Here is a 57,671-nt window from a genome sequence, read left to right as displayed (position 1 = left end):
GGTGTAGTCACCCAGTTGCCAGTCCAGTTGCCCGGACAGGCCTTTGTTGGTGTCCTCGACATGGCTGCGGTAATCGCTGATCACGTTGCGGTTGTCGCTGTCGGCACGCACCGGCGACAGCGCGCTGGTGAACGCTGGCGTGAGCGATTGGGTCACCACGCCATTGGGCGCGTCGTCGTGGGACTGCATGTAGTCGGCCGCGAGGGTGAAGGTGATGTCGTCGTTGGGCGTGAACTCCAGCTTGCCCCGCGCGCCCTTGCGGTTGTAGCCGTTGACCTCATGGCCGTTGAGCTTATTGTCGACGTTGCCGTCGTAGCTGCCGAACAGCGTGGTGATCGAGCCTTTGAACGTGTCAGGGATCAGGCTGCCGCCGATGCCGAAGCGCGTGCGGCTTTCATTGCCGCTGTAGTAGGACTGATCGATGTAGCCGTGGGTCTCTTCGGTCGGCGCCTTGGTGGTCACATTGAGCACCCCGGCCGACGCATTCTTGCCGAACAGCGTGCCTTGCGGACCGCGCAGAACTTCAATGCGCTCCAGGTCCAGCAGATCGAGTGTGGCCTGGCCTGGACGGGCATAGACCACGCCGTCGATGACTGTCGCGACGGTCGGCTCGACGCCCGGCGAAGTAGAGATGGTGCCAACGCCACGGACGAACAGCGAGGTGTCCTTGTTCGACGCGCCGGTCCTGAAATTCAACGAGGGCACCTGCTGCACGATACTGGCGACGCCGTTGCGGTTGTCGCGCTCCAGTTGCTCGCCCTGAATCACCGACACGGCGACGGGTACTTTCTGCAGCGATTCTTCACGGCGCGTGGCGGTTACGGTGACCGATTCGAGTGTCGGCGTATCGGCGGCCTGCTCTACCGTATCGGCCGCCATGACCGGCACCATCGGCAACGCCGTCAACCCCATCAGCAGCCAGCCGCAACGACGCCCCCGCGCCGCATGGGCCTGATCGATGGCCTGCGCCAGCCGTGTGTGTTTGACCCCATCCCCATGTGCTGTGTGCATCTGCGTGCCTGCCTGAAATATGCCCTGATCCGACAGTGCCCCAAGCACTGACGCCTTTGATTACAACCAAACCGGTTCCGGGCATTCGCGGTGGCGAGTAGCAGACAAACCATCTTTGTTAGCGCTAACATCGCCAGTATCGGGAAATGACAGATAGATCGTCCAATACTGAAAAATTAGTTTTATATGCTTTTTAATTTTAAAAGAAGCGCACGAACATGGCGGATCTAACACCCGTGACACGTAAACGCCGGGGCGCAGGCCGCGTGACGATCAATGCCGTGGCCAAACAGGCTGGCGTGTCGGCCATCACCGTTTCGCGCTACTTCAACCAACCGGAACAGGTGTCCCCGGAACTGCGCGAGCGCATTGCGGCGTCGGTCAATGCGCTGGGCTACGTGCCCAATCTGGTGGCAGGCGGTCTGGCGTCGGCGCGCAGCCGGGTGGTGGCGATGGTGATTCCGAACATCTCCGGGCCGATCTTCGCCGATACCATTCAGGGCTTCAGTGACACACTGAGTCAGCACGGATTCCAGTTGCTGCTGGCCTCCAGTTACTATTCGGAGGAACAGGAAGAAAGCGCCGTGCGTGCGTTTCTGGGCTGGTCACCGGCAGCGCTGGTGCTGACCAGCCGCTTTCACAGCGACGCCACGGAAAAGATGATCGGGCAGGCGGATATCCCGGTGATCGAAACCTGGGACCATCAGCCCGAACGCAGCCCGATCCAGATCGGCTTTTCCCACTACGAAGTCGGCGTCACGGCGGCGCGGTATCTGCACGGCAAGGGCTACCGTCGGATTGCCTTCGTGGAGAACAGCATCGCCGGTGACCTCAGCGCGCAGGAACGCCGCGACGGCTGTGTCGCCACACTGGAAGCACTTGGGCTAAAGCCGTGGGTGTTCGTACCGGATGCAGGGCTTGCGCCGTTTGAAGCGGGCAGACAGGCGATGCATGTGCTGATGGACAACCATCCTCGGCCTGATGCGATTTTCTTTGCCAACGACAACCTGGCAGCAGGCGGCCTGCTCACCAGCCAGCGTATTGGCCTGCAGACACCCAGGGATTGCGCCGTGATGGGCTTCGGCGATTACGCCTTCGCGCAAATGATGATGCCCAGCCTGACCACCATCAAACCACCCGCCCTGCAGATCGGCGTACTGGCGGCGCAGCGCGTGCTGGAGAGCCTGGGCGTGTTGCCGGTCGAGGGTGAAATTCAGAGGCTGAACCTGCTGGCATGCGAGCTGGTTGAGCGGGAGAGCACGTGATTTGAGACCGCGGACGCGGAGCGTCCCGAGAGGCGTTCCCACGCGGAGCATGGGAACGATCATCTGAGGATTTCAGGCCCGCTCGATCAACGCACCAGATGCAGGAACTGCATGTGCCGCTCGTACTGGTCGAGCACGTCGTTGATCACCTGTTCCTTGGTGTAACCCACCAGATCGTAGTCCTGGCTGCCTTCACTCAAGTGAACCTCGGCGCGGTAGTAGCGACGGTTGTTCAACTGTTTGGAGCCCATGCCACCGCGTGCGAACGACGGGGTGAAGAACCCTTTCATCTGCACCTGATAGATGAACGGACGTTCCTCGCCATGGCCGATTTCCAGCGTCACCGAGTCGTTGGAAGGATCGGGCATATTGACCACGCTCAGGCCTTTCTCGACAAATACGGCCGTGACCTCGTCGATGGCCGGGCGTACGGTCTGGTCGAGGAAACGGTACACCTCGTCTCGCGACGGATAGTGCACGGCCTGGCTCAGCCGCTGACGCCAGCCGCCACGTCGCGAACCCGACACTGGGGCCAGCGAATACAGCTGTGCGATCTGGCGCTGGGACTCCATGAAGAACGCCTTGTGCAGGCCCCACATCATCAGCAGCAGAATCAGCGAGAACGGCAGCGAGGTCAGCACCACCGCTGATTTCAGCGCATCGATACTGCCCGAGAACAACAATCCGCTGGTGATCAGCGCGGTCGCCACGCCCCAGAACACACGCAGCCATTTCGGGCCATCCTCGTCCGGGTTGCCGCCTTTGGCCGACAGTGTGGAAAGCACCACGGTGCCGGAGTCGGCCGAGGTCACGAAGAATACAAAACTGATGAACACCGTGACGGCAATCACCGTCTTGCTCCACGGGTAGGTTTCCAGCAGCAGGTACAGCGTCATCGAAGGATCGTCGATGGCTGACTGGCCCAGCGCGGTCATGCCGTGGTTGAGCACCTGATCGATGGCACTGTTGCCGAAGATCGACATCCAGGCCAGGGTGAAGCCCAGCGGGATCAGCAATACACCGAAGACGAATTCGCGGATGGTACGGCCACGCGAGATGCGCGCAATGAACAGACCCACGAACGGCGACCAGGCAATCCACCACGCCCAGTAGAACACCGTCCAGCCACCCAGCCAGTCGCTCGGCTCGTTGTAGGCGTAGACGTCGAAACTCTTGGTCGGCAGTGCACCGAGATAGTCACCGATGTTCTGCACCAGGGTGTTCAGCAAGTGCTGAGTCGGACCGGCGAACAACACGAACAGCAGCAGCGCGCAGGCCAGCAGCATGTTGATGTCGGACATCAGGCGCACGCCTTTGTCGACGCCCGCAATCGCCACCAGAATCGCCGCGCCCATCATCAGCGTGATCAGCCCGACCTGAATCCAGTGGGTGTGTGCGACGCCGAACAGGTAATCCAGCCCCGAATTGAGGTGCAGCACGCCGAAGCCCATGTCGGCGCCAAGGCCGAAGATGGTCGCGATGATGCCGAAACCGTCAACCGCGTAACCGATCGGGCCGTTGATGCGCTTGCCGATCAACGGATACAGCGCCGAACGCAGCGCCAGCGGCAGGTTGTGGCGATACGCGAAGTACGCCAGCGCCATGCCGACAAAGGCAAACACGCCCCAGCCATGCAGACCCCAGTGCAGGAACAGCAGCTGCATGCCCTGCCGCGCCGCCTCGGTGGTGCCACCCTCGCCCTGTGGCGGTTGCAACAGGTGAGTCAGGGGTTCGGACACGCAGAAAAAGAACAGCGTGATGCTGATCCCGGCCGCGAACAGCATGCCGGCCCAGGACAGGTAACTGAATTCGGGCTCGTCGTGGTCGGCACCGAGCTTGATCTTGCCGTAGCCAGATACGGCGGTGACCACCACGAAGACCAGATACAGCGTCATGACCAGCATGTAGTACCAGCCGACCGTGTTGGCCGCCCAGTTCTGCGCTGCCAGCAGCCACGCACCGGCGGCTTGCGGGAAGGCGATCACGATGACGCCGAAGATCAGAATAAAGCTCGCAGCGAAGTAAAACACTGGAGCGTTCATGCGGACCGTACCGCTGGGTTGCGTACTCGGAGTACTCATCGACTGCATGCCTCCGGACTGATTGAAACCATTACAAAAAACGCATACGGCAAGGGTTAGCCTCCTGTTGTGAGCGGGCAGCGAACCACCGGTTTAACTTGAATGAACGTTCAATTTAAACACGAAAGGCCCCGTGATTACGAATCGCGGGGCTGTGATTACTGGCTCAGACCTGGGTAGGACGTGTGCAGGAGAGGGTTCGTTCCCGGGTGCGGGATGTGTATGCAGGACGCATTTACGCGTCAGTCGGGAGAGTGACGCGGGGGGTCACAGGCTGCATGCCCATGCGGAGCACTCATCGTTGATGATCGTTCCCACGCTCTGCGTGGTAACGCCGCCCAGGACGCTCCGCGTCCGCTCTTGAATGTGGCGCAGATGCGCGCCCAAGCTCCAGCGTTATNNNCCACGTCATGCGCTCGGCTCNNNATCTGTGCCATTTGTGACGCGGAGCGTCACGGGAGGCATGCCCACGCGGAGCGATGGGCACGATCAGTGTTAAGGCGGACGTGCTACAAAACCCTACTTCTGCGTCCCGTCATCCTGCTGCAGCAGGTTGGCCTGGGTCAGGTTGCAGCCTGCCGGAACGCTGCGGGTCAGCCAGACGTTGCCGCCGATGGTCGAGCCCTGACCAATGGTGATGCGGCCCAGGATGGTCGCACCGGCGTAGATCACCACGTCGTCTTCCACGATCGGGTGGCGCGCGTGGCCCTTCTGCAACTGGCCGTCTTCATCCGCCGGGAAGCGCTTGGCGCCCAGCGTGACAGCCTGATAAATCCGCACTCGCTCACCAATGATGGCAGTCTCGCCGATGACGACGCCTGTGCCGTGGTCGATGAAGAAACTCGGACCGATCTGCGCGCCGGGGTGAATGTCGATGCCGGTCGCCGAGTGGGCCAGCTCCGAGCTGATGCGCGCCAGCAGCGGCAGACCTGCGCGGTACAGGTGGTGGGCAAGCCGGTGGTGGATCACCGCCAGAATGCCCGGATAGCACAGCAGCACTTCATCGACACTGCGTGCCGCCGGGTCACCGTGATAGGCCGCCAGCACGTCCGTGTCGAGCAACTGACGAATACCCGGCAGGGCCGTGGCGAAATCCTGAATCAGCGTCAGCGCATGCTCGTCGATCCCGGCCAGTTCCCTGCCCTGCTGATGGGCCACGTAACGCAGCTCAAGCCGCGCCTGCGCCAGCAAAGCATTGAGCGCGACGTCGAGTGTATGGCCAACATAGAAATCCTCGCTCTCCTCGCGCAGGTCGACAGGACCCAGCCGCATCGGAAACAGCGCGCCGCTCAGGGCCTCGAGAATTTCGCCCATGGCCGCACGCGACGGCAGCTCGCGACCACCATGCTCGCCACTCACGCGGCGGTTGCGCGTGCGCCAGTCCTCACGCGCCGTGCGTAACTGGCTGACGATACGCTGCAACTGCCAATGGCTGGAACGGCCGTCGGCGGATGCTTCTGGAATATCGCTCACGCTGAACTCTCCTTGGTCATGACGATTGGCGACCCGACCGTATCGGGCGCTGCTGCGCTCACTCTACGGCAAACATTCAAGTGGAAAAAATAACAATTTTTGTACGAAATGGCTGAGCGAAGCATAAACACCGATGGGTTGCCGTGTGGGAAACGTCTGCCTATAGTCCGCTGACTAAAGTCCCGCTGACTCTCTACACGGCTCATTTATCTCCATGATCAAAAATCAGCTTGCCCGTTTCAATCGCCTGGACTTGATCAGCGCGCCCACCGCCCTTGAGAAGCTCGACCGTCTGTCGACATGGGCTGGCCGCGACATCTACGTCAAACGTGATGACACCACGACCCTGGCGCTGGGCGGCAACAAAGTGCGCAAGCTTGAATACCTGGCGGCCGATGCGCTGGCACAGGGCGCCGACACCCTGATCACGGCCGGTGCGATCCAGTCCAACCACGTACGCCAGACCGCAGCGCTGGCCGCTCGTATGGGTCTGGGCTGCGTCGCACTGCTGGAAAACCCCATCGGCACCGACGACAGCAACTACCTGCACAACGGCAACCGCCTGCTGCTGGAACTGTTCGACGCCAAAGTCGAGCTGGTCGAGAACCTCGACAACGCCGACGAACAACTGCACGCACTGACCGCTCGTCTGCGCAGCAACGGCAAGAAGCCTTATCTGGTGCCTATCGGCGGCTCGAGTCCGGTCGGCGCGCTGGGCTACGTGCGCGCCGGGCTGGAACTGGCCGAGCAGATCAAACAGACCGGCATCGACTTCGCCGCCGTGGTACTGCCCTCGGGCAGCGCTGGCACCCACAGCGGTCTCGCGCTGGCGCTGGCCAGCGAATTACCGGATCTGCCCGTCATCGGCGTGACCGTCTCGCGCAGTGAAGAAGCGCAGTTTCCCAAGGTTCAGGGCCTGGCCGAGCGCACCGCAGAATTACTGGAAATCCCGATGCCGCAAGGCTTCAAGGTCGAGCTGTGGGACGAGTATTTCGCACCGCGCTATGGCGAGCCGAATGCCGGAACACTCTCGGCGATCAAACTTGTTGCGGGTCACGAGGGTCTGCTGCTTGACCCGGTTTACACCGGCAAGGCGATGGCAGGGCTGCTGGATGGTATCGGACGTCAGCGATTCAACGACGGCCCGCTGATTTTCCTGCACACCGGCGGCGCGCCTGCGCTGTTCGCTTACCCGGATGTATTTTCCAGCTGATCCGGCAGGCAGTGATCAGGGTTATGTCCAAAATGAAAGACGAGCGTCTTTTTAGTTATTTTTGTTCATAACCGGATGGCCTTATAGTGGCGCCCGGCACGCTCAACCTGTCGCGTAACCCACTGAAAAACAACGCTGAATTCCAGCACCCAGACGCGTCCGTCAGGCCCGAAACAGGGCCGACACTTCACACAAAACAAGAGGCTCGCATGAACATTTCCGCTATTCGTCGCACGTTTCTCTTCTCGGCACTGAGCCTGATGCTCGGCACCGGTATTGCTGGACACGCCATGGCAGGCGAGCAACTGCAGAAAATCAAGGATAGCGGCACCCTGAATGTGGGCCTGGAAGGCACTTACCCGCCGTTCAGTTTCGTGGACGAGAACGGCAAGCTGACCGGCTTCGAAGTCGAACTCTCCGAGGCGCTGGCCAAGGAACTGGGCGTCAAGGCGAAGATTCAGCCGAGCAAATGGGACGGCATCCTGGCAGCCCTGGACTCCAAGCGTCTCGACGTGGTGATCAACCAGGTCACCATCTCCGATGAGCGCAAGAAAAAGTACGACTTCTCCGAGCCTTACACCCTTTCCGGTATTCAGGCGCTGACCCTGAAGAAGAATAAAGACACCGTCAAAACGGCTGACGATCTCAAGGGCAAGAAGGTCGGGGTTGGCCTGGGTACCAACTATGAGCAATGGTTGAAGGAAAACGTCAAAGGCGCGGACATCAGGACCTATGACGATGACCCTACCAAGTTTCAGGACCTGAAATCGGGCCGCATCGACGCGATTCTGGTTGACCGTCTCGCGGCATTGGAAATGGTCTCAAAGACCAAGGGCGCCATGGTCGTCGCTGGCGCTCCCTTCTCCCGCCAGGAGTCGGGCATCGCATTGCGCAAGGGCGAGCCGGAACTGCTGGAAGCCATCGACAAGGCCCTCGACAAACTGCGTGCCGACGGCACCCTGGCCAAGCTGTCGCAAAAGTACTTCCAGGCTGACGTGACCAAATGATCGAAGAGAGCCTGAAGCTCGCGCTGGACTCCGCGCCCTTTCTGCTCAAGGGCGCGTATTACACCGTTTTCCTCAGCCTGGGCGGCATGTTCTTCGGACTGGTGCTGGGCTTCGGCCTGGCACTGATGCGTCTGTCGAGCTTCAAGTTGCTGAGCTGGATTGCACGTATATACGTGTCGTTCTTCCGCGGCACGCCGCTGCTGGTGCAGCTGTTCATGATCTATTACGGCCTGCCGGAACTGGGCATCGAGCTGGATCCTCTGACGGCTGCGCTGATCGGCTTCTCGCTGAACATGGGTGCCTATGCCTGTGAGATTCTGCGTGCGGCCATCGGCGCCGTGGAACGTGGTCAGTGGGAAGCGGCGGCCAGTATCGGCATGACCCGCTGGCAGACCCTGCGCCGGGCGATTCTGCCGCAGGCAGCGCGCACGGCCTTGCCACCACTGGGCAACAGCTTCATTTCGCTGGTCAAGGACACGGCGCTGGCTGCAACCATTCAGGTGCCGGAGCTGTTCCGCCAGGCGCAGTTGATCACCGCACGCACCTTCGAAATCTTCACCATGTACCTGGCCGCCGCACTGATCTACTGGATCCTTGCCACGGTGCTTTCGCACTTGCAAAACAAGCTCGAAGCGCGGGTCAACCGGCATGATCTGGAGTCCTGACGCATGATCGTGGTTGAAAAACTCACCAAGGAATTCAAGGGCAATCAGGTGCTCAAAGGCATCGACCTGCGTGTCGAGGCCGGCGAGGTAGTGGCCATCATCGGGCCGAGCGGCTCGGGCAAGACCACCTTGCTGCGATGCCTTAATCTGCTGGAAACACCCACCAGCGGCAGTATCACCGTCGGGGACATCACCATTGATGGCAGCCGCCCCGTCAGCCAGCAGCAGGGCCTTATCCGGCAGTTGCGCCAACAGGTCGGGTTCGTGTTCCAGAACTTCAATCTGTTTCCGCACCGCACCGCACTGGAGAACGTCATCGAAGGTCCGGTGGTGGTCAAGAAGGTCGAGCGTGAAAGCGCAATGACGCTGGGCAGGACGCTGTTGGCCAAGGTCGGCCTGGCGGGCAAGGAAGATGCCTACCCTCGCAGGCTGTCAGGCGGCCAGCAACAGCGCGTGGCAATTGCTCGCGCGCTGGCGATGGAACCGCAGGTGATTCTGTTCGACGAACCGACCTCGGCGCTGGACCCCGAACTGGTGGGCGAAGTGCTGACCACCATCCGCGCCCTGGCCGAAGAAAAGCGCACCATGGTGATCGTCACTCACGAGATGAGTTTTGCCCGTGATGTCGCCAACCGGGTGATCTTCATCGACAAGGGCGTGATCGTGGAACAGGGCGACGCAAAAGAGCTTTTTGCCAACCCGAAGCAGGAACGGACGAAGCAATTTCTGGAGCGAACCAGGGCCTGATCCTACAGCGCCCTTCCCAAAGGCAGCACTTCACACGTGCTGCCTTTTTGCGTTTTACATTTCAAAAAAGATTGTTCGATCAGGATCTTCACTGGTTTTCTGCGATACGCCGGTGGCAACTCATCTAAAGAATGGGTCCGTGCCAACGACGTTCTGTCACATGGCGGCATGCGTTTCCACACAGCCCCCCAAACGCTTTCATGCACCTGCCTTCCTGAAAAAACCGGTTCAGCCACAGCGTTCATTTAAAAGTTTCCTGTGGTAGGACAGTTGATGCCCGCCAAGTAAACAGTTCCGAATATCGGTTGTAGGAAGCATCTAATTTTTCAGAAAAGCCCTACTTGACAGCGGCCGTATATTGACACGATCACGCAAAGCTAATTAGCTCGCCTGAAACAGCCCATTGATAACCGCACAAACTTTCAAGCCACCAATTTCGACACTTTGTAATGTTTGCCATAGCTTGGAAGTTTGCGGTACTTATCAACCCGTCTGTTTTGAGAATTATTTTAGTCAAACATGAAAAGTCGTGACGACTTTTTACTTGAATCCTTGTTTTCAGGAGTACTCGACATGAACCAGACTCTGTGCAAAAACAGCCTCGTAAAGCTGTCGCCCCCTTCTGTTCCGCAGGCCTGCCGACATGGCATCGGTGTCAGGACTGCCTCCAGCCTGACCGTCCACATTGATCCCTATGACAGCATGGATGATGGCGACCTGATAGAACTGTTCTGGGACGGCTGTTACGTCGCGTCGAAAATTCTAACGGCGTCCGACATCGGGACCGCTATCGCCCTACGCGTCCCGGAAAGTTTCCTACAGAACGGCAAGGCGCGTACCTACTATCGAGTCATGAAAGTGGGGGGAATGCCGATCACGTCGGCCTGCCGCAAGCTGTGGGTCAAGCTCAACCCGCCCGGAGGACGGCTGCTCGGCCCCAACGCGGAGGAGAATCAAGGGCTGGCGCCGCTTTACGTGGCGCCTTCGGTGCTGCGTCGAGGCCTGACGCAGCGGCATCTGGACGGCGGATTGCCGATGGCCATCGAGCCCTACCTGAACATGGCGGCCCACGATGAAATCACAGTACGCCTGGGGGATCTGCGCATGGACCTCCCGCCCCTTACTCAGGAAGATATCGGTGAACCGATTGATCTGGTTGTGCCTCCTGACCTGATCATGGAAGCCGGTGACCAGCAACTTGAGGTGACCTATTGCATTATCGACAGGGTCGGGAACAATTCGCTGTGGGCGCCGCCGCGTGAAATAACAATTCCGGCATCGAGTGTCAGGACACCGCAATAACCGGACAACCGCAGACAGACTCGGGGCAACCAAAGGAGCGTTGTAAGCAATAACCGCAGCACGGATAGTTTGCCACCACTTAATATAATTAATTAGCACCGACCGCATTAATCAGGTCCGTTTCTGCAGCAAGGGCGATTAAGACTGAGTCGAGTAAAACAGTTTCGAATCAAACAAGCGGCTACAGTGCTTATTTGAGTGACCCCAGGCTTTCGCCTGACCACGCATTGCCAATCTATGCTTATTCCAAAATGAAAGTTTAAAAATATTTAATACAAGCTTAGGGTATATGCACCGGACCACCGGACATCGTGATGTTTTCAGCCGCAGCGCTTGCGGCCTACCGCTACGAGGTTTCGATGGTCACTTTCACAACCACCCCTGTGGATAACACCAGGGCGATCAAGGCTCCACAAGAGCCCGACGTCGCCCCTCCTTTGGCGCCTGCCAAGGTGCTGCAAAACGACGCGGATGCGATTTCCGCGGCCCATGAACTGGCTGCGGCAGCTCGCGTGCAGGCAGCCCGGCGCGACCAGGAGCGCCTGTTGCCCTGGCCGGAAATCGAGCAGTTCACCCGCAGCGGGCTGGGCAGCATTTCCATCCCGCGTGCCTATGGCGGTCCGCAGGTTTCTTTCGTAACGATTGCCGAAGTCTTCAGGATCATCTCGACTGCCGATCCGGCACTCGGACAGATCCCGCAGAATCAGTTCGGCATCCTCCATTTGCTGCAAGACACGGCCACCGAGTCGCAGAAAAAAGCGCTGTTCCAGAGCGTGCTGGACGGCTGGCGCATCGGCAATGCAGGGCCTGAGCGTGGCACCAAAAACACCCTGGACCTCAAGGCGCGAATCACCGCTCAGGGTGATCATTTCGTGATCAGCGGCCAGAAGTTCTATTCCACCGGCGCGCTGTTCGCGCACTGGGTCGCCGTCAAGGCGCTGGACGAGGAAGGCCGTCAGGTCATGGCTTTCGTCAAACGCGGCTCGCCGGGGCTGCGCATCGTCGATGACTGGTCAGGCGTTGGTCAGCGCACCACCGCCAGCGGCACCGTATTACTGGATAACGTACCGGTCGAGGCCGAGCACGTAGTCGCCAACTGGCGCTTGTCCTTGACGCCCACTATTCAGGGAGCGGTATCCCAACTCATTCAGGCCGCCATCGATGCAGGCATTGCACGCGGTGCCATTGATGACGCCATCGCCTTTGTCCGGGATCGCTCCCGGCCCTGGATAGACGCCAACGTCGAGCGTGCCAGCGATGACCTTTACGTGATCGCCGACATCGGCAAGCTGAAACTCGACCTGCACGCCGCCGAAGCGCTGTTGCGCAAGGCCGCTCAAGTGCTGGATGAAGTCAGTAAAGCGCCCATTGACGAACAGTCGGCCGCCCTCGCCTCCATCGCCGTCGCGCGCGCCAAGGTGCTGACCACCGAGATCTCGCTGCTGGCCAGCGAAAAACTGTTCGAGCTGGCCGGCAGTAGCGCCACCCTCGCCGAATTCAATCTCGATCGGCACTGGCGCAATGCACGGGTCCACACCCTTCACGACCCGGTGCGCTGGAAATACCACGCCGTCGGCACTTGGCATTTGAACGGCACCCTGCCCGCCCGCCATTCCTGGATCTGAACCAGACCACTGGAGCACCCCTTTCATGAGTTTCAATCCACAGGCGCGCGACCACGCAGCGCTGATCACCAGTGACGCCCAGGCTCTGCAGACTGCCCGCGAACTGGCCAACCACTTCAAGACCGAAAGCGCCGTACGCGACCGCGAGCGTCGCTTGCCACATGCCGAACTGGAGCTGTTCAGTCAGTCCGGGCTCTGGGGCATCAGCGTGCCGAAAGCTTTCGGCGGCGCAGGTGTATCGTCGGTCACTCTGGCGCAGGTCATCGCGCTGATTTCGGAAGCCGACGGCTCGCTGGGGCAGATTCCGCAAAACCATTTCTATGCCCTTGAAGTGCTGCGCGTGAACGGCAGCCCGCAACAGCAGAAGCGCTTGTATGCCGAAGCGCTGGCGGGTCAGCGCTTCGGTAACGCACTGGCCGAACTGGGCACCAAAACCGCCCACGACCGCACCACGCGCCTGAAGCGCGAGGGCGACGGCTATCGCATCAACGGCCGCAAGTTCTACGCCACCGGCGCACTGTACGCACAGCGCATTCCGACCTCGGTAATCGACGACAACGGTATCCAACAACTGGCGTTCGTGCCGCATGACAGCGCGGGCCTGACGGTTATCGACGACTGGAGCGGTTTCGGCCAGCGCACAACGGGCAGCGGCTCGGTGGTGTTCAACAACGTGTACGTCGATCCAGACGATGTGGTGCCCTTCCAGAGCGCTTTCGAGCGCCCGACCACGCTAGGGCCGCTGGCACAGATTCTTCACGCGGCTATCGACACCGGCATCGCCCGCGCCGCCTTCGAGGACGCGCTGACCTTCGTCCGCACTCGCACCCGGCCGTGGATCGACTCAGGCATCGAAAAGGCCGTGGACGATCCGCTGACGCTGCACAGCTTCGGCAGGTTGAGCATTCGGCTGCACGCCGCCGAGGCCTTGCTGGAGCGCGCAGGTGAGATTCTGGACATCGCCCAGGCTGACAGCAACGCCGACACCGTGGCCGCCGCCTCCATCGCAGTGGCCGAGGCACGCGCCATCAGCACCGAGATTTCTCTGGCGGCGGGCAGCACGCTGTTCGAACTTGCCGGCAGTCAGTCAACACTCGCCGAGCACGGCCTGGATCGTCACTGGCGCAATGCTCGCGTGCACACGTTGCACGACCCGGTGCGCTGGAAATTTCACGCCATCGGCAATTACTACCTCAACGACACAAACCCTCCGTTGCGAGGGACGATCTGATGGCGCGCAAGAAGATCCTGCTCAACGCGTTCAACATGAACTGCATCGGCCATATCAACCACGGTTTGTGGACCCACCCGCGTGACACCTCCACGCAGTTCAACAGCCTGGAATACTGGACCGATCTGGCGAAGCTGCTGGAGCGCGGTCTGTTCGACGGGCTGTTCATCGCCGACATCGTGGGGGTGTATGACATCTACCAGAACTCGGTGGACGTCACGCTCAAGGAGGCGATTCAGTTGCCGGTCAACGACCCGCTGCTGCTGGTATCGGCCATGGCGGGCGTCACGAAGCATCTGGGTTTCGGCCTGACCGCCAACCTGACTTACGACGCGCCGTACCTGTTTGCCCGCCGCATGTCGACGCTCGATCACCTGAGTCGGGGCCGGGTCGGCTGGAACATTGTCACCGGCTATCTCGACAGCGCCGCCCGCGCCATGGGCCTGAGCGAGCAGGTGGAGCACGACCGACGCTACGATCAGGCCGACGAGTACCTGGAGGTGCTCTATAAGCTCTGGGAAGGCAGCTGGGAAGACGACGCGGTGATCAATGATCGCGAGCAGCGCGTGTATGCCCAGCCGGGCAAGGTTCACAAGGTGCGGCACCAGGGCGAGTTCTATCAGGTGGAGGGTTATCACCTTTGCGAACCCTCGCCGCAACGCACGCCGGTGCTGTTTCAGGCAGGCAGTTCCGAGCGCGGCTTGCAGTTCGCCGGGGAGAACGCCGAGTGCGTGTTCATCAGCGGCCAGAACAAGGCCTCGACCCGCGAGCAGGTGGACAAGGTCCGCGCCAGCGCCGTGCAGGCCGGGCGCAATCCAGACGATATCAAGGTGTTCATGGGCCTGAACGTGATCGTTGCCGCGACTGAAGCATTGGCGCAGGAAAAGCACGCCGAGTACCGCCGCCATGCCAGCGCTGAAGCGGGCGTCGCGCATTTTGCGGCGTCCACCGGGATCGATTTCGCGCAGTACGAACTGGACGAGCCGATTCAGTACGTGAAGAGCAATGCCATTCAGTCGGCCACCAAAAACCTGAAGAACAACGACTGGACCCGCCAGAAACTACTCGATCAGCATGCGTTGGGTGGTCGTTACATCACGTTGATCGGCTCGCCTGAACAGGTCGCCGACGAGTTGGAGTCGTGGATCGCCGAAACCGGTCTGGACGGCTTCAACCTGACCCGCATCGTCACCCCGGAAAGCTACGAGGATTTCATCGATCTGGTGATCCCCGAGCTGCAACGCCGCGGGTCGTACAAGACCGCTTATGAAGACGGCAGCCTGCGCAGGAAACTCTTCCCCCAAGGCACCGACCGCCTCCCGCCGCAGCATGCCGGCGCCGGGTATCGGCAGGGCTCATGAATCATGATCGTGCCCCTGCTCCGCGTGGGCATGCAGCCCTTGATGCTCTGCGTCACAGCATTGGACGCGGAGCGCCCGGGAAAGATCGACATCAACCCATTCGATAACCTGTCAATTCAACGGAATGCACCATGACCAAAACCCTCGCAGCCCTGGCCGTTGGCCTGTTGACCCTGACCGCTCACGCCGCCGATGCGCCGCTGAAGGTCGGCACCACCGCAGCCTTCGCCATTCCGCTTGAAGCTGCGGTGGAAGAAGCCGATAAACAGGGCCTGAAGGTCGAGCTGGTCGAGTTCACCGACTGGATCGCGCCCAACGTCACCCTCGCGGCGGGCGATATCGACGTGAACTACTTCCAGCACATCCCGTTCCTGACCAACGCCAACGAGGCCGCAGGTTTCGGCCTGGTGCCCTACGCGCCGGGGATCATCAACAACGTCGGGCTGTATTCGAAAAAGTATAAAAGCTTCGACGAACTCCCAAGTGGAGCCACCGTGGCCATAGCCAATGACCCGATCAACAGCGGACGCGGCCTGCAACTGCTGGCCAAGGCCGGACTGATCACGCTCAAGCAGGGTGTCGGCTACAAGGCGACCGAAGAAGACATCACCGCCAACCCGAAAAACCTCAAGATCATCCAGGTCGAGGCCGTGCAACTGGTGCGCGCCTACGACGACGCCGATCTGGTGCAGGGCTATCCGGCCTACATCCGCCTGGCCAAGACCTTCCCGGCCGACTCGGCGATCCTGTTCGACGGCATGGACCACCCGGAATACGTCATCCAGTTCGTGATCAAGCCCGAGCGCAAGGACGACCCGCGTCTGGCCAAATTCGTCGACATCTACCAGCACTCGCCTGTAGTCCGCGCCGCGCTGGATAAGGTCAACGGCAAGCTCTACCAGGTAGGGTGGAAAGAATGACCGCCATCGCGCAACGACAACAGCCACTGGACAGACCGGACGCAGGGCACGTCGCGCAACAGACCGAACTGCACCCGGACCTGAATAACGCCCATGTGCGCTTCATCAATCTGGGCAAGACCTACCAGGGTCGGCAAGGCCCGGTGGAGGCGCTGGGCAACATTGATCTGGCGATCCAGCGCGGCGAGATCTTCGGCATCATCGGCCGCAGCGGCGCGGGGAAGTCATCGCTGATCCGCACCATCAATCGTCTGGAACAACCCAGCAGCGGCCGGGTGCTGATTGATCAGATCGACATCGGCGGCTTCAACGAAGACAGGCTGGTGGAGCTGCGTCGTCGCATCGGCATGATCTTCCAGCACTTCAACCTGATGTCGGCCAAGACCGTGTGGCAGAACGTCGAGCTACCGCTCAAGGTCGCGGGCGTTCCCAGGGAACAGCGTCAGCACAAAGTGGCGCAGTTGCTGGAACTGGTCGGCCTGCAGGACAAGCACAAGGCCTATCCGGCGCAGTTGTCCGGCGGCCAGAAACAACGTGTGGGCATTGCCCGCGCACTGGTGCACGACCCGGCGATTCTGCTCTGCGACGAAGCCACTTCGGCGCTGGACCCGGAAACCACGCAATCGATTCTCGGCCTGCTGCGCGAGATCAATCAGCGCCTGGGCCTGACCATCGTGCTGATCACTCACGAGATGGCGGTGATTCGCGACATCTGCCACCGCGTTGTGGTGCTGGAACAAGGTCAGGTCGTCGAGCAAGGCCCGGTCTGGCAGGTGTTCGGCGACCCGCAGCACGAGGTCAGCAAAACCCTGCTGGCACCGCTGCAACCCGGGCTGCCAAAAGAATGGGCCGAGCGGCTGACCGCGGAGCCGCAACAGCCCGACGCCACGGTATTGCTCGACGTGCAGTTCACCGGTGTCAGCGGCCAGGAGCCGGATCTGGCGGCGCTGTTTGCGACGCTGGGCGGCAAGGTGCAACTGCTGCAGGGCGGCGTCGAGCGCATTCAGGATCGAGCCATCGGGCACCTGATTCTGTCGGTCGCAGGCTCACCCTACAGCCGGGAAGAACTACTGGTCCGTGCCCGCAGGCAGGCACCACGCGTGGAGGTACTGGGCTATGGGGTTTGATCGTTTGCTGCAAGGCACTATCGATACGTTTCTGATGGTGGGCGTGTCTTCGCTGATCGCGCTGCTGCTGGGTATTCCGCTGGCGGTGATTCTGGTCACCAGTTCCAGAGGCGGCATCTATGAAGCGCCGGCCATCAACCGGGCGCTGGGCGCCTTCGTGAACCTGTTCCGCTCGATCCCGTTTCTGATCCTGATGGTGGCGCTGATTCCGTTCACGCGGCTGATCGTCGGCACCACATATGGCGTGTGGGCGGCCATCGTGCCGCTGACCATCGCCGCCACGCCGTTCTTCGCGCGCATCGCCGAGGTCAGCCTGCGCGAGGTCGATCACGGCCTGGTCGAAGCCGCACAGGCGATGGGCTGCCGACGCTGGCACATCATCTGGCACGTGCTGCTGCCCGAGGCGCTGCCCGGCATCATCGGCGGCTTCACCATTACGCTGGTGACCATGATCAACTCATCGGCCATGGCCGGTGCGATCGGTGCAGGCGGTCTGGGCGATATCGCCTATCGCTACGGCTATCAGCGCTTCGACACACAAGTGATGCTGACGGTCATCGTGTTGCTGGTCGCTGTGGTGGCGTTCGTGCAACTGGGCGGCGACCGGTTGGCGCGACGCTTCAACAAGCGCTGACGGTCCGGGGTATATTGGCGGCCTTCCCGGACCGGAACGCCTTTGATGAAACTCGATCCCCAGACCCTCGACCAGATCACCGCAACCACGCTGGACAACTACAACCGCGTTGCCGACGACTTTCGCGAAGGCACGCGGGACCATGATGTCAGCCAGAACATCGCCGCGCTGTTGCGCCACATCGAAGGGCCGACGCCATGGCAGATTCTGGATTTTGGCTGCGGGCCGGGACGTGATCTGAAAACCTTCATGGCGCTGGGGCACGTTGCGGTCGGGCTGGACGGCTCCGAGCGCTTCGCCGAAATGGCCCGTACCGAGACCGGCTGCGAAGTGCTGCAACAGAACTTCCTCGAACTCGACCTGCCGCCCGCACGTTTCGACGGGATATTCGCCAACGCTGTGCTGTTTCACATCCCGCGCCAGGAACTGCCCCGCGTGCTGCTGCAACTCCACGCCACGCTCAAACCGGGTGGCGTGTTGTTCAGCTCCAACCCGCGCGGAGAGAATCAGGAAGGCTGGCAAGGCGAACGCTACGGCTCGTACCACGACCTGGAATCATGGCGAGCCTTGCTGACCGAAGCCGGATTCGCCGAACTGGAACACTACTACCGCCCCGCCGGGCTGCCGCGTGAGCAACAGCCCTGGCTGGCGAGTGTCTGGCGCCGGGTGTGAACCTGTCCGTAATGTGACGCGGAGCGATAGGCACGATCAGTGTTGGGGCGGATTTGATGATCGTTCCTACGCTCTGCGCTCATCGTTATACACAAGTCCGGAAGACGCGCAAAACGGGGCCAAAACGTAAGTATCTGACTGAATGCACACCCCGTGGANCTCCCACAGTCCGTGGTCGCAGCAAGACTCGGGTATAACGCTGAGCACAGGCATGGGCATGATCGGCGTGCCTGAGATCACTCTGATCGTTCCTACGCTCTGCGTGGGAATGCCGCCCAGGACGCTCCGCGTCCGATCCCACAGGCGGCGCGCAGCTCACTCAGTGCCCCGTCGCCAGCTCACCGTCCTGATCCTTCTTCTCATCCGCCTCACGACGCTGTTCATCGGTCGGTTCCTTGATCCTGTACCAGGCCACGTACAGCGCAGGCAGGAACAGTAGCGTCAGCAAGGTGGCGATGATGATGCCGCCGATCATCGCGTAAGCCATCGGCCCCCAGAACACTTCGCGCGCAATCGGGATCATGCCCAGACTCGCCGCCGCAGCCGTCAGCAGAATCGGCCGACGGCGGTGCTCGGTGGCTTCGACCACGGCATCCCACGGCAGATACCCGCTGATTTCATAGGCGTCGATCTGGGTGACCAGAATCACCGAGTTGCGGATGATGATGCCGATCAGTGCCAGAACACCGAGAATCGCCACAAAGCCCAGCGGCGTACCGGTCGGGATGAGCGCCAGCACCACGCCGATCAGGCCCAGCGGTGCAACGCTGGCGACCAGGAACATCTTCTGCACGCTGTGCAGCTGGATCATCAGGAAGGTCGCCATCAGAAACAGCATCAACGGCACTACGCTCGCAATAGGGCCCTGGGCCTTGCTGCTTTCTTCCACGGTGCCGCCGGTCGCGACCTTGTAGCCCACCGGCAGACCGGCAGCGAATTTGTCGATCTCGGGCTTCAACTGCTTGACCAGATCTGTCGGCTGAATCTCGTCGCGCACCGCACCTTTCACAGTGATGGTCGGTTTGCGATCACGACGCCAGACCAGTGGCTGCTCAAGCTCGTAACCCACGGTCGCAAATGCCAGCAACGGAATGGACGCGCCGCTCGGCGTGACAATCTGCAGGTTCTGCAGGGTTTCCGGCGTGCCGCGTTCGGCATCCTCGGCGCGGCCGACCACGTTGATCAGGTAGATATCGTCGCGCACCTGCGTCACGGCAGAACCGCTGACCACGCTGTTCATCAGGTTGGCGACGTCTTCGGATGACAACCCCAACTGCCGCGCCTTGTCCTGATTGATGTCGATGCGCAGCACCTTGCCCGGCTCGTTCCAGTCGTAAATCACTTCGCCCACATGCGAGTTCTTGTCCAGCAACGTGGCCAGTTCGATAGCGTGCTGACGCACCTTGTCGACGTCCTCGCCGCTGACGCGATACTGCAGCGGACGCCCGACCGGCGGCCCCATTTCCAGTGGCTGCACGTAGGAACCGATGCCGACGAAATCTTCACGCAGACGTTTCTGCAGGCGTGCCGTCAACGCGCCGCGCTCTTCCAGACCTTTGCTGACAATCACCAGCTGGGCGTAGAACGGGTTTTCCAGTTGCTGGTCCAGCGGCAGGTAAAAACGCAATGCGCCCTGGCCGATGTAAGTGCTCCAGCGCTCAATGTCCGGGTCGTCCTTGAGGCTTGCCTCGAAGCGATCGACCACCTTGCGCGTTTCGTTGACCGAGGCGTTCTGCGGCAGGTTCAGGTCGACCAGAATCTCCGGCCGGTCGGATGACGGGAAGAACTGGCTTTGCACGAACTGCATCGAGAACAGCGACGCAGCAAACAACACCAGGGTGATGCCAATCGCCAGCCAGCGATGACGCATGGCCCAGATCATGCTGCTGTTGAACGCCCGGCCGACGCGTCCCGGTTCTTCGGATTTGGGTTTGATGTTGCTGCTCAGAATGTGAACGCCGATCACCGGCGCAAATAGCACGGCCACCACCCAGGACACCAGCATCGCCACCGCAATCACTGCAAACAGCGTGAAGGTGTACTCCCCGGCAGAACTGTTGTTCAAGCCAATCGGCACGAAGCCCGCCACCGTTACCAGCGTGCCGGTCAGCATCGGGAAGGCGGTCGAGGTGTAGGCATAGGTCGCGGCCTGCTCCTTGGTCTCGCCCATTTCCAGTCGCGTGACCATCATCTCGACCGTGATCATTGCGTCGTCCACCAACAGACCGAGGGCGATGATCAGCGCGCCAAGGGAAATCCGCTGCATGGTGATGCCGCTGTATTCCATGAACACGAACACCATCGCCAGCACCAGCGGAATCGAACACGCCACCACCAGACCGGCACGCACGCCAAGGCTGATGAAGCTGACCACCAGCACGATGATCACCGCTTCGAACAAGGCGCTGGTGAAGCCACCCACCGCCTTGTCCACCACTTCGGCCTGATCCGACACCTTGTGCACGCCAACGCCGACCGGCAGTTCGGCGGTCGTGGCGTCCATGCGTTCATGCAACGCCTTGCCGAACGCCTGAATATTGCCGCCCTTCTTCATCGCGATGGCCAGGCCGATGGCAGACTTGCCGTTGTAGCGAAACAGCGGTTTGGGCGGATCGGTATAACCGCGGGTGATGTCGGCAATGTCGCTCAAACGGTAGAAGCGGTCATTGAGCCGCAGGTTGACCGCGGCCAGGTCTTTCTCGGACGCGAACTGCCCCGAAGTGCGCACGGAAATCCGCTCCGGTCCGGCTTCGATCACGCCCGCAGGCGTCACGGCGTTCTGCGATTGCAGGCTCTGCACGACCTGCCGCTGATCCAGCCCGAGGGCGGCCAGTTTGCGGGTCGAGAAGTTCAGGTAAATCACTTCGTCCTGCTGGCCGACCATCTCGACCTTGCCCAGCCCCTCCACCGAGCGGATATCGACGCGGACCTTCTCGACGTAATCGCGCAACTGCCGCATCGAAAACCCGTCGGCCGTGAACGCATAGATCGACCCGTACACGTCGCCAAATTCGTCGTTGAACGCTGGACCCTGCAGCCCTTGAGGAAATTGCCCACGAATGTCGTCGATCTTCTTGCGCACCTGATACCAGATTTCCGGTATCGCCTCGGCGCTGGTGGTGTCACGCAGGAAAACCATGACCGTCGATTCGCCCGGCCGGGTGTAACTCTTCACGTAGTCCAGGGAGTCCAGCTCTTCGAGTTTTTTCTCGATGCGGTCGGTCACCTGTTCCAGGGTTTCGTCCACGGTCGCGCCCGGCCAGCGGGTCTGGATGACCATGGTCTTGATGGTGAAGGACGGATCCTCTTCACGCCCCAGCTTCATGTAGGAGAAAACGCCCATCAACAGCGCAACGAACATCAGGTACCAGACAAACGACTGGTGCTTGAGCGCCCACTCGGACAGATTGAAATTCCCTTTCATCGCGGGCTTTCCTCATCGACTTTGACTTTCTGCCCCGGCTTGAGGCTGTTGACGCCCGCACTGACCACTTTTTCTCCAGCGCTCACGCCGCCAGCCAGCAGAAAGCTGCTGTCATCCTGGCTCACGATGTTGACGACTCTCGGGTTGACGGTCTGATTCTGCGGATCAATGACCCAGATCTGGCGTTTGCCATCGACCTCCTGCAAGGCATTGAGCGGCAGGCGGATGCGCGGCGCGATGGCCGAGCTGAGCGTCACGCTGATCGCCGTGCCCAGACGCAGCGCAGGCGGCGTTTCGGTCAGCGAAAAGCGTGCCCGGCGCGTGCGGGTCGAGCGGTCGGGTTGCGGTTCGATTTCACGCAGCGTGGCGGTCGTGTTCACTTGCGGATCAAGCTGACTGGCCACGGTGTACACCACGTCGTCAGGCAACTGGTCAGCCAGTTGGGCCGGCATGTCGATCACCGCTTCCTTGATATCCGGGCGCGCCAGCGTGACCACTTCCTGCCCCGCCGTGACGACCTGCCCGGCCTCGACTTTCCACTCAGTGACCACCGCATCGTGATCGCTGCGCAGATCGCTGTAGCTCAGTTGATCACGGGCCTGTTGCTCGGCAGCCTTGGCCTGATCCAGCGACGACTGAGCGGTTTTCAGGTTGGTCAGCGCGATGTCCAGTTGCGCCTGCGCGCCGACACCACGGTCAAACAGTTCCTGCTGACGGCGGGCATTGGCCTGCGCGTTGATCCACTGCGCCTGAACATTGGCCAGATCACCCTGACGACCACGCACATTGTTCTGCTGATCGGTGGGATCGAGGGTCGCGAGCAGATCGCCCTTTTTCACTTCACTGCCCACGTCCACGTGCCGACTCGCGATACGGCCCGACACACGAAAGCCCAGCACGCTTTGGTAGCGCGCCTCGATATTGCCGGCAAAGCGTCCGAAATCCTCCATCGACTCAGGTTTCGCCTCAACGAACACCACCGGCCGCACCGGCTCGGGCGGCGCTTCGTCCTTGCCGCACCCCGCCAGCAGCAAGCCACTCAGTACAACGCACGATAAACGCTTCATGGTTGCACCTTGGCAGTCTGTGGCTGGGGTTGATCGGCGATTTCCACCTGCATGTCCGGGTGCAGCAACTGGCCGCCAGCGATCACCACGTTCTCTCCACCCTTGAGGCCATCACTGATGATCACGTGGGAGGTCAGGTAGCGTGCAACCGTGACACGGCGCAGATTGGCCTTGCCCTGCTCGTCCACGACCCATACGGCAGGTTTGCCGAGGTGCTCGCCAAGGTCCTTGGTCAGCGCCGACCACGGCAGCTCGACGCTGGCGCTGGCCGGTTTGCTCAACGCAACGCTGACCACCGAACCCAGGTCCATGCCTTCAGGCAGCGGGTCCAGCGCGATCTTGACCTGCAGGGTGCCGGTTTGCGCCGACACCGCTGGCGTCACCTCACGCACCTTGCCGCTGACCTTGATAGTCGGGTTGTCGAGCAGCGTCACCTGCACCGGCTCGTCGCCCGGCGGCTGCACGAACAGGGATTCGTAGACGTTGAATACCGCATCGCGCTCGCCATCACGCGCCAGATCGAAAATCGGCACCGTAGCCTGCACCACCTGCCCAACCTCGGCCTGACGTGCAGTGATCACACCTGGTGCCTCTGCCACGAGGGCGGTGTAACTCAGTTGCTCGCGGGCGTTGGCCAGTTGCGCCTGAGCGGCTTTCAGCGAACTCTCGCTGCCACGCAGGGCCGCCTGTGCGGAGTCGTATTCACTCTGGCTGGTGTAACCCTTGGGCAGCAGTTTCTGCTGGCGGACAAACGCGGCGCGGGTCTGACTGACACGTGCCTGCTCGGCCGCGACGGATGCCTGCGCCGAATCGACATTGATCTGCAGATCCTTGGGGTCGAGCCGTGCCAGTACCTGGTTCGCCTTGACCCGGTCGCCGACATCCACGTTGCGCTGAATGATCTTGCCGTTGACCCGGAACGAAAGCTGCGTCTGCACCCGAGCTTGGATATCGCCGGTCAGCGCCACGCTGGCGGCGAACTCGGCGGTTTTCACCGGCTGCACGTACACGCGGGGCAATTCAGGCGCTGCCGGTTTTTCCTCGCCGCAGCCGGCCAGTACCGCCATGGCAGCGACAAGGCCCAGCGTAAATACATTTGAAGGACGAGCGGGCATGCAGACTCCTTTTGCGGATGCCGGGTGCAAGCGTGGGATCACGAGAGAACAACGTGAACATGCGACTGTTGGCGTGCGGGAGGGTTCCTTGGAGGGGCATGCCTATATTACGGATGTAGCGGTGTCAGAGCCGGGTCTCTTGCATCTCGCTCTGTTCAGGCACATTTGAACGCACACTTGAGGCCCGACTGCGGATGCTGTCTGTCTGAATACCGATGCTGCGTCTGGAGGGTGTGTTTGAAGCCGGGGCTGGAATCGGCGTCGAAGGAGCCGGCCTTGCTGCGACTCTGGAACGCGCAAAAGCAAAGCCACGAAACCCGAGCGTAGTCAGGCTCATAGCCAGGGCTATTGCAGCCAGGGGGCGATGGACTGGCGAATCAGGGTCCACATTTTTGACAGTAAACGCAGCGCCCCACATGAGGCCGGTCGTTATCGCGCCTGCTGCGACACCGGCGGAAAGTTTCTCGGTAGTGTTGGCATTTCTTCTGAGAGGGAGAGACTGCCGACCGACGTCAGCAGTCGCAGGTTTTACTTTTACCCCTTTGAACACCGCCTTGAACGAGGGTCTTGCTATCGCCAGACCGATCCCTGCCGTCGCCACACCCGCAGCGATATAAAACGCTGAAATCAACGTATCGATAAGTTCGTGCCCGCTCGGATCATTCCTGTTGACCGGATCCCCGGCGCAGTAGGCGTAGGCATTTAAACCACCCTTGCCAAACGGGCTCAGAGTGTCTGGGCTGTTGAAGCGCATCAAAACGGGGTTGAACGCACGATAACCGTTGCCCAGCAGGTAATGGCCTGTGATGGGGTCAGGGTGTTGACCATTGAAGCCGGGCAGGTTGGCCAGCGGGTTGCTGTGCCCGTAGGGTGTGTAGGCAATCCCCTTTGGCTGCCCGGTTGTGGCCGCACTCATCACACTGTTTTGCTGATCGGTAGCCGCCAGGAACGTGCTGGAGGATTTACCAATGTTGGTCTGGCAAGCTAGCAACTGGAGGCCCTGGTGCAGAAAGCTGCGCTGTTCAGCTCCCTGGATTTCGGTCGTCAGGATGCCTGATCGGTAGAACGCCTGAGCAACAGCCTGCGTAAACGAGGCTCGGGTGGCGAGCCGGTCGAGGGGGTCGTAGCGGTAGCGGCAGAGGATTGGTCTGTCGGGCATTTCAGGCATCCGTGCTGACTGAGTTGCAGGTGTTCGGTGCGAGCAAAATGGGCTTGCTCACACCGCTACTCTGCATCGCCGTATATGCGACCTGCTACTGACAGAACTGCGAGGTTTGGCGCTGCGCTCAGTGCGTGGCGATATCCTCCAGCGAGCGATCGAGCCGGGTTCTGGCGATGTCGATCAGATGCACCACCGAGAACGCCAGGTCGCGCTTTGCGCCGTTGAGGGCATCACCGGATTCATAGGCGGCAGCGGAGGCGCAGCGCAGGATGTCACTGACCTGGATCAGGGTTTCTTCGAGGGAGGTGTGGGGTGGTGCGGGGGTGGAGTTGATCATTGCTTATTCCTTTAGCTAACGAAGCCACCGATTGCTCGCTGCTAAACGAACAAGGGTGGCGGCTTTGACACGGGTTAGCAGACCGGCAGGAACAAGCGCATTGACCGGCGCACCCGAAGGTGCCCCACGCAAAGCCGCCATAAAGCGACACTCGCGACACTTGTTATCCATGGACAGGCTGCTAAACCCGACCGCTGAAACTCAGCGACCGACGCAGCCTAGTGTCCAGAATTCATGTGCACAAGGGCTCGGGATTTTCTAGGAAAGTTCGTACTTGTGAAAGGGAAAGACCTGAAAGAATGGTCCTTCAAAAGTAGATTTTCGTTAGCTCAGGTTACACATTCGCCAAAACATATCGGACGCAGAGCGTCCGGAGATGCATACCCACGCAGAGCATGGGCACGATCAGCGTCAGGCTGACGATCGTCTCAGGACGCTCCGCGTCCGCTCTAGAATGCGACGCGGAGCGTCACGGGATGCACGCCCACGCGGAGCATTGCTTGAGATCGCTGATCGTTCCCACGCTCTGCGTGGTAACGCCGCTCAGGACGCTCCGCGTCCGGTCGTGCGGTGACGCATAGCGTCGCCAGGCACTTGTTTCAACTCCCCGCGCCACTCTGCGCTTCTTTGAAGAAGTAATCCTTCCAGCTCGCCGCCTTGTTCTTCAACACACCCAGTTCATGCAGCTTTTCAGCGTAGATGAAGGTGCGCTGCGGGGTGATGGTGAAGTCGATTTCAGGGTCTGAAACGATCTTCTCTACCAGCGGCAACGGCAGCTTCGATTGTTCGACGCGGATGTAGGTCTGCGCCGCAGCCGGCTTGTCGGCCTTGATGATCTTCTCGGCCTCGGCCAATGCGTCGTAGAACGCTTTATAGGTCTTGGGGTTCTCGTCGTGGAATTTTTCGGTGGTGTAGAGCACGTTGAACGTGGCCTGACCGCCTAACACGTCGTAGGAGCTGAGCACTTTATGCACGTTCGGGTTTTCCAGCGCCTGGTACTGGAACGGCGGGCTGGAGAAGTGCGAGTTGATTTCCGAGCCGCCCGCGATCAACGCAGCGGTGGCGTCAGGGTGCGCGAGGCTGACCGAGATGTTGTCGAATTTCTTGTAGTTGTCATCACCGAAGACTTTAGCGGTTTCGATCTGCAAGGTACGCGACTGGAAACCCACGCCCGCCGCAGGTACGGCGATGCGGTCCTTGTCGGTGAAATCCTTGATCGTCTTCACGTTGGGATTATTGGTCAGCAGGTAGTTGGGCATCGATCCCAGCGAGGCGATGGCCTTGACGTTCTGCTTGCCCTTGGTGCGGTCCCAGACCGTCAGCATCGGCGGCACACCAGCCGACACCACGTCCAGCGCGCCCGCCAGCAAGGCCTCGTTCATGGCCGTGGCGCCGGAGATGCTGTTCCAGTCGACCTTGATGTCGAGGCCCTGCTCCTTGCCGTGTTTTTCGATCAGTTTCTGATCACGCACCACGTCGAGAATCAGGTAACCGATGCCGAATTGCTGAGCGATGCTGATCTTGCCTTCGGCCTGCGCGCCGATGCTGAGCAGTGCGCCGAACAGACCGATTGTTGCCGCCAGTGCAGTCAGCACCGGACGCTTGAAAGGAGTTGCCATGGAGTGCTCGCTATAGTCGTTCTAAAAGTCGTTGGGTAATTTGTTTCAGCGCTGCATGCCCCAGCGCTTGACGGTCAGGCGCTCGATGTTGGCGAACAGCAGGTTCTCCACCAGCAGGCCGATGAGGATCACGGCGGCCAACCCGGCAAACACCTTGTCGGTGTACAGCTCGTTGCGGTTCTGGAAGATGTACCAGCCCAGCCCGCCCTTGCCGGAAGAGGCACCAAACACCAGCTCGGCGGCGATCAGCGTGCGCCAGGCGAATGCCCAGCCGATTTTCAGGCCCGCCAGAATCGACGGCAGCGCGGCCGGAATCAGGATGTGCCAGACAAAGCGCAGGCCCTTCAGGCCATAGTTGCGCCCCGCCATGCGCTGGGTTTCGGAAACACCGAGAAACCCTGCGTAAGTGTTGAGCGCCAGCGCCCACAGCACCGAATGCACCAGCACGAAAATCAGGCTGTTCTGCCCCAGTCCGAACCAGAGCAGCGCCAAGGGCAACAGGGCGATGGCGGGCAGCGGGTTGAACATCGCGGTCAGGGTGCCGAGCAAGTCACGACCCAGCTGGGTGGAAACCGCCAACGTAGTCAAACCAAATGCCAGGACGATGCCGATCAGGTAACCCTGGATCAACACAGTCAGGGAAATCCAGACCTTGCCCGGCAGCTCTCCACTGACGATGCCGTCGTAGAACGCGGCGGCCGTTTGCAGAAAGCTGGGCAGTAGCAGGTCGTTGTTCTGAAGACGCGCAGCGAGTTCCCAGATCACGGCCAGCGCAATCATGATCACGGTCTTGCGCACCCAGCTCAGTTGCCAGATGCGCTGGGCCAACGGCAGGTCGCGGGCCAGGTCTTCCTGAGTGAAAGGCTGCAGCGTGACTTCGTATTCTTCGCGAACGGGAGGTGCGAGGCTCATGGTGTTCGGTTCCCTGATTGCTTGGGGGGCGCGCCTATCTGATCGTGCCCATGCTCTGCGTCGGCTTGGTCAGCAACGATCAGTACGCGATCCGGATGTCCTGAAAGTTCAGTTCTTCATCGACCTGCCCCGCCTCGCCCTCATCGAACAACAGGCGGTGAATACGCTGCGCGGTCTGTTGGAAACCGACGCCGCCGAGGCTTTTCAGGTCGTATTGATGGCTATTGATCTCGGCACGCACGCGTCCGGGATGCGGTGACAGCAACAGGATACGATTGCCCACCACCAGCGCTTCTTCGATGGAATGGGTGACGAACAACAGGGTGAAGCGCACTTCGTCCCACAGCTCCAGCAACTCTTCCTGCATCTTGCGACGCGTCAGGGCATCGAGGGCGGCGAAGGGTTCGTCCATCAACAGGATTTTCGGCTGCATCGCCAGCGCCCGGGCGATCGCCACGCGCGCTTTCATGCCGCCGGACAGGGTGTGTGGATAAGCATCGGCAAAGGCGCTGAGCCCGACCTTCTCCAGGTAGTAACGCGCACGCTCCAGCGCCTCGGGACGCTTCAAGGTGCGCGACGCCAGCAGCGGAAACATGACGTTCTCGATCACAGTTTTCCACGGCGGTAACTGATCGAACTCCTGAAACACCACGATGCGGTCAGGGCCGGGCTCGCGCACCTGATTGCCCGCCAGCCGGATTTCGCCTTCGCTGGGCCGGATGAAACCGGCCACCGCCTTGAGCAGCGTGGATTTGCCACAGCCCGACGGGCCGAGCAGGACGAAACGGTCTGCCGGATCGACCTCGAAACTGACCTGATGCGTCGCCCGCACCACCCGTTCGGGCGTACGGTATTCGAGGCTGACGCCGCGAACCTGCAACAAGGCTTCAGTGGTGTGCTGAGCGGCCGGTTTCGACGGGGTGTTCTGGCTGGCCGTGTCGCCTTGCAGAGCAACATTCATGAACGGTTCTCCATCAGAACGGCGCCGAGCCTTGAATGGTCGTACGGTGCAGCTTGCGTCGCAGATGCGCCGGGCAGCCCGCCGCCAGATGGATCAACGAGCGGTTGTCCCAGAACACCATGTCGTTGGGCTGCCACTGATGGCGATAGATATGCTCAGGGCGAACGCTGTGCGCGTAGATTTCGCTGAGAATCTGGCGGCTTTCGTCTTCCGGCAGCCCCAGAATGCGCGTGGTGAAACCTTCACTGACAAACAACGCCTTGCGACCGTTTTCAGGGTGAGTGCGCACGATGGGATGGCTGACTTCCACGACCTGCGCCAGTTGCTCTGGGGTCAGGGTCGGGCGCCAGTTGACGGCGTTATGGCCCTCTGAATAGCGTGCGGTATAGCTGTGGACGGCAGACCGCCCTTCGACCGCCTCGCGCAAGTGCTGGGGCAGCGTGTCCCAAGCCTGATGCATGTTCGCGAACAAAGTGTCGCCACCTTCGCTTGGCAGTTCCTGCGCATACAGCATCGAGCCCAGGCTCGGCAGTTCCTTGTACGAGAGGTCCGAATGCCAATACTTGCCAGCGTCGCCCAGACCGACCGGCTGACCGTTCTCGACAATGTTGGAGACGATCAGGATTTCCGGGTGGTTGGCCAACAGAAACTGCTTGAGCACATGAATCTGCAGCACGCCGAAACGGCGGCTGAAATCGATCTGCTGTTGCGGCGTGATGTGTTGGTCGCGAAACACGATGACGTGGTAATCGAGATGCGCCTGGTGAATGCGCGCAAAGTCAGCGTCGTTCACTGGCCGGGACAAATCCAGCCCGACGATTTCAGCGCCCACCTTTTCGGCGAATGGACGCACGTCGAACGATTGCGAGGCCGCAGGGGCAGACGATGAAGCGAGGGAGGCTGCGGGCATGAGAACTCCGACTCCAGAATGTGGCTGAGACGGAGAACTGTATAGCTATAAGAAACGGATTTTAAATACTGTTGAGGAATATGCATAGCGCGGAATGGGATAGCGCGCAGGCGGACACCGGACGCGGAGCGTCCTGAGAGGCGTTACCACGCAGAGCGTGGGCATGCAGCCCGTGACGCTCCGCGTCACATTTCACGGCTCACATAAATGTGTCACGCACGATACATCCAGTTGTAAGAACCGCTTGTTAGCGTCAGCGCCTTCTTTCAATTGCGTGCAGGACAGCAATATGCCGAGCGTCAAACCCACCGCCCATGTCATGGTATCGACGTTGATACTTTCGCTGCTTGCAGTTTCGGTACACGCAGCAGGCAGGTCAGGGGATGACCGCATCAACGGCGTTGACCTGCTGTCCGGCTACAACACTCTGTGGACAACCGGTCCGACCTGGGACACCGGCACGCCGACCGCGCTGGGTCAGAGCCTGCTCAGGCGCAACCTGCAACTGGTGCTGGACCGCGCCAACTCGCGCACGCTTGCGCAGGAAACCGCTGCGTATTTCGATGACCGTCGCGACCAGAGCTACAGCGCCATCAGCGGCCTGGGCTCGTTGAGCGATGCGTACAAAGCTGGTTCCGGCGCCTTCACCACGATTACCCAGTTCGACGACACCAACAAGACCGTCAAATACGACGACAAGGGCAACGGCGCGGGCAGTTCAGCCTCGGCGCTGGGCAAGGTGGTCGATCTGGTCGGCGCGGTGCGTAACGACGCGTCCACCACGCCTGCCAAATCCCATTACCAATACCCACGTCCGTGGCGTCAGACGCTGGACGGCCAGAACCTCGAATTCGTGGTGCAGCCTTCCCTGCGTCCTGCCAAAAGCACCACACCTGCCAGCGATGCGGGCTTCCCGAGTGGCCATACCAACGCCGCGTACCTGTCGTCCATCGCCCTCGCCTACGCGATTCCCGAGCGCTACAGCGAACTGATGCTGCGTGCCTCGGACATTGGCGACAACCGCATCGAAGCCGGCATGCACTCGCCCTTCGACGTGATGGGCGGGCGCATCACGGCCACTTATTTCGCCATCGACAACCTGTCCAATCCGGCCAATACCCAGCTGCGCGCCGATGCCCGTGCCCAGGCGCTGGCGTACTTCACCGCGCAGTGTGGCGGCGACGTGAATAACTGCATGGCGAAAATCGATCCGGCTACCGACCGTACTTCCCAGCACGCGCAGGACAAGGCGCTGTACACCTCACGCATGACCTACGGTTTCAGCCCGGTCGGCCCGACCAACCTTGCGCCCGTGGTGCCGGCCAACGCTGAGGTGCTGCTGGAAACCCGCTTTCCGTACCTGGACGCCAGCCAGCGCCGCGACATTCTGGGCACCACCGAGATTTCTTCGGGTTACGCAGTGATCGATCAGTCCAATGGCTACGGCCGTTTGAACCTGTACGCCGCGGGTGACGGTTATGGCGCGTTCAACTCCAATGTCACGGTCAACATGAACGCCAGCCAAGGCGGATACAACGCCATCGACGCCTGGCGCAACGACATCTCGGGCACAGGCGGCCTGATCAAGAACGGCACTGGCAACCTGATACTCACCGGCAACAACACCTACTCGGGCGGCACGGTGATCAACGGCGGCTTCCTGACCGGTCACGCCCAGTCGTTCGGCAGCGGGACGATCACCGACAACGCGACGCTGGTGCTCGATCAGTCGACCAATGACACCTTCAGCAACGCTATTACCGGCAACGGCGCATTGATCAAACAGGGCGCAGGCTCGCTGAACCTGACGGGCAACAGCAGTCTATCCGGCGCAACAACCGTGCAGGCCGGGCGACTGGCGGTGAACGGCAACCTCGGCAACTCGGTCGTGACCGTGAACTCCGGTTCAGTGCTGGGCGGCAATGGCTCGGTGGGCGGTATCAACGCTGCGTCGGGTGGCGTGGTTGCTCCAGGCAACTCGGTGGGCCAGTTGAACGTCAATGGCAACGTCAACTTCGCACAAGGCTCGGTCTATCAGGTCGAGTCAGATGCGGCTGGCAATGCCGACCGCATCGTCGCCACAGGCCGCGCCACACTGAACAACGCCACGGTTTCATTGGTCGAGGGCGGCAACTGGGTCGCAGCGAGCCGTTACTCGATTCTCTCGGCAGCGGGCGGCATCAGCGGTACGTTCAACAACGTACAGTCGAACTTCGCGTTCCTGACGCCCACCCTCAATTACACCGCGACCGATGTCGGCCTGACGCTTGATCGCAACGCGCAGAGCTTCGCCAGCCTGGCGACCAGCCGCAATGCACGAGCCGTCGCTCAGGGCCTGGACAGCGCAGGCGCAGGCAACGCGTTGTGGAGAAGTGTCGTACAGGCCGATGCGGCAACGGCACAGGCCACCTTCAATGCCTTGTCAAACGAACTGCATGCCTCGACTCAGTCTGCGCTGATCGAAGACAGCCGTCTGGTGCGCAACGCCATCGCTGACCGCCTGCAGCAATCGCAATCGGCACAGGCATCCGGCGGTGCATCGCAAACCCTGGCAGGCGATGCCTCGCGCGGTCTGGTCTGGACGCAGGCCATCGGCGCCACCGGCAAGACCGACAGCACGGATGACGCTTCGGGTCTGGACAGCCACACCAGCGGCCTGTTGTTCGGTGCCGACGTGCCGGTCAACGACACCTGGCGTGTCGGCGCACTCGCCGGTTTCAGCCGCAGCAGCTTCGACCTGCGCCATGCGTCTGGCTCCAGCGACAGTGACAACTATCACCTGGGTATCTATGGCGGCGCAAAATGGGGCCAACTGGGCCTGCGTCTGGGCGCCGTGCGGACCTGGCATGACCTGACGTCCAAGCGCACGCTGGACCTGCCGGGCTCTTCCGAGCGCTTCAAGCAGGATTATCAGGCGGCGACCAATCAGGTATTCGGTGAACTCGGCTATGCCATCGAACTGGGCAACGCGCAGCTCGAACCCTTCGCCAACCTCGCCCACGTAAGGCTGGACAGCGACGGCTTCGACGAAAACAGCAGCGCCATCAGCCTGCGCAACAAGTCCGAGGAAAACCACGTCACGTTCAGCACTCTCGGCCTGCGGGCAGCCACGCACATGAACGTGGGCAGTGTCGACGTCAAACCCAACGCCACAGTCGGCTGGCGCCGTGCGTTCGGCGACGTGACCCCCGAAAGCCGCGCAGCCTTCAGCGGCGGCGACACCTTCGCACTCTCCGGCGCACCGATTGCGCGTAACGCAGCAGTGCTGGGCGCGGGTGTGGACCTGGGGTTGAGTGAAACGCTGAGCGTGGGCGTGAGCTACAACGGACAGATCGGCAGCGACACGACCGATCAGGCGCTTAATGCGCAGGTGACGTTGGCGTTTTGAGAGGTCGGCTGACTGTTATTCGCCAGTCAAAAGCCAGGAATGATTAGGCCACATCATTCTGCGTCCGCTCCAGAATGGGACGCAGAGCGTCGCGGGCTGCATGATCAATATCGTGTAATGATCGTTCCTACGCTCCGCGTGGGAATGCCTCTCAGGACGCTCCGCGTCCGGCCGTGAGGTGACGCAGAGCGTCACGGGCGCGATGTCGGGCGGTCAATACCAGCGCTGGACATCAATCAAACCAACCTGCCCCTGATAATCCCGGGCACTTGAGTAACGCCAGTGCTCACCGACGTCTACGTATCCCCGCTTGACCGGGTTGTGGTGGATGTAGTCGAGTTCCTGCCGCATCACGTCCTCACTCCAGATGACCTCTGCGTGGGTGCCTTCCTGCCAGACCTGATAAACCCTGTCGGTCTTATACGCACGTTTCGTAAAGCGTAATCGCTCAAGCACACGCTCTGCGTTGCTTCTCTCCAAGTGATCGACGATCCGTCTCGCGGTGAAGGATTTGAAGCTGCGAACGCAACTGCCCAGATCTTTTGCCTGAGCCACATAGTGCAGATGGTTCTCCAGAATCACATACCCGAACAGTTGCATTCCCTGCTCATTCTGCTGATAACGCCACGCGTCCAACAGAATGCCCACCCATTCAGGCCGAGTGAATAAGGGCAGCCACTCCACAATCGTGCACGTCAGGAAATGAGGTTTGTCAGGTTCAGTGATGGTGTAGCGGCTTCGGGCCATCGATTCGTCCTTGAGTCAGCAGACGGGGAGTCTGATGACACAAGGCTAACGTCCATTTCCACGAGAGAGGAACGAGCAAGGTGTTACGAGGTTTTGTTCAGCTTCGAGCCTACGCCGGGACGCGGAGCGTCCTGGGAGGCATGCCCACGCAGAGCATGGGCACGATCAGCGCATCAACAATCAGAACGCGGACAGTACCGCGCCGTCGTACTTCTTGTTGATGAAGTCTTTGACTTCCTGACTGGTCAGGGCCTTGGACAGTTTCTGGATGGCGTCGCTGTTGGCGTTGTCTTCGCGGGTGACCAGGAAGTTCACGTAAGGCGAATCGGCACCTTCGATGATCAGGGCGTCTTTCTGCGGATTGAGTTTGGCTTCCAGCGCGTAGTTGGTGTTGATCAACGCCAGGTCAACCTGACCCAGTGCACGCGGCAGTACGGCCGATTCCAGTTCGCGGAATTTCAGTTTCTTCGGGTTGGTGGCGATGTCTTTCGGCGTAGCCAGTGCGTTGGTCGGGTCTTTCAGGGTGATCAGACCGTTCTTCTGCAGCAGGAGCAGTGCGCGACCGGCGTTGCTGCCTTCGTTCGGAATGGCAACGGTTGCGCCTTCAGGCAAGTCGGCAATGCTCTTGTACTTTTTCGAGTAGCCGCCGAACGGTTCGACGTGTACGCCAACACCTGTCACCAGGTTGGTGCCCTTCCCTTTATTAAAGCCATCCAGGTAAGGCTTGGTCTGGAAGTAGTTGGCGTCCAGACGCTTCTCGCTCAACTGCACGTTCGGCTGAACGTAGTCAGTGAAGACCTTGATTTCCAGGTCCACACCTTCCTTGGCCAGGGTCGGCTTGATCAGCTCAAGGATTTCCGCGTGCGGCACAGGCGTGGCGCCCACGACCAGTTTTTCACCGGCGTGCGCCAGGCCAATCGAGAAAGCAGCCGCCAGAGCGGTCATCAACAACGTCTTTTTCATGCAATGTCCTTAGCGAATCCGTGAGCGTCACAAAAAATGACGCCTTTTCAGTGGTTTGCCGCGGCGCTATCCCGTGCTGCGACATCATGTGGACATTACCGAGATTTGTTATTCCGAGAAAATACTTTTTAAGCAAATGCTTATGCTTTTTTTTCTCGAAGGCGTCCTCCAAATCATTTGCAGCGCTCTGCGACAAGGGTTATGCCGGGTTTTGCTCAAGTCGGTCCGCGACCGTTTCCAGTAACTGCCTGAGTGCCGCAAGCTGGCCGGGATTGTTTTCGGCGAGCAACCTGCGAGCCTGATGCTCGATCTGTTTCAGCGGGCTGGCAAGTTCGGGCAGGTGTATGTCTTCAGGCTGGATCTCATCACCCTGGCTGACCAACAACGCAAAATGGATGACGTTCTCAAGCTCTCGCGTGTTTCCGGGCCAGCTATAGGCTTCCAGCGTCTTCTGCGCGGCCTCGCTGACCAACTGGACAGGCAGGTTCAGACGCTGGCTGTAAATGCCGACGAAATACTCGGCCAACGGCAGGATGTTGCCGGGCTGCTCGCGCAGCGCTGGCAGGTCGAGCTTGCCTTCGCGCAGGTAATGGTAGAGCCGCTCATTGAATTTACCGGCCGCCACGGCCTGCGCCAGATCGATACTGGTGGCTGCCACCAATCGCACGTCGACAGGGCTTGGCTGATGCGCACCGACACGGGTGACTTCATGATTTTCCAGCGCCGCCAGCAACTTCACTTGAATGGGCAGCGGCAAGTCGCCGATTTCGTCCAGATACAGGGTGCCGCCATTGGCCGAACCGAACCAGCCTGCGCGGCTGCTGACCGAGCCGCTGTGTGCGCCTGCCGCGTAGCCAAACAGCTCGGCGTCGGCATAGGTCGGGCTGATGGCGCCGCAGTTCACGGATACGAACAGGCCGGAGCGATCACTGCCGCGATGAATATGCCGCGCCAGCAACTCCTTGCCCGTTCCCGACTCACCGCGTATCAACACGGGCAGCGAACGCGGCGCCAGCAACTCCATCTCTTCGCGCAACTGGCGCGAACGCGGGTCGATGAAAACCAGCGCCTTGGCACGAATGCTCAGCGGGCTTTTGTCGGAGTCGGGGAAGGTCAGCAGCGGCTGACCGAAGGTTTCGTGAAGGCTCATGACGCACTCCCGCCCGGGCCGCTCACGGTCTCAGGCGTTAAAAAAACGGGGCCGGATGGCCCGCAATACAAGGCAATCCGGTCATGCGCGACGACGCGCGTGTTGCTCCAGACGATTTTGCAGACGATACAGATACGCGAACCCTTGCTCCCAGCGCTGATGGCCGGACTTGACGTTGATGTGCCCGGCTTCGCTCAGAAAACCCAGTTCAGCGCCCCAGTGACGGGCCATTTCCAGCGCGCGTTGCGAGCTGACGGCCGGATCGTTGTCGGAGCTGACAATCTGGGTCGGGAACGGCAGCAGGTCGGTGGGTATCGGTGAGAAATTGCGCAACGCAGGCGGGCAGTTCGGGCGATCCACGTCGGCAGGCGCGACCAGCAGTGCGCCCTGCACCTGACGCAGCGTCTCCAGCGGAGCCAGTTGCGCCCAATGCGCAACGGTGACGCAACCCAGGCTGTGAGCGATCAGGATCACGGGCGTGTCTTGTGCAGCAATGGTGCGCTGCAACTCACCCACCCAGTCTTCACGGCGCGGCTTGAGCCAGTCGGCCTGCTCGACGCGCGCGCTGTTGGGCAGGCTGTTCTGCCAGTGGGTTTGCCAGTGATTATCAGGGGACCCCTGCCATCCTGGCAGGATCAGATACCGGATCGACTCGTTATGCATGGATTCGCCTCCTGCACGTATGCGTTCATGGGGCGAGTATAGGGACGGAACATATATTCGTTAAGGAATAAGAAGATATTTATTAATTCCTAAAAAGAATATAAAGATCAAGGCAAAAAAAGGACCGCTCCCTGCCTTGAAGGAACGGCCCTGAATAAAAAACTAGATTGAGCGAAGGTTAACCAGTCTTTGTGACAACTGTGCGACGCCGTATCAGGTGGCTGGAACGGAACGGGTGCCCGGTACGATGTCATCCACGATCAGCGGATCGTCTTTCTGGGTGACTTCACGCGCCACGGTCCACACCACAAAGGCTGCAATGATGTCGAAGATCGCCAGCACGACGAACAGAGGGCTGTAGCCGATCTTGGTGACCAGCACACCGAACACCATGGTGAACGCCGCTGCGCCAAGGAAGCCGAACATGCCGCCCATACCGGTGGCCGTTGCGACTTCGTTCTTGCCGAACGAGTCCGAGGTAATGGAATACAGCGCGCCCGACAGGGTCTGGTGCGCGAAGCCACCGATGCACAGCAGCGCGATGGCGGTGTAAGGGCTTGCAACCAGCCCGATGCACGCAGGGCCGATCATGCAGAAGCAGCCGAACAGCATCACCATCTTGCGCGAGGTGAACAGCGAAACCTTGCAGTACTTGTGAAACAGCGGGCTGAGGTAGCCGCCCAGGACGCAGCCGATGTCTGCCGCCAGAAAGGGCAGCCAGGCAAACATCGCGACTTCCTTGATGTTCATGTGCCGCTCGGTCATCAGGTACAGCGGAATCCAGGCATTGAAGGTCTGCCAGGCAGGCTCGGAGAGGATCCGCGCCGAGGCGATGGCGTAGAAATTGCGATTCCTGAACAATTTTTTCCAGCTGCCCTTTTGCGCCGGAGCGTCCTTGAGGCGTGCTTCCTGACCGCTGAGGATGTAATCACGCTCGGTATCGCTCAGGCGTTTCTGATCACGAGGGTGCTTGTACAGCAGCAACCACAGACCGCTCCAGATAATGCCCAGACCGCCGACGATCAGGAACGCCAGCTCCCAGCCGTTGTGCAGGATGGCCCACACCACCAGTGGTGGCGCCAACAGGGCGCCGAAGGACGAGCCGATGTTGAACCAGCCGATGGCGACCGAGCGCTCCTTGGCCGGAAACCATTCGGTGGTGGCCTTGACGCCCGCAGGCAGCCCCGCTGCCTCGGTCAGGCCGAGCAGACCGCGAAAGATCGCCAGACTCTGCCAGCCGGTGGCAAACGCCGCCGCCGCGCAAGCCCCAGACCAGGCCACGGCAAAGATCGCAAAACCCATCTTGGTGCCGATGGCGTCGATGATATAGCCGGCAACCGGCTGCATCAGGGCGTAGCACATCTGCCAAGCGACCACGATGTGCGCGTACTGCTCGGTCGAGATGCTCAGCTCACTCATGAGCGTCGGCGCTGCGACAGACAATGTATTGCGAGCGAGGTAGTTGACGACCAGACCGGCTGTGACCAGCCCGACCATCCACCACCGAATGCCTTTTACTTTCATCTCTTCACCCTGCTTATTCTTGGATTGGCGACGAGCGTCCCGCAGCCTTGACCGAGGGGCGGCTGGATTTTGTAACGTCAGGTTACTGAAGCTGAAAAGGTTTTATGCATGCACAATGAGCGAATTACGGGGGTTTTTCCGTATTTTTCACACCATGGTGAGTGATCCCTGGGCGGGATATGAGCGCTGGACATGAGCTTTGTTACTCTTTGAATTATTTTTATGGTTGTAATTTTTGAAAGCCATACGTTGTCGTACAACATGGCGCATTTATAGTCATTTGCCATGAGCGTGTCAAATGCCGAACTCGACTGTGAGCAACGTTCTCTATAGAAAAATCACTCGTCGAGCTGAGCAGCCAGAAGTCAGTCATACGACGACAAGAGGTTTTCGCGCATAGCCGATTGCCATTGCGTGCAAAGCGCTGCATTCAGTCAGGCAGTACTTGCAAAAGTGTCACAAAAGCTTCCATTCTCTCGAGGCAGCGTCAGGCAAAGGAGTTGCCCATTGATGCCTTGTCGGCAAAGACCGACGTTGAATGCCAATCGAAGACAGGAAGGGTCGCCCGCATGCCTGAGCCAAGCAGCCTCGCCAGCTGGACCCGTTCGCTGCGCAAGCAACTGGATGCGCTTGGCCTGAACAGTGACGACTTTTGCAAGGCAGCGGGAATCGATACGCAGCGGCTCAATGATCCCGAGGCCAGCTTCGCAGCGAGCGCCACCGCGAAGCTCTGGCAACTGGCTGTGCAGGCCAGTGGCGATCCGGCGCTGGGTTTGCGGGTCTCGCGCTTTGTCAGCCCCACCAGTTTTCATGCGTTGGGCTACACGCTGGTGGCCAGCGGCTCATTGCGCGAGGTTTTCGAACGCATCGTGCGCTATCACTCGATGGCCGAAGATTCACTTGAACTGGACTTCAGAGCCGCGGGCGAGCGTTACGAATTTCGCTTTACCGCGCCGACGTCCGCCCAGCTACCGACTCATGAACTACTGGATGCCTTCGCCGCCATTTATGTGCGCACCTGCCGCAACCGGCTGGGCAGAAACTACGCACCGCTGGCCATTCACCTCCAACGTCCACAGCCTGAAAATCCGCAGCCCTGGCATGAGCTGTTTCGAGCGCCGCTGTTTTTCTCGGCGTCGGAGAATCGGCTGGAATTTGCCTGCGAGGACTTCGACAGTCACCTGGACGAAAACCCGATCGTGCTGACCGAACAGGTGCCCAGCGCAGAACCCTTGCCATCGCTGATCTGGGAGCAGCGTGTGCGCTCGGCCATCGAAACCCTGCTGCCGGACGGCGAACCCTCGGCCGAGAGCATCGCCGAAGCCCTGCACCTGACCCCGCGCAGCCTGCAACGGCACCTGGCCGACGAAGGCTGTCGCTATGATTTGCTGCTCAATCAGTGCCGCCAGAATCTGGCGCTGATGCACATGAGCGACCCGCACAGCTCGTTGAGCGAAGTCGCCTATCTGCTGGGTTTCGCCGACACCGACAGCCTGAGCCGCGCCTTCAAACGCTGGACCGGCATGACGCCAGGGCAGTACCGAAGTGATTTGATGCGCTGATGATCATTTGTTGATGTGACGCGGAGCGTCATGGGCTGCATGCCCACGTAGAGATTGGGCACGATCAGCGTCGGGCGCACCTTCAACACACGGCACTGGCCTTGGAGTAATTCGCCACCTTGCGCAGCTTCTCCACTTCGAAGACTTCCAGCTGCCCCTCCCCCAGACGCACGATCCTGCGTTGGTGCAGGTCCTGCAGCACGTCGAGCAAAACGGTCGGAGATAGATCCTCAGGCGGCTGGATTTCGTCCAGCGTGACCAGACGCCGCGCATGACTGAGACTTCCATAACCCTCGGACAGCATCAGCAGGCGCCACGCAACCCAATGCCTGGCGGGCAATCGGGCCATCTCATCAGAAAGCGGAATCGGCAGGCCCAGCTTGTGGCTGAGCAGACCGGCAAACGAATGCCAGTACTGCGGATGCTGATCAAGCAGCTCCATGAGCACGCGCTGGGGCACATGCAGAAAGATCGTCTGCTCCCGCGCCACCACATCGAACCTGCGCGGCAGCCCGTCGAACAACGACACTTCTCCAAACCAGCAAGGCAGGCGAACGGGTTCCAGACGCGGCACCAGACGCTGATCAGCAGCAGGGCCGACGCGCACACTGCCCTCGACCAACACGTAAAGACCGCACGCCGGATCGCCTTTTTTGAACAGTGCCTTGCCGGGCGTCTTGCGAATCTGGAAAGCGGCGTCCAGCAGGCTATCCTGCAAACCGGCAGGTAGATTGGAAAACCAGTAATCGGACAGCAATCGTGACCGCCATAACGTTCCATTTGTCATATTTGCTCCCTTGTTTTTCAGGCAGTCGTATTGCAAAGGCGATACGGTGATCAACCCGGATCAGCGCTTCAGGCAGGAATAATAATGAAAAACCTTGTCGATCATCTCAGCCAATACGCGTCCTATCACCGCGACTCACGCAATATCGTGACCCACTTCATAGGTATCCCGCTGATTGTTCTGGCGGTGGCCGTACTTTTGTCCCGGCCAGGCTGGTCAGTGGGCGGCATCTGGCTATCGCCCGCGGCACTGGTGACGTTGGCCTCGACCGTGTTTTATCTGCGACTGGACCGGGTGCTTGGCGTGGTGATGGCGGTACTTTTGCTGCTGTGCATCTGGGCAGGCGCGAATCTGGCGCAACAGACGACCATGGTCTGGCTGAGTGCGGGCGTGGGGCTGTTTGTCGTTGGCTGGATCATCCAGTTCATCGGCCACTATTACGAAGGCCGCAAACCGGCATTCATCGATGACGTGACCGGCCTGATCATCGGCCCGCTGTTCGTGGTGGCGGAACTGGCATTCCTGATGGGCCTGCTGAAACCTTTGCAGCACGCCATCGAAGAACGTGCCGGCCCGGTGGGGCGCAACGTGCGCAAGGCTGCGGTTTAACGAACGGGTAATCGTTCCTACGCTCCGCGTGGGCGCATCAATATAGTGTGATGATCGTTCCTACGCTCCGCGTGGGAATGCCTCTCGGGACGCTCTGCGTCCGCTCTTGATGTAACGCAGAGCGTCACGGGCTGCATGCCCATGCGGAGCGATGGGCACGCTCAGTACCGGGTCGTTCAAACAAGCACGATCAGCCCGACTGCCTTACAACTTCTGCCAGACCTTAGGCTTGAAAAACAGGGTCTCACCCCGCGCCAGGCCCACAAGGCTGTCGTGATCCTTGACCACTTCAGCCTCGATCAGCTCGCTCTGCCCTTCGACCTTGAGCGTGACCCGCGTGGTCGCGCCAAGCGGGCGGATGTCGCGGACTTCGGCGGCGTGGTGGTCTTCCAGTTCCTGGCGTGACAACGACACTTCATGCGGGCGGAACAATACGTGGCCTTCATCACCCAGACTCAGGCGGTTGGAGTCGCCGAGGAAGTGATACACGAAGTCATTGGACGGATTTTCATACACCTCGCCCGGCGAGCCGATCTGCTCGATCACGCCCTTGTTCATCACCACGATGCGGTCCGCCACTTCCATGGCTTCTTCCTGATCGTGTGTCACGAAGACCGAGGTCAGGTTGATGTCTTCGTGCAGACGCGCCAGCCAGCGACGCAGCTCCTTGCGGACCTTGGCGTCCAGCGCCCCGAACGGCTCGTCCAGCAGCAGCACTTTGGGCTCCACAGCCAAGGCGCGGGCCAGCGCGATACGCTGGCGCTGACCACCGGAAAGCTGCTCCGGGTAGCGGTCGGCCAGCCAGTCCAGTTGCACCATGTTCAACAGTTCGTGAACCTTCTCGGCAATCCGCGTCTCGTTGGGACGTTCGCGCTTGGGCTTCATGCGCAGGCCGAACGCGACGTTGTCGAACACGGTCATGTGGCGGAACAGCGCGTAATGCTGAAACACGAAACCGACGTTGCGATCACGCACGTCATGGCCGGAGACGTCTTCACCGTGGAACACGATGCTGCCGGCATCCGGGGTCTCCAGGCCTGCGATGATGCGCAGCAAGGTAGTCTTGCCGCAGCCTGACGGGCCAAGCAAGGCAACCAGTTCGCCACTCTGGATGTCCAGATTGATGCTGTTCAGGGCCTTGAAGGCGTTGAAGCTCTTGCTGACGTTACGGACTTCGATCGACATGATTATTCCTCCGCCGCGTTATGGCGCAGACGGTTAATACGGGATTCGCTCCACTGCTTGAGCAGCAGGATGAACAGCGCGAGGATCAGCAATAGGCTCGCCACCGCAAAGGCGGCAACGTGGTTGTATTCGTTGTAGAGGATCTCGACGTGCAGCGGCAGGGTGTTGGTAACGCCGCGAATGTGGCCGGACACCACCGACACCGCGCCAAACTCACCCATCGCCCGCGCGGTACACAGCACCACGCCATAGATCAGGCCCCACTTGATGTTCGGCACCGTCACATGCCAGAACATCTGCCAGCCGTTGGCACCCAGCAGGCGCGCCGCCTCTTCTTCCTGCGTGCCCTGCTCCTGCATCAGCGGGATCAGTTCACGCGCGACGAACGGCACGGTCACAAAGATGGTTGCCAGCACGATGCCCGGCAGCGCGAAGACGATCTGGATGTCGTGATCCTGCAGCCACGGCCCGAACAGGCCCTGCGCGCCGAACATCAGCACGTAGACCAGACCGGCAATGACCGGCGATACCGAGAACGGCAGGTCGATCAGCGTGACCAGAATGCTCTTGCCACGAAACGAGTACTTGCTCACGCACCACGCGGCACTGACGCCGAACACAAGGTTGAGCGGCACCGAGATCAGCACGGCAATGACCGTTAGCTTGAGCGCCGACAGCGCGTCCGGCTCAAGCACCGCCTCGAAGAAGGCGCCCAGACCGTTTTTCAGGCCTTGCGAGACCACGATGAACAGCGGCAGCCCCAGAAACAGGGCGAAGATCAGCCAGCCAAGGCCGATCAGGATACGACGAGCAACAGCGTTACCACGACGTGCGTCGTTGGCGGAGGCTGCAGCGGAAACCGATGAATAAGACATGCTCGCCTCCTCAGGATGGGGTTTCGATGCGCCGCTGCAGCAGGTTGATCAGCAGCAGCAGAATGAAGGAAACCACCAGCATCAGAACGCCAATGGAGGTCGCGCCGGTGTAGTCGTACTGGTCGAGCTTGACCATGATCAGCAAAGGCATGATTTCGGTTTTCATCGGCATGTTGCCCGCGATGAAGATGACCGAGCCGTACTCGCCCACGCCGCGAGCGAAGGCCAGCGCGAAGCCGGTCAGCCAGGCTGGCAGCAGCGCAGGCACGAGAATGTGGCGAAACACCTGCAGCGGACGGGCACCCAGGCAGGCAGCGGCTTCCTCGACCTCACGCGGGATATCGGCCAGCACCGGTTGAACGGTGCGCACCACGAACGGCAGCGTCACGAAGGTCAGCGCCAGAGTGATACCCAACGGGGTGTAGGCGATCTTGAAACCCAGATCAGCGGCGAACTGCCCGACCCAGCCATTGGGCGCATACAGCGCTGTCAGGGCGATACCGGCCACGGCGGTCGGCAGGGCAAAAGGCAGGTCGATCATCGCATCGATGATCTTGCGTCCGGGGAAGGTATAACGCACCAGCACCCACGCCAGCAGCGTACCGATCACGCCGTTGATGACAGCGGCGTAGAACGCTGTGCTGAAACTCAACTTCAGCGCCGCCAGTACGCGAGGGGCGGTGATGATGGTCCAGAACTGATCCCAGGTGAGCTGTGCGGCATGCACGAACATGGCGGCCAGCGGTATAAGCACAATCAGACTGAGGTACACCAAGGTGTAGCCCAGCGTCAGCCCGAAGCCGGGTATGACGGGGGAGATACGACGCGACATAGAAGTCCCTGGTTTTACTTGCACGAAGCCCGGACGTTGATCCGGGCTGTTTGACCATCACTGCGATACCGCGCCCATCGAGAGCTGCGCGGTATCGTCATGCGTTTTATTGCGCTTGATAAATCTGGTCGAACACGCCGCCGTCGTTGAAGAACTTCGGCTGCGCAGTCTTCCAGCCGCCGAAGTCTTTGTCGATAGTCACCAGATCCAGTTTCGGGAATTGCTTCTCGTATTTGGCGGCGATCTCTTTATCACGTGGACGATAGAAGTTTTTCGCGGCAATTTCCTGGCCTTCCTTGCTGTACAGGTGTTTCAGGTACTCGGTCGCCACGGCGGTGTTGCCTTTCTTCTCGGCATTCTTGTCGACGACGGCGACCGGCGGCTCGGCCAGAATCGACAGCGACGGTACGACGATGTCGAACTTGTCTGCGCCACCGTCTTCCTTCAGCGCCAGGAACGCCTCGTTTTCCCACGCCAGCAGCACATCACCCTGACCGTTGTTAACGAAAGTGATGGTCGAGCCGCGCGCTCCGGTGTCCAAAATCGGCACATGCTTGAACAGGGTCTGCACGTATTCCTTGGCCTTGGCTTCGTCGCCACCGCCCGCCTTCAGGCCATAGGCCCAGGCAGCCAGGAAGTTCCAGCGCGCGCCGCCCGAGGTTTTCGGGTTGGGCGTGATCACCGACACGTCTTTCTTGATCAGGTCGCCCCAGTCCTTGATGCCTTTTGGATTGCCCTTGCGCACCAGAAACACGATGGTCGAGGTGTACGGCGTGCTCGCGTCAGGCAGACGCGTCTGCCAGTTTTCAGGCAAGGTCTTGCCCAGTTTGGCGATCTCGTCGATGTCACCGGCCAGCGCCAGGGTCACGACGTCGGCGCGCAGGCCGTCGATCACGCCACGGGCCTGCTTGCCCGAGCCACCATGGGACTGCTTGATGGTCACGGTGTCGTCCGGATGGGACTGCTTCCAGTGCTTGGCGAACTCGGCGTTGTATTCCTGATATAGCTCACGTGTCGGGTCGTAAGACACGTTGAGCAACTCGTAGTCCTTGGCGACAGCGGAACCTGCGAATACAGCGCTGGCGAGAGCGGCCAGGGCAAAACGGCGAATGGACATAGGTGAAGCTCCTGCAAATTCTGTGTGTCGGCTTTTTTTGATTTCTTCGTCGCACGCCAGCGTGAGATTCACACCGGCGCGCTGCTTGTCAGGGGGTGCATCGCATTCGGTTGTTTCATACGGCGCTGTATCAGCTCGGCTTGTTACCAGGGTTCTGCAAACGGAATTTTTCCTTGCGCTCGATCTGCACTACTTGTGCGTTGTGCACGGTGATCTCGACGGCGCCAAAGCGCAGGTCACGCAACGCACTCTGAATCTCACGCAAGATTGCCGCTTCGTCCTGACCGTCAACACTACGTAGAGATGCGCTCATTATCGTATTCCTTGAAAGTGGAGCCTGCCGTCGCACCCGAAGCGCTGGCATGTGGCGATGAGGCAATAGTAGTGAGGTGCAGATATTCTTAAAAAGACTATTTAAGAATGCAGATATAACCAAAAGAAATTAAGAGATTCCACGCCATGGCGGAACGCATTGCACGTCCGGCCAGAGCATGAATCAGGCGCGTCAGAGCCCCTTAGACCGGGGCTGTCGTGAACGCCGGGGCATGTGTCCAATTGATCGATTCGGCAGGCACGGGTCGCCCGAACCAGTAGCCCTGGCCCAACTCACACCCGTTGTCGAACAGAAACGCCGCCTGCTCGGCCTGCTCGATGCCCTCGGCCAGCACTCGCATGCCCATGCTGCCCGCCAGCGCGATGACCGCGCGCACGATGGCAATATCGTCGTCATCGCTCGGCAGTCCCGCCACGAAGCCCTGATCGATCTTCAGCTTCTGGACCGGCATGCGCTTGAGCCTGAGCAGAGAGGAATAACCGGTGCCAAAGTCATCGATGGCCAGACTCAGGCCCAACTCGCGCAGCCGGTGCAACTGCTCGATGGCCTGCTCGGGGTCTTCCATTACTGCGCTTTCAGTCACTTCCAGCTCCAGCAAGGCAGGATCAAGGCCGGTATCACGCAGCACCTGGCTGACCTGACGATCAAGATCACCGGTGCTGAACAACCGACTGGAAACATTGACCGCCACAAAGCGGATCGGCACGTCGCAGGCTTGCCAGGCCAGCATCTGCCGACATGCCGTTTCCAGCACCCAGGCATCGATATCGGCAATCAGCCCGCTCTGCTCGGCCACCGGAATGAATTCCCCCGGTGAAACCATGCCCCGTGATGGGTGCTGCCAACGCACGAGCGCTTCGACACCCACGATGCAGCGCGTGGCGAGATCGTGAACCGGCTGATAAAAGACGCGTAATTCCTGATGTTCGATGGCGTGGCGCAGTTCGCTCACCAGCTGCACCCGCTGACGGGCGTGGGACGTCAGTTCTTCGGTGTACAACGCATAGCCGTCACGGCCGTTGCTCTTGGCCTTGAACAGCGCAGAGTCGGCATTGCGCAACAATTGCTGGTCAGTCAGCGCATCGCCTGGAAACAGGCTGATGCCCAGGCTGGCACTGATGAACAGCTGCTGTCCGGCGATTGTAAATGGCGCCTTGAGCACTTCACTGACCCGCTGCGCCAGAGCCGCTGCCTGGACCATCTGCGGGCAGTTCTTGACCAGCAAGGCAAATTCGTCCCCGCCCAGCCGTGCCAGGGTCATGTCGCTCTCGGTCACACCTTCGAGTCGAGCGGCAATGGCCTTGAGCACTTCATCGCCGATATTGTGGCCGAGGCTGTCATTGATGTTCTTGAAATGGTCCAGATCGATCAACAGCAGCGCGCAGCCGCGCTTGCTGGAACGGGCAGACGTCAGCGCCTGACTGATCCGGTCAGTGAGCAGCAGACGGTTGGGCAGGCCGGTCAGCGCATCGTAATGGGCCAGTTGAGCCAGTTCCTGCTCGGAACGCTTGATGGCGGTCATGTCGGAAAACACCGCGACGAAGTTTTTCGGCTGGCCGTCATCGGCCTTGATGCTGCGGATCGTCTGCCACTGCGGATAGACTTCGCCGCTCTTGCGCCGATTCCAGATCTCGCCGCTCCACTGACCGGCGCTGAGGATCGAGCGGTACATCTGCCGATAGAACTCCGCACCGTGGCGGCCGGACTGGAACTTGCTGGGGTTGAAACCCAGCACTTCATCGGGCTGATAGCCGGTAATGTCCACAAACGCCCGGTTGACGTGCACGATCCGCCCTTTCGCGTCGGTCACCAGTACCCCTTCCAGGGTACTGTCGAACACCGCGGCAGCCAGTCTCAGCTGGTCGTGATCGTCCTGATGACGCGCTACCTGTGCCTTGCCGGTGATGACTTTCATCAAACGGTCACGCGCGACGAAGAGCATGACCGCGCTTATCAACACCCATCCGTAACCGCCTGCTCGCTGCGCGATAGCCAAATGAGCCGGATCTTCGATGAAAAGCGGCAGCAGGCAATCGAACGCCAGCAACCACAGAACGGACAGCATGCCGTACAGAATGGCCGTCCGTAGCGCTCCGTCAGTAGAGTCCGTCATAAGAAAATCCAGGGCCTTATGAAAGGAGCGCAATTATAAAGCAAGAAACATCCTGCGACTCTTATCTAAAAGCGTGACTGGTTTTCTGTGGGATGTCAGTGATAATGCAGCTGTTACTTTTTTCTTCACGCGTATCTTTACGAGGGCCAAACAGCCTATGTGGTACAACGGTTTGCTCGACCTTTCCGTCTGGCAGGTAATAGCAGTCACACTGGCCATGACCCATGTGACGATTGTCGGCGTCACGGTCTATCTGCACCGCTACTCAGCTCACCGCTCCCTGGAACTCAATGCGGGGCTCAAGCACTTCTTCCGTTTCTGGCTGTGGCTCACCACGGCGCAGAACACCCGCGAGTGGACCGCCATCCACCGCAAGCACCACGCAAAATGCGAAACCGTCGACGACCCGCACAGCCCGGTCGTCAAAGGCTTGTCTACCGTCCTGCGCAAGGGCGCCGAGCTGTATCGCGAAGAGGCTCAGAACGAAGACACCCTGCGCATCTACGGCAAGAACTGCCCGGAAGACTGGATCGAACGCAATCTGTACTCGCGCTACAAACTGCTGGGTATCGCCCTGATGGCGGTGATCGATCTGGCGCTGTTCGGTGCTATCGGTATCACCGTGTGGGCAATCCAGATGATGTGGATTCCATTCTGGGCCGCTGGCGTGGTCAATGGGCTGGGTCATGCCGTGGGTTATCGCAACTTCGAGTGCCGTGATGCGGCGACCAATCTGGTGCCGTGGGGCATCATCATTGGTGGCGAAGAACTGCACAACAACCACCACACCTACCCGAATTCGGCCAAGCTGTCGGTCAAGCCGTGGGAATTCGACATGGGCTGGGCGTGGATCAAAGTGTTCAGCTTCCTGCGTCTGGCCAAGGTGCAGCGTGTCGCGCCTATCGCCCATCGGGTCGAAGGCAAGGGACATCTGGACATGGACACCGCGATGGCCATCCTCAACAACCGCTTCCAGATCATGGCCCAGTACCGCAAGGTCGTGATCGGTCCGCTGGTTGCTCAGGAGCTGGCCAAGGCCGATGCCTCGGTCCGCCATCAGTTCCACCGTGCCAAGCGCCTGCTGTCCCGCGAGACCAGCCTGTTGGACGACAGACACCACGTGCGCATCCAGACCATGCTGGAACACAGCCAGGCCTTGAAGGTGATCTACGAAAAACGCCTCGCGCTGCAGCAGATCTGGGTCAAGACCAGCACCAACGGTCACGACATGCTGTCAGCCATGAAAGAGTGGATTCACGAAGCCGAAGCCAGTGGCATTCAGTCCCTGCGCGACTTCGCCGATCAGTTGAAAACCTACTCGCTGCGCCCGGCTCAAGCCTGACACCGTTGATCGGCGTGCCCCTTGCGGGCATGCCGGTTTCGGAACTTCCCCCCTTTTAAAACATCTGATCGTCTTTCCCGCTGTGAATGGGAGAGCGTGCAAGCACTGGCTGCGCGCTGCTTGAGACGTCGCCTTATGGAAAAGCAAAGCCCTGTCACCTCCGCTACAGAAATGCCCGCCGCCGCTGAAACCCTGCTGGCCCTGATGCATGCACAGGCAGAGGTGGCGCGTCTGAGCGAGCGTGAACAGTTGTTCAGTTCGCTGCTGGTCAGCGTCAACGCTGTGCTCTGGGCGTTCGATTGGGAAACCCAGCGCATGATTTACGTCAGCCCGGCCTACGAGCGCATCTTTGGGCGCTCTGCAGGGCTTTTGCTGGCCGATTATGGCGAGTGGCGCGACAGCATCTACCCGGATGACCTCAACTACGCCGAGCGCAGCCTGAGCGAAGTGATCGAGAAAGGCGCCATTGAAGACCGCGAATACCGCATCATCCGCGCCGACGGTGAAGTGCGCTGGCTGAGCGACAAGTGCTTCGTCAGTCGCCAGACCGATGATGCGCAGCGCTTGGTCGTGGTGGGCATTGCCGAGGACATCACCGAGAAGAAACAGCTCGAGGATGAACTGCAGCGCCTCGCGACCACCGACGTCCTGACCCAGAGCAGCAACCGACGCCACTTCTTCGAATGCGCCCAGCGCGAGTTCGAGCTGGCACGCCTGAACGGCACGCCACTGGCCTTCCTGCTGCTGGACATCGACGATTTCAAGCTGGTGAACGACACCTACGGCCACCAGGAAGGCGATACCGTGCTGCAGCGCATAGCAGAGAGCGGTCGCTCAGCGCTGAGGCGCGGGGATTTGTTCGGACGTATTGGCGGTGAAGAGTTTGCAGCGGTCTTTCCCGGCTGCGCACCGGAAATGGCCATGCAGATCGCAGAGCGCCTGCAACGCGAGATCCAGCGCCAGAGCTTCCAGTGCGGCACCAGCACCTTCAGCATCACGGCCAGCCAGGGCCTGACCAACCTGACCCAGGACGACCACAGCCTGGAAGCCCTATACGGCCGCGCCGATGCCGCGATGTATCAGGCCAAACGCCAGGGCAAGAACCAGATCGTTCTGGTTTGAGCTGATCGCCTGATCCCCCCACTGATCGCGTCCATTTGCGTGGGCCTGCAGCCGTGACGCTCTGGGTCACATTCCAGAGCGGACGCGGAGCGTCCCGAGAGGCATTCCCACGCGGAGCGTAGGAACGATCAGGATCGGGGCTTAAACCGCCATCGGCGCTGTCATTGCCGGGTGATGCTCATACCCTTCCAGCGTGAAGTCAGACGGCTCGATCAGCTCCAGCCACTCCGGCTGATACACACCGGTCTTGGCAAACTCCGGCACGCGGTCGGAGATTTTCAGTTTCGGCATCGGGAACGGCTCGCGGGTAAGCTGCTCGTTGAGCATGTCCAGATGGTTCTCGTACACGTGGGCATCACCAATGAAATAGGTGAACCAGCGCGGCGTGTAGCCCGTCAGACGACCGATCAGGCTCAGCAGCGCGGCGCCTTCGGTCAGGTTGAACGGCGTGCCAAGACCCAGATCGTTCGAACGGATGTAGAGGGTCAGCGAGATTTCACGCGTCTGCGGGTTCGGATGCAACTGGTACAGCAGGTGGCAAGGCGGCAGCGCCATCTCATCCAGCTGTGCACAGTTCCAGCCGTGGAACAGAATCCGGCGGCTGCCTGGATCGTTGATGATGGTGTCGACACACTGGCGAATCTGATCGATGGCCTTGTACAGCACCACGAACGCCTGGCCGTCTTCTTCGGATTCGGCGATCTGGCGATAACCCTGACCGAGCGCCAGTTCAATCGCGGCGACATTGGCCGCATCGATGCGCTTGTAGGCAGGCCATTTGCGCCACTGCACGCCGTAGATCTCGCCCAGATCATCCTCGCCCTTGCGGAACGGGTTGTTCAGCCACTGAGCGTTTTCGTTGGCGTTCTGGTCCCAGACCTTGCAGCCCAGCTCGCGGAATTCGGCCGCATTGCTCACGCCACGCAGAAAACCGACCATCTCGCCGATGGCCGACTTGAAAGCCATGCGACGGGTAGTGATCGCCGGGAAACCTTCCTGCAAGTCATAACGCAGCATCGCACCCGGAAAGCTGATGGTGTTCACGCCGGTACGGTTGGACTGCAAGGTCCCGTGCTTGATCACATGTGCGACCAGTTCCAGATATTGCTTCATAAATCACCTGCTTTGTTGAAAGCGCCGCACGCGAGCATGCGGCGTTTCGGTGTCAGACCGCTGCGTTGGTAGACGCCGGAGCGCGCTTGTAGGCCAGCCAGATCAGGAACAGACCGGCGATGATCATCGGCAGACTCAGGATCTGACCCATGGTGACCCAGCCCCACGCCAGATAGCCCAGCTGTGCGTCCGGCACCCGGACGAACTCGACCACAAAACGGAAAATGCCGTAAAACAGCGCGAACATGCCAGAAACGGCCATGGTCGGGCGGGGTTTACGCGCATAAAGATTAAGGATGATAAACAGTGCCACACCTTCGAGTGCGAACTGATACAGCTGCGACGGATGGCGCGCCAGTTGCGCAGGGTCGCTGAACGGCGGAAACACCATTGCCCACGGCACATCGGTCGGCTTGCCCCACAGCTCGGCATTGATGAAGTTGCCGATACGCCCGGCACCCAGACCGATCGGCACCAGCGGTGCAACGAAGTCCATCAACTGGAAGAAGCTTTTGCCGTTGCGCTTGCCGAACCACCAGGCCGCGATCATGACGCCGACAAAGCCACCGTGGAACGCCATGCCGCCCTTCCAGACCTCGAAGATGAGCAATGGATTGGCGATATAGGCCGACAGGTCGTAGAACAGCACATAGCCCAGCCGTCCGCCGACGATCACGCCCATGGCCAGCCAGAAAATCAGGTCGGAAAGTTTTTCCTTGGTCCAGGTCGGGTCGAATGCATTCAAGCGACGTGACGCCAGCAACCATGCGCCACCGATGCCGACCAGGTACATCAAACCGTACCAGTGAATTTGCAGCGGGCCGATGGCAACGGCTACCGGGTCAATCTGCGGGTAAGGCAGCATTGCGTATCCTCAATTGGAACGCCCGTGCGGGCGACTGAATCAGGCGGGCATGTTACCGGAGCCCGGCCGGTTGCTCTAGCGGCCACTGGTCAAAGCTGCGTACAGTTCAGGAAAAAGGAGAACCGAATGTGTCTGATCGTATTCGCCTGGCGGCCGTCTCAGGCCCAGCCGCTGATTGTGGCGGCCAATCGTGACGAATTCTATGCGCGCCCTACCCGGCCACTGAGCCAGTGGGAGGACATGCCGAGCGTTTATGCAGGGCGAGACCTCGAAGCTGGCGGCACCTGGATGGGCATCGGTGCCTTGGGGCGCTTTGCCGCTGTGACCAATATTCGTGATCCGGGCCAGACTTTGGGCCTGCGTTCGCGTGGCGAGCTGGTGGCTAAGTTTCTGGCGGGTGAGCAATCGCCCGAGGATTACGTGGCCGAAATGGCTGCGCGCGCCAGTGAGTACACGGGTTTCAACCTGCTGGCGGGTGACGCAGTGCAGTTGTATTACCTGAGCTCGACCAACCCGACGCCCCGCTTGCTGGGCGAAGGCGTGTACGGGCTGTCCAACGCAGGCCTGAACACGCCTTGGCCCAAACTGCTCAAGGCCAGAGCAGCACTGACAGCGCAATTGGATGACCCTCGGCCCGAACGATTACTGGACCTGCTGAAGGATCCGCAGCCTGCCGCAGACGCTGATCTGCCTGAAACCGGCGTGGGCCTTGCCACCGAGAAGCTGCTGTCCAGCGTGTTCATCGCCAGCCCCAACTACGGCACCCGCGCCAGCACCGTACTGATCGTCAACGCCGACGGCACGGGGCAGATGGTCGAACACAGCTTCGGGCCGCAGGGTGGGCGGCTGGGTGAGGTTGAGTTGAGGATATGAGTACTGGGCCGTGGGAGGGGGCTTGCCCGCGATGAAGGCGACGCGGTATATCAGAAAGAACGCGTCATCGTTCATCGTCGGCAAGCCGCCTCCCACAGTCCGGCGGTGCTGATAAGAGCTGAATATACCCATGAGACATAACATGGGAACGCCCATCGGCAGGCTCTAGTGCCCTTTCACGGACCCTGGGTTGATCATCCGCGACAGGCCGAGGTTTTTCAGTGCCAGTTGCAGCGAGCTGCTGATGACTTGCGGGTTATCATTGGTCATCAACTGCGCCAGCAGGTCCTTGGCCTTGCTCAGGTTGATCTGGCGCAGCATCCACTTCACTTTCGGCAGGTTGGTGGCGTTCATCGACAGGCTGTCGAAGCCCATCGCCATCAACAGCACTGCGGCCGCTGGGTCGCCCGCCATTTCGCCGCAGATACTGACCGGCTTGCCTTCGGCATGGGCGTCTCGCACCACGCTTTGCAGGGCCTGTAGCACCGCAGGGTGCAGGTAATCGTAGAGGTCGGCGACACGCGGGTTATTGCGGTCGACCGCGAGCAGGTATTGGGTCAGGTCGTTGGAGCCGACCGACAGGAAGTCCACCTGACGCGCCAGATCGCGAGTCTGATAGACCGCCGCCGGGACTTCGATCATCACCCCCACGGGCGGCATCGGCACGTCGGTGCCTTCGTCACGCACTTCACCCCAGGCGCGGTGGATCAGGTGCAGCGCTTCTTCCACCTCGTGGGTGCTGGAGATCATCGGCAGCAGAATGCGCAGGTTGTTCAGGCCTTCACTGGCCTTGAGCATCGCGCGGGTCTGAACCAGGAAGATTTCCGGGTGGTCGAGGGTCACACGAATGCCGCGCCAGCCAAGAAACGGGTTGTCTTCCTTGATCGGGAAGTACGACAGCGCCTTGTCACCACCAATGTCCAGGCTGCGCATGGTCACCGGCAGTGGATGGAACGCCGCCAGCTGCTCGCGGTAGATTGCCAGCTGTTCCTTTTCGCTCGGGAAGCGCTGGTTGATCATGAACGGCACTTCGGTGCGATACAGCCCAACACCTTCGGCGCCACGCTGCTGAGCACGCGCCACGTCGGCGAGCAGGCCGGTGTTGACCCAGAGCGGCATGCGATGTCCGTCCAGCGTCACGCACGGCAGCTCACGCAGCGCATCGAGGCCCTGGGAGAGCTGACGCTCCTCCTCGACCACTTTGCCGAACTGCTTGCGCATGATGTCGCTAGGGTTGGTGAAGACCTCACCGTGGTAGCCGTCGACGATCAGGTCAATGCCATCGACCTTGGAGTACGGGAAGTCCACCAGGCCCATGACCGTCGGAATACCCATGGCCCGGGCCAGAATCGCGACGTGAGAGTTGCCGGAACCCTGCACCGAGACCAGACCGACCAGCTTGCCTTCCGGCACCTCACCGAGCATGGCCGGCGACAGTTCTTCGCTGACCAGAATCGTGTTGTCGGGGTAGACCAGCGCCTGTTGCCGCGCTTCCTGAAGATAGGCCAGCAGGCGGCGACCCAGGTCCTTGACGTCCGAGGCCCGCTCGCGCAGGTAGGCGTCGTCCATCAGCTCGAAACGTTTGACGTGTTCGTTGACCACCGAGCGCAAGGCGCCCTGGGCCCACTGGCCGGTCTTGATGACGTTGGTGACTTCACTGCCCAGCGAGGCATCGTCGAGCATCATGAGATAGACGTCGAACAGCGCGCGCTCTTCGGGGCGCAGCTGCGTGGCGAGCTTGGCAGACAGGGTGCGCATATCATTGCGCACGCCTTCCAGCGCGTTCTGGAACAGCGCAAGCTCGGCCGCGATGTCAGTAACCGTCTTGTCGGGAACCACTTCCAGATCGGCAGGCGGCAGCATGACCACCGCCACACCGACCGCAGCGCCGGGCGAACCGGCCACGCCGACGAATTTGGCTTCCTGAATACCCTTGCCCTGGCGACCCAGACCCCGGATCGAGCCAGTGGCTTCGGCGTGAGCAATAACGCCCGCGAGCTGCGCGCTCATGGTGACGAGGAAGGCTTCTTCGCCCTCATCGAACTGGCGGCGCTCCTTTTGCTGGATCACCAGAACCCCGACCACACGGCGGTGGTGGATGATCGGCGCACCCAGGAACGACGCGTAACGCTCTTCACCGGTTTCGGCAAAGTAGCGATAACGAGGGTGATCGGCGGCGTTTTCGAGGTTCAGCGGTTCTTCGCGCGTGCCCACGAGGCCCACGAGGCCTTCGTTCGGCGCCATGCTGACCTTGCCGATGGACCGCTTGTTGAGGCCTTCGGAGGCCATCAGTACAAAGCGGTTGGCTTCGGCATCGAGCAGGTAGACCGAGCAGACCTGGCTGCCCATGGCCTCCTTTACGCGCAACACAATAATGCCCAACGCCGCCTTGAGATCCTTGGCGGAGTTAACTTCCTGGACGATCTTGCGCAGCGTATTGAGCATGGCTCGGGGTCGAACTCCGTGTCAGTCGCGCGATAAGAGGCGCGGGGCAAGCTCTTTGAGTGCGCGTCGATACACCTCGCGCTTGAATGTCACCACCTGGCCAAGCGGATACCAATAGCTGACCCAGCGCCAGCCATCGAACTCCGGTTTCCCGGTCAAATCCATCCGCACCCGCTGCTCGTTGGAGATCAGGCGCAGGAGAAACCATTTCTGCTTTTGGCCGATACACAGCGGTTGGCTATGAGTACGGACCAGTCGTTGCGGCAGACGATAGCGCAACCAGCCCCGGGTGCAGGCAAGTATTTGCACATCATGTCGTTCGAGTCCGACTTCTTCATTCAGCTCACGATAAAGCGCGTCTTCCGGCGTCTCCTGTGGGTTGATTCCCCCTTGCGGAAACTGCCAGGCATCCTGGTTAATACGCCGAGCCCATAGGACCTGACCAGCATCGTTTGTCAGAATAATCCCGACATTAGGACGGAAACCATCGGGGTCGATCACGGCAACAACCTCGCAAACGCATGTCGCCGCATTGTTCCACAAAGGCGATCAAACCAGCAACGAGGCTTGTCACCTTATGTGAAGACTTGTGAAAACCTCGTATTCTGATGCTCTTTTTTCAGCTAATTCAGCGAGTAACCGCATGCGCCTGGCACTATTCGACCTCGACAACACGCTTCTGGGTGGCGACAGCGATCACGCCTGGGGTGATTATCTGTGCCGTCGCGGCATCCTCGACACCGCGTCCTACAAAACCCGTAACGATGAGTTCTATCAGGATTATCTGGCCGGCACGTTAAACATGACCGACTACCTGAACTTCACACTGGAGATTCTGGGCGCGACCGAGATGGAACAGTTGGCGCAATGGCACCGTGAATTCATGCGTGACTGCATCGAACCGATCATGCTGCCCAAGGCTATGGAGTTGATCGCCAAGCACCGTGCGGCGGGCGACAAGCTGGTGGTGATTACCGCGACCAACCGTTTCGTGACGGCACCCATCGTGGAGCGACTGGGGATCGAGACGCTGCTGGCCACTGAATGCGAGATGATCGATGGCCGTTATACCGGCCGCACGACGGGCATTCCGTGCTTCCGTGAAGGCAAGGTCACACGGTTGAATCTGTGGCTGGAAGAGAACGCGTTCAGCCTTGAGGACAGCTATTTCTATAGCGACTCGATGAACGACCTGCCGCTGCTGGAGCAAGTCGCCAATCCGGTCGCGGTCGATCCCGATCCGAAACTGCGCGCCGAAGCCGAACAACGCGGCTGGCCGGTGATCACGCTGCGTCACTGATTCAGCCAGTGCTTACGCCGGTTTGAAGCCCATCAGACCGGCGATCACGACGAAACACACCACGCTGATGATCGCCAGTGCAAGGGTGAAGCCGCGCCTGTCGGTCCGCGCCCCGAGGCGCAATCGGTTAAGCCTTGCCACCAGCCATACCCAGCTGAACAGGCCCACCGTGTAGAGCACGCTGCTGCCCAACACCCAGGTCTGCCCCAGCGACAAACCTATCGAATGTACCAGCCACCAGCCGCTGAACGGCAGAATCGCCAGACAGACCGCCATCAGCAGCCAGAAGAACAGCAATGGACGCCTGAGCAGACGGGTCTGGATGGTCGCATCACCTTCGAGGCGCACCTTGATGACGCCGCTGGCCAGCAACAGAACGCTGAGCAGCAACAGCGTGATGGCAGCGATGTGCAGGGTTTTCAGGGCGGTGACGGGTTCCATTGCAGGGTCTTCCTCTTGAATCGGGCGGGTTGAGTCTAGCAGTCAGACCTGCGTTAGCGGTTATAGCCCTCACACTGATCGTTCCTCACGCGTGGGCACGATCGGTATAACTTCAGCCCTTACACAGATCGTTCCTCACGCTCCGCGTGGGCATGCCGCTCAGGACGCTCCGCGTCCCGGCGTACGCAGCTTTAAGGCCTCAGCCCAAAAACAACCGATACGCCGGGTTCTCGCTTTCATCCCAGTACGGATAGCCGATCTCGTNCGGTAGTGGAACATCGAGATGGTCCACCGTCCGCCCAGCCGGTTAAGAAAGTTGAACAACGCACCGGGCCGTTCGGGGAATTCGAAGCGCAGCACCACTTCATCGCTGACCCGCTCGGCGTGTCCACCCACCATGTGGCGGATGTGCAGCTTGGCCAGTTCGTTGTCGGTCAGGTCCAGCACCGGAAAGCCCTGCTCGGTCAGGCTGGCGATCAA

At 60.4% G+C, this 57,671-nt stretch carries 49 protein-coding genes and 1 pseudogene (1 of these 50 running past the window's edge); 20 read left to right on the top strand and 30 right to left on the bottom strand.

Translation table 11 applies throughout. From position 1 onward, the window contains the following. Positions 1-1,011, bottom strand: partial view of a TonB-dependent receptor gene (locus tag AO065_RS10440; protein WP_004882739.1) — the start only. The gene continues 1,257 nt to the left of window position 1, outside the view; only the first 1,011 of its 2,268 coding nucleotides appear in the window; its start codon is at positions 1,009-1,011; its stop codon lies off the left edge, out of view. Positions 1,012-1,229: 218 nt separating this feature from the next. Here AO065_RS10440 and AO065_RS10435 point away from each other — a divergent pair, with 218 nt between their 5' ends. Next, positions 1,230-2,276, top strand: a complete 1,047-nt coding sequence (locus AO065_RS10435; RefSeq protein WP_004882740.1) for a LacI family DNA-binding transcriptional regulator — start codon at positions 1,230-1,232, stop codon at positions 2,274-2,276. Positions 2,277-2,362: 86 nt separating this feature from the next. Here the strand turns inward: AO065_RS10435 and betT are convergent, their stop codons facing one another. Together betT and epsC are read right to left on the bottom strand one after the other, a co-directional pair. Then, positions 2,363-4,318 (bottom strand): choline transporter BetT, encoded by a 1,956-nt coding sequence (gene betT, locus AO065_RS10430; RefSeq protein WP_162234374.1) that lies wholly within the window; start codon positions 4,316-4,318, stop codon positions 2,363-2,365. Positions 4,319-4,876: 558 nt separating this feature from the next. Continuing rightward, positions 4,877-5,830, bottom strand: coding sequence for a serine O-acetyltransferase EpsC (epsC, locus tag AO065_RS10425; protein ID WP_004882745.1), 954 nt, complete (start codon positions 5,828-5,830; stop codon positions 4,877-4,879). A 214-nt stretch (positions 5,831-6,044) separates the two neighbouring features. Here epsC and AO065_RS10420 point away from each other — a divergent pair, with 214 nt between their 5' ends. From AO065_RS10420 to AO065_RS10365, 12 genes are all read left to right on the top strand, one after another. Continuing rightward, positions 6,045-7,043, top strand: a complete 999-nt coding sequence (locus AO065_RS10420; RefSeq protein ID WP_004882746.1) for a D-cysteine desulfhydrase — start codon at positions 6,045-6,047, stop codon at positions 7,041-7,043. 209 nt (positions 7,044-7,252) lie between these two features. Then, entirely contained in the window at positions 7,253-8,050 is a 798-nt protein-coding gene (gene tcyJ / locus AO065_RS10415; RefSeq protein ID WP_004882747.1) for a cystine ABC transporter substrate-binding protein, read from the top strand. Further along, positions 8,047-8,715, top strand: coding sequence for a cystine ABC transporter permease (gene tcyL / locus AO065_RS10410; protein WP_004882748.1), 669 nt, complete (start codon positions 8,047-8,049; stop codon positions 8,713-8,715). The genes tcyJ and tcyL overlap by 4 nt, the downstream gene beginning before the upstream one ends. Before the next feature lie 3 nt (positions 8,716-8,718). Next, a complete protein-coding gene (gene tcyN, locus AO065_RS10405) occupies positions 8,719-9,462 on the top strand; it encodes an L-cystine ABC transporter ATP-binding protein TcyN (RefSeq protein ID WP_004882749.1) in 744 nt (247 codons plus the stop codon). Positions 9,463-10,035: 573 nt separating this feature from the next. After that, positions 10,036-10,764 (top strand): hypothetical protein, encoded by a 729-nt coding sequence (locus AO065_RS10400; protein ID WP_004882750.1) that lies wholly within the window; start codon positions 10,036-10,038, stop codon positions 10,762-10,764. A gap of 452 nt (positions 10,765-11,216) precedes the next feature. After that, positions 11,217-12,389: an SfnB family sulfur acquisition oxidoreductase gene (locus tag AO065_RS10395; RefSeq protein WP_235811643.1), complete on the top strand. Its 1,173-nt coding sequence runs from the start codon at positions 11,217-11,219 to the stop codon at positions 12,387-12,389. Positions 12,390-12,414: 25 nt separating this feature from the next. Beyond that, positions 12,415-13,620, top strand: coding sequence for an SfnB family sulfur acquisition oxidoreductase (locus tag AO065_RS10390; RefSeq protein ID WP_004882753.1), 1,206 nt, complete (start codon positions 12,415-12,417; stop codon positions 13,618-13,620). Continuing rightward, complete coding sequence (locus AO065_RS10385; protein WP_004882756.1) at positions 13,620-14,981, top strand: LLM class flavin-dependent oxidoreductase; 1,362 nt, start codon at positions 13,620-13,622, stop codon at positions 14,979-14,981. Before AO065_RS10390 ends, AO065_RS10385 begins: the two co-directional genes overlap by 1 nt. Positions 14,982-15,112: 131 nt before the next feature. Continuing rightward, complete coding sequence (locus AO065_RS10380) at positions 15,113-15,901, top strand: MetQ/NlpA family ABC transporter substrate-binding protein (RefSeq protein WP_004882757.1); 789 nt, start codon at positions 15,113-15,115, stop codon at positions 15,899-15,901. Further along, positions 15,898-17,028 carry a methionine ABC transporter ATP-binding protein gene (locus tag AO065_RS10375; protein ID WP_004882758.1) on the top strand — a complete coding sequence of 377 codons (1,131 nt, stop codon included), beginning with the start codon at positions 15,898-15,900 and terminating at the stop codon, positions 17,026-17,028. Before AO065_RS10380 ends, AO065_RS10375 begins: the two co-directional genes overlap by 4 nt. Further along, the gene (locus AO065_RS10370; protein WP_004882759.1) at positions 17,018-17,662 is read left to right on the top strand and encodes a methionine ABC transporter permease; all 645 of its coding nucleotides are present in this window, start codon (positions 17,018-17,020) and stop codon (positions 17,660-17,662) included. Before AO065_RS10375 ends, AO065_RS10370 begins: the two co-directional genes overlap by 11 nt. Before the next feature lie 45 nt (positions 17,663-17,707). Beyond that, positions 17,708-18,334 carry a class I SAM-dependent methyltransferase gene (locus tag AO065_RS10365; protein ID WP_004882760.1) on the top strand — a complete coding sequence of 209 codons (627 nt, stop codon included), beginning with the start codon at positions 17,708-17,710 and terminating at the stop codon, positions 18,332-18,334. Between the two features lie 319 nt (positions 18,335-18,653). Here the strand turns inward: AO065_RS10365 and AO065_RS10360 are convergent, their stop codons facing one another. From AO065_RS10360 to AO065_RS10320, 9 genes are all read right to left on the bottom strand, one after another. Beyond that, on the bottom strand, positions 18,654-21,758 hold the full coding sequence (locus AO065_RS10360) for an efflux RND transporter permease subunit (protein ID WP_004882761.1): 3,105 nt from the start codon (positions 21,756-21,758) through the stop codon (positions 18,654-18,656). Further along, positions 21,755-22,825: an efflux RND transporter periplasmic adaptor subunit gene (locus AO065_RS10355; protein WP_004882764.1), complete on the bottom strand. Its 1,071-nt coding sequence runs from the start codon at positions 22,823-22,825 to the stop codon at positions 21,755-21,757. The genes AO065_RS10360 and AO065_RS10355 overlap by 4 nt, the downstream gene beginning before the upstream one ends. Next, positions 22,822-23,940 (bottom strand): efflux RND transporter periplasmic adaptor subunit, encoded by a 1,119-nt coding sequence (locus AO065_RS10350; protein ID WP_004882765.1) that lies wholly within the window; start codon positions 23,938-23,940, stop codon positions 22,822-22,824. The genes AO065_RS10355 and AO065_RS10350 overlap by 4 nt, the downstream gene beginning before the upstream one ends. A gap of 124 nt (positions 23,941-24,064) precedes the next feature. Next, positions 24,065-25,099 (bottom strand): RHS repeat-associated core domain-containing protein, encoded by a 1,035-nt coding sequence (locus AO065_RS10345; RefSeq protein WP_004882770.1) that lies wholly within the window; start codon positions 25,097-25,099, stop codon positions 24,065-24,067. Between the two features lie 127 nt (positions 25,100-25,226). Next, a complete protein-coding gene (locus tag AO065_RS10340) occupies positions 25,227-25,439 on the bottom strand; it encodes a DUF6124 family protein (protein WP_004882772.1) in 213 nt (70 codons plus the stop codon). Between the two features lie 599 nt (positions 25,440-26,038). Next, on the bottom strand, positions 26,039-27,058 hold the full coding sequence (locus AO065_RS10335; RefSeq protein WP_004882774.1) for an ABC transporter substrate-binding protein: 1,020 nt from the start codon (positions 27,056-27,058) through the stop codon (positions 26,039-26,041). Positions 27,059-27,103: 45 nt separating this feature from the next. Further along, positions 27,104-27,970: an ABC transporter permease gene (locus tag AO065_RS10330; RefSeq protein ID WP_004882776.1), complete on the bottom strand. Its 867-nt coding sequence runs from the start codon at positions 27,968-27,970 to the stop codon at positions 27,104-27,106. A 79-nt stretch (positions 27,971-28,049) separates the two neighbouring features. Continuing rightward, the gene (locus AO065_RS10325) at positions 28,050-28,931 is read right to left on the bottom strand and encodes an ABC transporter ATP-binding protein (protein ID WP_004882781.1); all 882 of its coding nucleotides are present in this window, start codon (positions 28,929-28,931) and stop codon (positions 28,050-28,052) included. Positions 28,932-28,944: 13 nt separating this feature from the next. After that, positions 28,945-29,841, bottom strand: coding sequence for a TauD/TfdA dioxygenase family protein (locus tag AO065_RS10320; protein ID WP_004882782.1), 897 nt, complete (start codon positions 29,839-29,841; stop codon positions 28,945-28,947). 319 nt (positions 29,842-30,160) lie between these two features. Here AO065_RS10320 and AO065_RS10315 point away from each other — a divergent pair, with 319 nt between their 5' ends. After that, positions 30,161-33,229, top strand: a complete 3,069-nt coding sequence (locus tag AO065_RS10315; protein ID WP_080597940.1) for an autotransporter domain-containing protein — start codon at positions 30,161-30,163, stop codon at positions 33,227-33,229. A 213-nt stretch (positions 33,230-33,442) separates the two neighbouring features. Here the strand turns inward: AO065_RS10315 and AO065_RS10310 are convergent, their stop codons facing one another. The 5 genes from AO065_RS10310 to AO065_RS10290 form a co-directional block, all read right to left on the bottom strand. After that, the gene (locus AO065_RS10310; protein WP_004882784.1) at positions 33,443-33,976 is read right to left on the bottom strand and encodes an REP-associated tyrosine transposase; all 534 of its coding nucleotides are present in this window, start codon (positions 33,974-33,976) and stop codon (positions 33,443-33,445) included. Positions 33,977-34,156: 180 nt separating this feature from the next. Then, entirely contained in the window at positions 34,157-34,939 is a 783-nt protein-coding gene (locus AO065_RS10305; RefSeq protein WP_004882785.1) for a MetQ/NlpA family ABC transporter substrate-binding protein, read from the bottom strand. A 199-nt stretch (positions 34,940-35,138) separates the two neighbouring features. Continuing rightward, the gene (locus tag AO065_RS10300; RefSeq protein ID WP_004882786.1) at positions 35,139-36,089 is read right to left on the bottom strand and encodes a sigma 54-interacting transcriptional regulator; all 951 of its coding nucleotides are present in this window, start codon (positions 36,087-36,089) and stop codon (positions 35,139-35,141) included. A gap of 81 nt (positions 36,090-36,170) precedes the next feature. Then, positions 36,171-36,752, bottom strand: coding sequence for an alpha/beta hydrolase (locus AO065_RS10295; protein ID WP_004882791.1), 582 nt, complete (start codon positions 36,750-36,752; stop codon positions 36,171-36,173). A gap of 213 nt (positions 36,753-36,965) precedes the next feature. Then, positions 36,966-38,249, bottom strand: coding sequence for an MFS transporter (locus AO065_RS10290; protein ID WP_004882793.1), 1,284 nt, complete (start codon positions 38,247-38,249; stop codon positions 36,966-36,968). 596 nt (positions 38,250-38,845) lie between these two features. On the opposite strand from AO065_RS10290, the gene AO065_RS10285 reads away from it, so the two are divergent. Next, positions 38,846-39,838 carry an AraC family transcriptional regulator gene (locus AO065_RS10285; protein ID WP_004882795.1) on the top strand — a complete coding sequence of 331 codons (993 nt, stop codon included), beginning with the start codon at positions 38,846-38,848 and terminating at the stop codon, positions 39,836-39,838. A gap of 82 nt (positions 39,839-39,920) precedes the next feature. Here the strand turns inward: AO065_RS10285 and AO065_RS10280 are convergent, their stop codons facing one another. Beyond that, positions 39,921-40,625, bottom strand: a complete 705-nt coding sequence (locus AO065_RS10280; RefSeq protein ID WP_032651180.1) for a Crp/Fnr family transcriptional regulator — start codon at positions 40,623-40,625, stop codon at positions 39,921-39,923. A gap of 84 nt (positions 40,626-40,709) precedes the next feature. Between AO065_RS10280 and AO065_RS10275 the strand changes: the two genes are divergently transcribed. Next, positions 40,710-41,234: an Mpo1 family 2-hydroxy fatty acid dioxygenase gene (locus tag AO065_RS10275; protein WP_004882798.1), complete on the top strand. Its 525-nt coding sequence runs from the start codon at positions 40,710-40,712 to the stop codon at positions 41,232-41,234. A gap of 204 nt (positions 41,235-41,438) precedes the next feature. On the opposite strand, the gene AO065_RS10270 is transcribed toward AO065_RS10275, so the two are convergent. From AO065_RS10270 to dibA, 6 genes are all read right to left on the bottom strand, one after another. After that, positions 41,439-42,419 (bottom strand): sulfate/molybdate ABC transporter ATP-binding protein, encoded by a 981-nt coding sequence (locus AO065_RS10270; RefSeq protein WP_004882799.1) that lies wholly within the window; start codon positions 42,417-42,419, stop codon positions 41,439-41,441. A 2-nt stretch (positions 42,420-42,421) separates the two neighbouring features. Beyond that, positions 42,422-43,294, bottom strand: a complete 873-nt coding sequence (gene cysW, locus AO065_RS10265) for a sulfate ABC transporter permease subunit CysW (protein ID WP_004882801.1) — start codon at positions 43,292-43,294, stop codon at positions 42,422-42,424. A 10-nt stretch (positions 43,295-43,304) separates the two neighbouring features. Next, positions 43,305-44,126 carry a sulfate ABC transporter permease subunit CysT gene (gene cysT / locus AO065_RS10260; RefSeq protein ID WP_004882802.1) on the bottom strand — a complete coding sequence of 274 codons (822 nt, stop codon included), beginning with the start codon at positions 44,124-44,126 and terminating at the stop codon, positions 43,305-43,307. A gap of 106 nt (positions 44,127-44,232) precedes the next feature. Continuing rightward, the gene (locus AO065_RS10255) at positions 44,233-45,243 is read right to left on the bottom strand and encodes a sulfate ABC transporter substrate-binding protein (protein WP_004882809.1); all 1,011 of its coding nucleotides are present in this window, start codon (positions 45,241-45,243) and stop codon (positions 44,233-44,235) included. Between the two features lie 130 nt (positions 45,244-45,373). Beyond that, on the bottom strand, positions 45,374-45,556 hold the full coding sequence (gene oscA / locus AO065_RS10250) for a sulfur starvation response protein OscA (RefSeq protein ID WP_003170956.1): 183 nt from the start codon (positions 45,554-45,556) through the stop codon (positions 45,374-45,376). 202 nt (positions 45,557-45,758) lie between these two features. Further along, positions 45,759-47,690 (bottom strand): phosphodiesterase DibA, encoded by a 1,932-nt coding sequence (dibA, locus tag AO065_RS10245; RefSeq protein WP_032651182.1) that lies wholly within the window; start codon positions 47,688-47,690, stop codon positions 45,759-45,761. A 157-nt stretch (positions 47,691-47,847) separates the two neighbouring features. On the opposite strand from dibA, the gene desA reads away from it, so the two are divergent. Together desA and AO065_RS10235 are read left to right on the top strand one after the other, a co-directional pair. Beyond that, positions 47,848-49,032 carry a delta-9 fatty acid desaturase DesA gene (desA, locus tag AO065_RS10240; protein WP_004882815.1) on the top strand — a complete coding sequence of 395 codons (1,185 nt, stop codon included), beginning with the start codon at positions 47,848-47,850 and terminating at the stop codon, positions 49,030-49,032. A gap of 135 nt (positions 49,033-49,167) precedes the next feature. Further along, positions 49,168-50,154 (top strand): GGDEF domain-containing protein, encoded by a 987-nt coding sequence (locus AO065_RS10235; protein WP_004882816.1) that lies wholly within the window; start codon positions 49,168-49,170, stop codon positions 50,152-50,154. Positions 50,155-50,295: 141 nt separating this feature from the next. Here the strand turns inward: AO065_RS10235 and AO065_RS10230 are convergent, their stop codons facing one another. Next, on the bottom strand, positions 50,296-51,267 hold the full coding sequence (locus AO065_RS10230; protein WP_004882817.1) for a thymidylate synthase: 972 nt from the start codon (positions 51,265-51,267) through the stop codon (positions 50,296-50,298). Positions 51,268-51,319: 52 nt separating this feature from the next. Next, entirely contained in the window at positions 51,320-52,132 is an 813-nt protein-coding gene (gene lgt / locus AO065_RS10225) for a prolipoprotein diacylglyceryl transferase (RefSeq protein ID WP_004882818.1), read from the bottom strand. 126 nt (positions 52,133-52,258) lie between these two features. On the opposite strand from lgt, the gene AO065_RS10220 reads away from it, so the two are divergent. Continuing rightward, positions 52,259-53,005, top strand: coding sequence for an NRDE family protein (locus AO065_RS10220; RefSeq protein WP_004882819.1), 747 nt, complete (start codon positions 52,259-52,261; stop codon positions 53,003-53,005). 165 nt (positions 53,006-53,170) lie between these two features. Here AO065_RS10220 and ptsP read toward each other — a convergent pair whose 3' ends face one another. Both ptsP and AO065_RS10210 read right to left on the bottom strand, forming a co-directional pair. Further along, positions 53,171-55,450, bottom strand: coding sequence for a phosphoenolpyruvate--protein phosphotransferase (ptsP, locus tag AO065_RS10215; protein ID WP_025994331.1), 2,280 nt, complete (start codon positions 55,448-55,450; stop codon positions 53,171-53,173). Between the two features lie 21 nt (positions 55,451-55,471). Further along, a complete protein-coding gene (locus tag AO065_RS10210; RefSeq protein ID WP_002555745.1) occupies positions 55,472-55,951 on the bottom strand; it encodes an RNA pyrophosphohydrolase in 480 nt (159 codons plus the stop codon). A gap of 142 nt (positions 55,952-56,093) precedes the next feature. Here AO065_RS10210 and AO065_RS10205 point away from each other — a divergent pair, with 142 nt between their 5' ends. Beyond that, positions 56,094-56,750 carry a histidinol-phosphatase gene (locus AO065_RS10205; protein ID WP_004882820.1) on the top strand — a complete coding sequence of 219 codons (657 nt, stop codon included), beginning with the start codon at positions 56,094-56,096 and terminating at the stop codon, positions 56,748-56,750. Between the two features lie 12 nt (positions 56,751-56,762). On the opposite strand, the gene AO065_RS10200 is transcribed toward AO065_RS10205, so the two are convergent. Continuing rightward, positions 56,763-57,191, bottom strand: a complete 429-nt coding sequence (locus AO065_RS10200) for a DUF2269 family protein (RefSeq protein WP_004882821.1) — start codon at positions 57,189-57,191, stop codon at positions 56,763-56,765. Positions 57,192-57,458: 267 nt separating this feature from the next. Next, positions 57,459-57,671, bottom strand: a pseudogene (locus tag AO065_RS27035) (threonine ammonia-lyase, biosynthetic); the annotation flags it as partial.

The organism is Pseudomonas viridiflava (assembly GCF_001642795.1).
Classification (GTDB): Bacteria; Pseudomonadota; Gammaproteobacteria; order Pseudomonadales; family Pseudomonadaceae; genus Aquipseudomonas; species Aquipseudomonas viridiflava.
The sequence above is the reverse complement of the archived record's forward strand: the minus strand, read 5'-3'. Positions and strand labels throughout refer to the sequence as shown.

What these genes read in the sequence shown, in the direction of transcription:
- AO065_RS10435 (WP_004882740.1), top strand. Translation starts at nt 1,230, where the DNA reads ATGGCGGATCTAACACCCGTGACACGTAAACGCCGGGGCGCAGGCCGC.
- betT (WP_162234374.1), bottom strand. Translation starts at nt 4,318, where the DNA reads ATGAACGCTCCAGTGTTTTACTTCGCTGCGAGCTTTATTCTGATCTTC.
- AO065_RS10420 (WP_004882746.1), top strand. Translation starts at nt 6,045, where the DNA reads ATGATCAAAAATCAGCTTGCCCGTTTCAATCGCCTGGACTTGATCAGC.
- tcyJ (WP_004882747.1), top strand. Translation starts at nt 7,253, where the DNA reads ATGAACATTTCCGCTATTCGTCGCACGTTTCTCTTCTCGGCACTGAGC.
- tcyL (WP_004882748.1), top strand. Translation starts at nt 8,047, where the DNA reads ATGATCGAAGAGAGCCTGAAGCTCGCGCTGGACTCCGCGCCCTTTCTG.
- tcyN (WP_004882749.1), top strand. Translation starts at nt 8,719, where the DNA reads ATGATCGTGGTTGAAAAACTCACCAAGGAATTCAAGGGCAATCAGGTG.
- AO065_RS10400 (WP_004882750.1), top strand. Translation starts at nt 10,036, where the DNA reads ATGAACCAGACTCTGTGCAAAAACAGCCTCGTAAAGCTGTCGCCCCCT.
- AO065_RS10390 (WP_004882753.1), top strand. Translation starts at nt 12,415, where the DNA reads ATGAGTTTCAATCCACAGGCGCGCGACCACGCAGCGCTGATCACCAGT.
- AO065_RS10385 (WP_004882756.1), top strand. Translation starts at nt 13,620, where the DNA reads ATGGCGCGCAAGAAGATCCTGCTCAACGCGTTCAACATGAACTGCATC.
- AO065_RS10380 (WP_004882757.1), top strand. Translation starts at nt 15,113, where the DNA reads ATGACCAAAACCCTCGCAGCCCTGGCCGTTGGCCTGTTGACCCTGACC.
- AO065_RS10375 (WP_004882758.1), top strand. Translation starts at nt 15,898, where the DNA reads ATGACCGCCATCGCGCAACGACAACAGCCACTGGACAGACCGGACGCA.
- AO065_RS10370 (WP_004882759.1), top strand. Translation starts at nt 17,018, where the DNA reads ATGGGGTTTGATCGTTTGCTGCAAGGCACTATCGATACGTTTCTGATG.
- AO065_RS10365 (WP_004882760.1), top strand. Translation starts at nt 17,708, where the DNA reads ATGAAACTCGATCCCCAGACCCTCGACCAGATCACCGCAACCACGCTG.
- AO065_RS10360 (WP_004882761.1), bottom strand. Translation starts at nt 21,758, where the DNA reads ATGAAAGGGAATTTCAATCTGTCCGAGTGGGCGCTCAAGCACCAGTCG.
- AO065_RS10355 (WP_004882764.1), bottom strand. Translation starts at nt 22,825, where the DNA reads ATGAAGCGTTTATCGTGCGTTGTACTGAGTGGCTTGCTGCTGGCGGGG.
- AO065_RS10350 (WP_004882765.1), bottom strand. Translation starts at nt 23,940, where the DNA reads ATGCCCGCTCGTCCTTCAAATGTATTTACGCTGGGCCTTGTCGCTGCC.
- AO065_RS10345 (WP_004882770.1), bottom strand. Translation starts at nt 25,099, where the DNA reads ATGCCCGACAGACCAATCCTCTGCCGCTACCGCTACGACCCCCTCGAC.
- AO065_RS10340 (WP_004882772.1), bottom strand. Translation starts at nt 25,439, where the DNA reads ATGATCAACTCCACCCCCGCACCACCCCACACCTCCCTCGAAGAAACC.
- AO065_RS10335 (WP_004882774.1), bottom strand. Translation starts at nt 27,058, where the DNA reads ATGGCAACTCCTTTCAAGCGTCCGGTGCTGACTGCACTGGCGGCAACA.
- AO065_RS10330 (WP_004882776.1), bottom strand. Translation starts at nt 27,970, where the DNA reads ATGAGCCTCGCACCTCCCGTTCGCGAAGAATACGAAGTCACGCTGCAG.
- AO065_RS10325 (WP_004882781.1), bottom strand. Translation starts at nt 28,931, where the DNA reads ATGAATGTTGCTCTGCAAGGCGACACGGCCAGCCAGAACACCCCGTCG.
- AO065_RS10320 (WP_004882782.1), bottom strand. Translation starts at nt 29,841, where the DNA reads ATGCCCGCAGCCTCCCTCGCTTCATCGTCTGCCCCTGCGGCCTCGCAA.
- AO065_RS10315 (WP_080597940.1), top strand. Translation starts at nt 30,161, where the DNA reads ATGGTATCGACGTTGATACTTTCGCTGCTTGCAGTTTCGGTACACGCA.
- AO065_RS10310 (WP_004882784.1), bottom strand. Translation starts at nt 33,976, where the DNA reads ATGGCCCGAAGCCGCTACACCATCACTGAACCTGACAAACCTCATTTC.
- AO065_RS10305 (WP_004882785.1), bottom strand. Translation starts at nt 34,939, where the DNA reads ATGAAAAAGACGTTGTTGATGACCGCTCTGGCGGCTGCTTTCTCGATT.
- AO065_RS10300 (WP_004882786.1), bottom strand. Translation starts at nt 36,089, where the DNA reads ATGAGCCTTCACGAAACCTTCGGTCAGCCGCTGCTGACCTTCCCCGAC.
- AO065_RS10295 (WP_004882791.1), bottom strand. Translation starts at nt 36,752, where the DNA reads ATGCATAACGAGTCGATCCGGTATCTGATCCTGCCAGGATGGCAGGGG.
- AO065_RS10290 (WP_004882793.1), bottom strand. Translation starts at nt 38,249, where the DNA reads ATGGTCGGGCTGGTCACAGCCGGTCTGGTCGTCAACTACCTCGCTCGC.
- AO065_RS10285 (WP_004882795.1), top strand. Translation starts at nt 38,846, where the DNA reads ATGCCTGAGCCAAGCAGCCTCGCCAGCTGGACCCGTTCGCTGCGCAAG.
- AO065_RS10280 (WP_032651180.1), bottom strand. Translation starts at nt 40,625, where the DNA reads ATGACAAATGGAACGTTATGGCGGTCACGATTGCTGTCCGATTACTGG.
- AO065_RS10275 (WP_004882798.1), top strand. Translation starts at nt 40,710, where the DNA reads ATGAAAAACCTTGTCGATCATCTCAGCCAATACGCGTCCTATCACCGC.
- AO065_RS10270 (WP_004882799.1), bottom strand. Translation starts at nt 42,419, where the DNA reads ATGTCGATCGAAGTCCGTAACGTCAGCAAGAGCTTCAACGCCTTCAAG.
- cysW (WP_004882801.1), bottom strand. Translation starts at nt 43,294, where the DNA reads ATGTCTTATTCATCGGTTTCCGCTGCAGCCTCCGCCAACGACGCACGT.
- cysT (WP_004882802.1), bottom strand. Translation starts at nt 44,126, where the DNA reads ATGTCGCGTCGTATCTCCCCCGTCATACCCGGCTTCGGGCTGACGCTG.
- AO065_RS10255 (WP_004882809.1), bottom strand. Translation starts at nt 45,243, where the DNA reads ATGTCCATTCGCCGTTTTGCCCTGGCCGCTCTCGCCAGCGCTGTATTC.
- oscA (WP_003170956.1), bottom strand. Translation starts at nt 45,556, where the DNA reads ATGAGCGCATCTCTACGTAGTGTTGACGGTCAGGACGAAGCGGCAATC.
- dibA (WP_032651182.1), bottom strand. Translation starts at nt 47,690, where the DNA reads ATGACGGACTCTACTGACGGAGCGCTACGGACGGCCATTCTGTACGGC.
- desA (WP_004882815.1), top strand. Translation starts at nt 47,848, where the DNA reads ATGTGGTACAACGGTTTGCTCGACCTTTCCGTCTGGCAGGTAATAGCA.
- AO065_RS10235 (WP_004882816.1), top strand. Translation starts at nt 49,168, where the DNA reads ATGGAAAAGCAAAGCCCTGTCACCTCCGCTACAGAAATGCCCGCCGCC.
- AO065_RS10230 (WP_004882817.1), bottom strand. Translation starts at nt 51,267, where the DNA reads ATGAAGCAATATCTGGAACTGGTCGCACATGTGATCAAGCACGGGACC.
- lgt (WP_004882818.1), bottom strand. Translation starts at nt 52,132, where the DNA reads ATGCTGCCTTACCCGCAGATTGACCCGGTAGCCGTTGCCATCGGCCCG.
- AO065_RS10220 (WP_004882819.1), top strand. Translation starts at nt 52,259, where the DNA reads ATGTGTCTGATCGTATTCGCCTGGCGGCCGTCTCAGGCCCAGCCGCTG.
- ptsP (WP_025994331.1), bottom strand. Translation starts at nt 55,450, where the DNA reads ATGCTCAATACGCTGCGCAAGATCGTCCAGGAAGTTAACTCCGCCAAG.
- AO065_RS10205 (WP_004882820.1), top strand. Translation starts at nt 56,094, where the DNA reads ATGCGCCTGGCACTATTCGACCTCGACAACACGCTTCTGGGTGGCGAC.
- AO065_RS10200 (WP_004882821.1), bottom strand. Translation starts at nt 57,191, where the DNA reads ATGGAACCCGTCACCGCCCTGAAAACCCTGCACATCGCTGCCATCACG.